Source organism: Acinetobacter sp. YH12049 (assembly GCF_013419875.1).
Taxonomy (GTDB): domain Bacteria; phylum Pseudomonadota; class Gammaproteobacteria; order Pseudomonadales; family Moraxellaceae; genus Acinetobacter; species Acinetobacter amyesii.
In genome coordinates, this window is the sequence record NZ_VOZH01000021.1 from 1 (window position 1) to 57,671 (window position 57,671).

A 57,671-nucleotide genomic window follows, 5' to 3' on the forward strand; every position below is an offset into this window, starting at 1 on the left:
TAATGCAAGCATAATCAGTGTAAAACATTTTGCATGTGACTTGTTCCACTTTAGATATTTGTTTAAGATGAGATGTAACTCATTGAAATGTGTCATCATATTCGTCGTCAGAAAACAAGTATTATGCGATTATTTCAATGAGTTATCTTTTTTTGTCGTGTACAAAGCAAATCTATAGTGAAAAGAATAAAGAGTAAGTCTGTAAATAAAGTTGAGTGGTGTAAAACGGATAATTTAGATTATCCGTTTTTTGCATATGTAATGCATAAAAATCTATATATAGGGAATAAGTAGATTGTTTTTGTGTATTTTAATATGAAAAACAAACAATTAAATTCGTAGCCTTAGCTGTATTCAACAAAGCGTCTAAACACGCTGCAATTGCGATTTATGACTTTATTTCATATATTTAGCAGTATTGAATATAACTTTATGCTGGCTGTTATGAAAACTCAATTTAAGGCGTGGCTCAGTGCCGCGTTGCTTACCACTGGTGTTGCATTTTCAGCGTCTGCTCAGGCCGCTGATCGTGAATTTTTAAATGTTTCTTATGATGCAACGCGTGAATTTTATGACGAATTTAATAAGTCATTTGGTGCATATTGGAAAGAGCGTACCGGTAAAACGGTCGCATTTAAACAATCACATGGTGGTTCAGGCAAACAAGCCCGTTCTGTGGTTGACGGTTTAAAAGGTGATGTCGTGACTTTGGCCTTGGCCAATGACATCGAAGAAATTGTGAAGTCTGGTCAGATTCAGCCGGGTTGGCAAAAAGAGTTTCCACATAACTCAGCGCCATATACGTCAACGATTGTATTCATGGTGCGTAAGGGCAACCCGAAACATATTAAAGATTGGTCTGATTTAACCAAAACGGGTGTACAAATTATTACCCCGAACCCGAAAACTGGCGGTCTCCCACGTTGGGTTTACTTGTCAGCTTGGGGTTATGCTTTGAAACAGCCGGGTGGTAATGAAGCGAAAGCCAAAGATTTCGTGGGTAAGATGTACCATAACGTAAAAGTAATGGACTCTGCGGCACGTGCATCGATGACTACATTTGCAGAACGTGGTATTGGTGATGTGTTATTGACTTGGGAAAACGAAGCTTTAGTTACGCAAAAAACTTTGGGTAAAAACAAATTTGATATCGTGTATCCATCGATGTCGATTTTGACTGAGCCTTCAGTGGCGATCGTGGATAAAACTGTCGATAAAAATGGTAATAAATGGTTAGCTCAAGGCTATATCAATTATCTTTATTCTCCATTAGGTCAAGAAATGGCGGCTCGTCATTTCTATCGCCCACGTAATGCAGCAGTTTTAGCAAAATATAAATCACAGTTCCCGCCATTAAAAACATTTACTATTGATGAAGTGTTTGGTGGTTGGGCAAAAGCTCAACAAACACATTTTGTGAATGGTGCGATCTTCGATCAGATCTACAATAACAAGCGCTAATACATCGAAATCTAGGATTTGAGATGTTCAAAGACCTCCTTCGGGAGGTTTTTTAATGGATGGCAAAAAATAAAAACGGTTTTCTCTATGGAAAGTAATATTTCTGTACAAAAAGACGTTTGGAGCTTTGCTAAAACAAGGTAATAATGTGCAGTTACATTTTTAGCTGTGTTGAACGAACCCTTATGTCGCATATTTCTGTATTACTTCATGAAACTGTTGATGCTTTACTGGCAGATCGCAATACAGGAATTTTCGTAGATGGCACATTTGGGCGTGGCGGTCATACGCGTTTATTACTGTCTAAATTAGATGAAAATGCACGTGTTTATGCCTTTGATAAAGACCCGCAAGCATTGGCTGTTGCCGCAGAATTAGAACAAGAAGATGCGCGTTTTAAAATTATTCACGCCAGTTTTGCAGACTTAAAAGAAGAACTGCGTAGTCGAGGTATCGATTTGGTCGACGGTATTATGGCGGATTTAGGGGTATCATCTCCACAGTTAGACCAAGCAGAGCGTGGCTTTAGTTTTATGAAAGATGGCCCACTTGATATGCGTATGGACAACTCACAAGGCCCAACAGCCGCAGAGTGGTTGGTTGATATTGAAGAAGAAGATTTGGCCAATATTATTTTTAAATATGGTGAAGAACGTTATAGCCGCCGTATTGCCAAAGCGATTAAAGCGGCAGGGTATATTGAAACCACAGCTCAATTGGCCGAAATTGTGAAAGTTGCCCACCCAAAATGGGAAAAAAATAAACATGCAGCGACACGAACTTTCCAAGCAATTCGTATTGCTATTAACAAAGAACTCGACGATATTGATATCTTCTTACCTCAAGCGGTGGATATGCTGAAACCTGAAGGCACTCTTGCAGTAATCAGTTTCCACTCTTTAGAGGATCGTTTAATTAAACAATTTATTCAAAAAGAATCTACACTTGCAGAAGACACAGGTTGGGGTTTACCACAAAAACGCGAAGATACCCGCCGCTTAAAAAAAGTGTCACGAATTAAAGCAAGTGAAGAAGAAGTTAAAGCCAATCCGCGATCTCGTAGTGCTTGGCTTCGTGTGGCAGAGCGTTTAGCTTAAAAGGCAAAGAATGAAAACCGAAGCAATCGAAAAAAACTCTGATCAATCGCAGTCGAAGAAAATCATTACATATGGCATTTTATTGCTCTTGGTTTTTGTGAGTGCGATTATGGTGGTCTTTCAAGTCTTTGAATATCGCCAAGATTATCGTCAATTGAGTACCTATATGCGTGAAAGGGATGACCTCAACGCAGAATGGGGACGTTTGCTGATCGAACAACAAACTTTCGGTGCAACAGCCCAAATTGGGACACGTGCAGTTACCCAATTACGCATGTATTCGCCTCCTATTGCACAAACCGTTGTTATTTCATTGCCACAAACTCCAGAACAGAAAAAATAGGCTGCCGGTCACATGGTTGAAAAGAGAAACAAACAAACTCCGCGTAAGAAACAGCAGTCTGTTACTGGTCGTACAGCCATTTCGGTGGAGATGTGGCGCTATCACTTGATGTGGGCAGTGGTTTTGCTGTGCTTCATTGCATTGGTGGGGCGGGCTTTTTATGTACAAATCATTAATAAAGACTTTTTACAAAATAAAGCCAATGCTAAAATTTTAAGAACTGAAACCTTAAAAGCCATGCGCGGTGTCATCTATGACCGTCACGGTGTGCCTTTAGCGATTAGTACCCCGATCATGAAAATCGTGATCGATCCACGTGATTATTTTGACAATAAAAAACTCTTTGAAGAAACCACGGCTGAATTGGCTAAAGATCCAAACAATCGTAAATTAAAACGTCAATTACCTGATAAAAATCTAAGCTTAGATGAACTTGCCGATGCTGTCGGTATGGATCGTGCTGAACTGAAACGCAAAATGAATGAGCGTCCACGTTCACGTTATTTGGTTTTAAAGAAAGAAGTACCGCCGCAACAAGCTGAATTGATCATGAAACGTGACTTTCAGGGCGTATATACTGAGAAAAACTATAAGCGCTACTATCCACAGCCTCAGCCAAACTCACAAATTATTGGCTTAACCAATAGTGAGGGCATGGGTATTGAAGGCTTAGAAATGCAACTGAATGAACGTCTTTCAGGTGTTGATGGTGCGCAGCAAATTGTCCGTGATAAAAAGGGCAACCGTGTTAAAGACCCTGAGATTGTGAAAGAAGTCGAGTCGGGCGAAAATATCACGCTCAGTATCGATTCACGTTTGCAATACATCATGTACCGTGAGTTGACCGCCGCAGGGGTGGCCAATAATGCACGTTCTGCAACCGCGATTGCCGTGGATGTCAAAACGGGTGAAATTTTGGCGATGACCTCTTGGCCGTCGTACAACCCGAACGATAAAAAAGGCGTTTTAAATAAAGATGCCATGCGTAACCGTGGTGCGATTGACTCTTTTGAGCCAGGTTCAACCATGAAGCCAATGACCGTGGCAATGGCGTTGGAAAGCGGCAAATACACGGCAAATACAGTTGTAAATACCACACCGGGTTCAATGCGCGTTGGGAATCATACTATTCGAGATACGCATAACTATGGTCCTTTGACTTTGGGCGGCATTATTCAAAAATCGTCTAACGTTGGTGTGGCAAAAATCGCTTTATCTCTCCCTTATGAAACATTGCCGACCTTCTATCAACGTCTTGGCTTTGGTCAACGTTCAGCGGTGAAATTCCCCGGTGAAAGTGCTGGTCTGATTTTACCAAAGAGCAAATGGAATGTGTCAGAAGTAGCGACTATGGCTTATGGTTATGGTTTGAACGCTACAGTACTCCAACTGGCGGATGCTTATGCCATGATTGCCAATAAGGGCGTCAAAATGCCACTGAGCTTGTATAAGCTTGAGGAACAGCCGAAAGGTGAGCAGATTATTGACGCTAAAATTGCCGATCAAGTGCTTTTAATGATGGAAGCGGTGACTTTGCCAGGTGGTACGGCACGTCAAGCCAATATCCCGGGTTATCGCGTGGCGGGTAAAACTGGTACAGCACATAAATTACGTGCAGACCGTAAAGGCTATTCGACTTCAGAATATCGAGCACTCTTTGCCGGTGTTGCACCAGTGAGTGATCCACGTTTGGCCATGATTGTTGTAGTGGAAAACCCAACAGGTCAGTATTACGGTGGTCTGGTGGCTGCACCCGTTTTTGCTCGTGTAATGCAAGAATCTTTACGTTTAATGAACGTACCATTAGATAAACCTTTAGACACTCCTAAGATCCAGTAATAGGTGATGAATGAAAATTACGTTTCAAGATCTATATACCGTTGAACAGCCCGCTGAATGGATGTCGCAATCCTTTCAGGGCTTCAATCTGGATAGTCGCAAAGTTACAGCAGGGCAAATATTTATTGCCCTGACTTCGTTTTCGCAACCTGAAAAAACAGCACAATTTGCACGTGCAGCGTTAGAGAATGGCGCGTTGGCTGTCATTTCAGAAACTGATTTGGGTTTGGATCAAAGTGTCGTGATCGCGGATGTGCGTCAATTGATGGGGCAGTGGCAAAAGCAATATTTACAGGCGACTCAACCAGCTCAAGCTGCACGGATTTTGGCTGTGACGGGTACCAATGGTAAAACCACGATCTCACGCTTAATCGCTGAATTACTCATGCTGCAAGGCAAAAAATGTGCAGTGATGGGAACCACTGGAAACGGGATTTTACCGAATTTAGAAGCCTCATCTCACACTACTTTAGATGCGTTACATATGCAAAATGCATTGCATGCCTATGCGCTTGAGGGTGCAGAGTTTGCTGCCATAGAGGCAAGTTCGCACGGATTAGAACAAGGTCGATTAAATGGCTGTGCAATTGAAATTGCCGCATATAGCAATTTAAGTCGTGATCATTTGGATTATCATAAAACCCTTGAAGCCTATGCTGAAGCGAAATCACGTTTGTTTCAGTTTCCATCGCTCAAAGTTGCAGTCATCAATCTCGATGATGAACATGCAGAAGTGATGCTGAATGCTGCACGTCAAAATCCGGCTCAGCCTAAAATTTTGACTTATTCAACGCGTCAGGCTGCGGATTATCAAGTGACCGATATTCAATACAGCTTAACGGGCGCACAATTTAAATTGCGTACTGCTCAAGCTGAATTTGTGGTGCAAAGTCCATTATTGGGGCACTTCAATATTGAAAACATCGTGGCGAGCTTAATTTCAGCGGAGCAAGCAGGTTTTAACTTATCTGCCTTGATCGCAACTGCGCCCGAGTTAAAAGGTGCACCGGGTCGTATGCAAGTGATTCGTGATGATGAACGCCTGTTTGTGGTGGATTATGCACATACACCAGATGCTTTAGTTCAAGTGTTACAGACTTTAAAACGTCATGTATCGCAACAGCTATGGGCGGTGTTTGGCTGTGGTGGTGATCGTGACCGTGGTAAGCGTCCATTGATGACACAAGCGGCATTAAACCATGCAGATATTGCGTTGATTACCTCAGATAATCCACGTACTGAAAACCCAGAACAAATTTTTGCAGATATGAAGGCTGGTATTGATTTCACTGGAAAAACTGTCCATGAAATCCATGACCGCCGTGAAGCGATTAAATTCGCAGTCAACCATGCGCAAGCGGGTGATATTGTGGTGATTGCTGGTAAAGGCCATGAAAACTATCAAGAAATTGATGGAGTTCGACATTGGTTTGATGATGTGGTGGAAGTGAAATCGGCGATTGATTCACAGCATCACAACACTGACTCGGCTTATCCAGCGCAATAGGAAACAGATATGCATACTTCAACGACCAGTACGGTTCCGTTAGAACCTTGGACTGCCGAACAGTTGGTTCAAGCGACACAAGGGCACTGGCATAATAATCAAGCGCCGACAGGTCCTGTGAAACGAATTTTGACCGATTCACGTCATGCAGAGCAAGGAGATGCTTTTCTTGCCCTGAAAGGTGAACGCTTTGATGCGCATGATTTCCTTGCTCAAGTGGCTGAAAAGGGTTGTGAAATTGCCATTGTCAGTCATCCGGTCGATGTGGATATTTGTCAGTTGGTGGTTGCAGATACACGTTTAGCACTTGGACATTTAGGTGCATTTCGTCGTGCCCAAAACCCAGCCTTAAAAGTGATTGCCTTGACAGGAAGTAGTGGTAAAACCACAACCAAAGAGATGCTCGGGAGTATCCTTTCTCGTCTTGCACCAACATTAATTACGCGCGGTAATTTAAATAATGACCTTGGCGTACCGATGATGTTACTTGAGTTACGTCCAGAACATCAGTATGCCGTGATGGAGCTTGGTGCCAGTCATAAAGGTGAAATTGATTACACCTCAAATTTGGTACAGCCTCAGGTTGCCGGTATTTTAAATATTGGCACCGCTCATATGGGGGAGTTTGGTGGGCGTGATGGTATTTGTCGTGCCAAGTCTGAAATTTATGCACATATAGCGAAAACAGGAACTTCGATTGTCCCTGCGGCAGATGATTTTACAGATGCCATTCGTCAAGCGGTGCAAACTGAGCAAGTAATGAGTTTTGGTCAGGGCGGGGATGTTTTTGCGACTGAGACTGAACTTCAGGCTCAATCTTCACGATTTATCTTAAATACGCCACAAGGTTCGCGTCCTGTTCAACTGCCATTTGCGGGTGAACATAATGTGCAAAATGCCACTGCAGCCGCAGCTTTCGCATTATCGATTGGTGTGAGTTTAGATGATATCGTTGTGGGGCTTGAACATGCGACAGGTGCCAAAGGCCGTCTAAACTTTATTCAGCATAAAGATTATTTGTTTATTGATGATACTTACAATGCAAATCCAACCTCAATGCGTGCTGCTGCTGATGTACTTGCGCAGCAAGATGGCATCAAAGTCATGGTTATTGGGGATATTGGTGAGTTAGGTTCATCTGCTGCACAGCAGCACTACATGTTGGGACGTGACCTTGTGTCACATTCTGGTCTTCAATTTGTTGTTGCTGTGGGTGAGTTTTCACCTGCTGTGCAAGAAGGCGCGCGCAGTACCCAATATGGTAAAAAATTACAGGCCTTTCTATCTCAAGAACAGGCCTTACCGTTATTAATTAGTCTAGTCAAAACACATCAGCCTCAGTCCATGAGTTTCCTGTTTAAAGGTTCTCGTTATACCCACATGGAAACTTTGATGGCTGAATTGATGGAGAAACTTTAATGCTGTTATGGTTATTTGAGCAGCTTGCGGGTTATCACAGCTCGTTTCAGGTTGTTCGTTATTTAACGCTTCGTTCGCTACTCAGTGTCTTAACGGCATTGGCCATTGGTCTGTTACTTGGACCTGTGATGATTCGCAAATTGCAAGCTCTCAAATATGGTCAGGCAGTCAGTTCATTTGCACCTGAAAATCATGCCAAAAAAATGGGCACACCAACTATGGGTGGTGTGTTGATTTTACTGTCTATTGGGATTTCAACCTTACTTTGGGCCGATCTTTCAAACCCTTATGTATGGATTGTACTTGGGGTGATGGTGATCTTTGGTGCTGTTGGCTGGGCCGATGACTGGATTAAAATCCGTTATAAAGACAATGCCGGTCTACCTGCGAAGAAGAAATTCTTTTGGACTTCTGTAGCATCGTTAGGCGCCGGTATTGCGCTCTATGTGATTGCGACACAGCAAGCAAACCCAGTACATACCTCAAATATGTTGGATCTGCTGATTCCATTCTTTAAAGAAATTAGCATTCCGTTATCCATTATTCCACTCGGTATTGGCTTTATTGTCTTTACTTATTTGGTGATTAACGGCGCATCTAATGCTGTGAACTTAACCGATGGTTTGGATGGTTTGGCGATTATGCCAATCGTTCTGGTTGCCGCAGGTTTAGGTGTATTTGCTTATCTGGCTGGTGATGTTCGTTTTGCCGATTATTTACATATCCCTTATGTGAAATACGCATCTGAACTTGTCGTGATCTGTGCGGCAATGATCGGTGCTGGTTTGGCATTCTTATGGTTTAACGCGCATCCAGCTCAAGTGTTTATGGGTGATGTCGGTGCCTTATCTCTAGGTGCGATGCTCGGTACGATCGCAGTCATGGTTCGTCAAGAAATTGTTTTTGCCATTATGGGCGGTGTCTTTGTGGTTGAAGCTATTTCTGTTTTCTTGCAAATTGGCTCACTGCGTATGCGGAACAAGCGTGTATTCTTAATGGCACCGCTGCACCATCACTATGAGAAAAAAGGATGGCGTGAAACTCAGGTGGTGATTCGTTTTTGGATTATCACAATTATGCTGGTAGTTTTGGGTCTAATGACTTTAAAATTACGTTAAGCAAATAAATAAACGAAACCGGCATTTGCTCCCACAGATGCCGGTTTTTTTATTTCAAAATCTAGTGGAGTAAATGATGAACCTGTTGATGTGTCCTGTATGCCGTGAAGCATTGAAACTCACAGAGCGGACATGGCGCTGTGAAAATAATCATAGCTATGATGTTGCAAAACAAGGCTATGTCAATTTACATGTGGTTCAGCATAAACACAGTAAAAACCCGGGTGATACGCCTGAATCTGTACAGGCGCGTCGAGCATTTTTAAGTGCAGGTCACTATGCACCTTTGCAACAGGCAGTAGTGGCTTTGATTCAAAAATTAAGGGTTGAAAACTTGTTGGATATTGGCTGTGGTGAAGGCTATTACACCAATGCGATGCAAGCTGAAGTATTACAGTGTGTGGGTGTCGATATCGCTAAAAATGCAGTACAAGTGGCCGCTAAACTGAATAAAGAGGTGACTTGGGTGGTTGGGACAGGGGCAACCTTACCTGTATTAGATCATTCGATTGACTTGTGTACGAGTTTATTTAGTCCTATTCCTCAAGAAGAAATCCTTCGTGTGTTAAAGCCTGAAGGGCACTTGATGGTGGTCACACCTGCGCCAGAGCATCTTTATGCAATGCGTGAAGCCCTGTTTGAAGAAGTAAAACTACATGAACCGCATAAATTTGTGGAACAACTGGCGAATGATTTTGAATTGGAAAGTGAACAAGTGGTTCAAGCGAAAATGTCACTTTCTCAGCAGGATCTCAAAAACTTAATTGCAATGACGCCTTATGCCTATAAAGTGAAAGCTGAGCGTCGAGAAGCTCTAGAAAAAAATGAACAATTTGAGTTGCAAGCGCAGTATCAAATTTATCTCTTTAAAAAGAAATAATGCATTGGAAGTGATAAAAAAGCCCTCGTTTGAGGGCTTTTTTTATGCAGTATTTACTGAACTTGATCGATGAGATGATCAAGTGCGTCCGTTTTATGCTCTGCACCTTGTGGTTTAGGCTGCATTGGCGGAGGCGCAGTTCGAGTCGGTGCAAGATTGGTTTCAGTAGACCCAGGAAGGTCGTCAAAATCATTTTGCGAAGCCTGAGGCTTCGGTGCAACAGGAGCAGGACGATACAGCGGTTGAGCCATTGGTGGCGTTGCTGCACGATCTTGTTCAGGTTGACCTTGAGTCGCTTTAGCCGAATTACGGTTGATTGGATTCTTGGCATGGGTGTCTAAACGCACCCAAGCTTCAGGTGTGCCTTTAAGTGATTTCGCCATAAAATCTGACCAAATAGGCAATGCTGCAACACCACCATATTCACGGCGACCTAAAGTAGAGGGTTGGTCAAAACCGACCCAAGCCACAGTGACCAATTTTCCATTAAATCCAGCAAACCACGCGTCTTTTGCATCATTGGTTGTACCGGTTTTACCGCCTAAATCACCGCGACCAATTTTTAAAGCCGCTCGACCTGTACCATGTTGGATCACGTCACGCAAGATGTTCGCCATATCAAAGGCCGAACTCGACTTTAAAATTCGCTGAGCTTGCTTATAGTTTGCTGCTTCAGTATCGGAAATTTTCGATTCAGCAGGTTTATTATCCTGATTAGTGACTTCAATCACTTCATCATCCGGCGTGGTCGGATCTGCTGATTCAACTTCGTCTTTTTGATTGATACATTGAATACATGCATATTCAGGATTGGCTTGATAAATCACTTTGCCATAAGCATCTTCAATACGGCTAATAAAGTGCGGTTGAATACGATATCCACCGTTGGCAAATGTCGCATAACCTGTCGCCATTTGAATCGGCAACACCTGTGGGGTACCTAAAGCAATGGTGTAGTTACGTGGAATTTGGTTTTCTTGTAAGCCAAAATCCATAAATAATTGGCGAGTACGTTCAATTCCGACGACTTGTAATAAGCGTACTGAAACTGTGTTACGTGATAAATAGAGGGCACGGCGTAGAGGTATCATCCCTAAATAGCGACCGTCAGAGTTTTTAGGCGTCCACTTGCCAATCGTAATTGGATTGTCATTGACCATGGAATACGGAGTCATGCCACGTTCAAGTGCTAAAGCATAAACAAAGGGTTTAATGGTTGAACCCGGCTGACGCCAGCCTTGTAGAGCACGGTTAAATTTAGATTGATAAAAATTATAACCACCCACAATGGCTTCAATACCACCATTGTTGGGATTAAGGGCAATCAATTGACCTTGCGCTTTTGGAATTTGCACTAAAGCCCATGAGCTTTTATCCGCATTCGGACGTAGGCGAATAATATCTTTAACTTTTACAATTTGAGAGGCTTTGCTAGGCGCATTGCCTACACTATTGGCATTGCGATAGGGACGTGCCCAAGATAAACCTGACCATGGAACTGTCACACTACTGCCGTCTTGCATCAACACTTCGATACTGGTGTTGTTGACTTTGGTTACTTCGGCAGGATAGGTGTTGGCATATGGAATAAAGTTTTTTAAGGGTTCATCATGTGCTTCTGCACCACGCCAACCATGTCGTCTATCGTAAGCTTCGAGACCCTCTTGTACAGCCTGCTCAGCATAGGCTTGGCGTTGGCTGTTGATGGTGGTGTAGACTTTATAGCCAGAATCAGTCGCTTGTTCGCCAAACTTTTCTACGAGCTCAGAGCGAACCATTTCCCCGACGTAGGGGAATTTGTTGCTGACCCCGCGGTCAGGCATATCGAGATTAATCGGTTCAGCAATCGCTTTTTGATATTCAGATTGATTGATATACCCCAATTGCAACATACGGCCTAAAATCCAATTACGACGCTCTAAAGCACGTTTTGGGTTGGCTACAGGATTATATTTTGAAGGTGCTTTAGGTAAGCCTGAAATCATTGCCATTTGAGCCAAACTTAAATCTTGCAGGCTCTTGTTATAATAAATTTTTGCAGCTGCAGCGATCCCGTAAGCATTTTTTCCTAAAAAGATTTTGTTGACATACAGCGTTAAAATTTCTTCTTTACTTAGATTTTGTTCAATTTTTCGAGCAAGGAAAACTTCGGTCAGTTTACGTTTTAAAGTACGCTCTGGAGTCAGATAATAGTTTTTTGCAACCTGCATGGTAATGGTTGAACCACCGGTTTGCACATCGGAACCGGTAATACTTTCACTGACGGCACGCCCCAATCCTTTGAAACTAATGCCGCTGTGTTCAAAAAACGAAGAATCTTCCGCAGCTAAAAAGCCATGAATGAAATGAGACGGGATTTGGTCGTACTCTACAGGGACCGAAAGTTTGCCACCATATTCTGCAATCAGCTCATTATCAGCACTATAAACCTGTAATGGTTTTAATAATGGAGCCTTTTTTAAGATGGACATTTCAGGCAAAGACGGGGCAATATAGAGATACATGCCATAGAAACCCATTGGAATTGCGACCAAAATAATAATAATGGCCAAAAAAAATGGATGAACAAGGCCTGAACAAGATAGCTTTTTCATAACAAGTAAGTTTTAATAAGAGCTAATGGCAAACTAATTGGTGGTCAGTATATCCTTTCGATATACGGATTGTTAGATGAGTTATTGTATCTGTATAAAATTATAGACCAATGCTAATTAGTGGGTTAATTTTTTTGGGGATAAAAAAATAATAGGAATTATATTGTGCTCAGGTTATATCGTAAGCCAAATAAGGGGTTAATAGGAGTAGATATTAGTTCGACTTCTGTTAAGGTTTTGGAACTTTCTGTAAAAAGTGGACGGTATTGGGTAGAAAGCTATGCTTTGGTCCCGTTACCAGAAGGAAGTGTTGTTGAAAAGAACATATTGAATCCGGAAGCTGTCGGTGACTGTTTAGAGCGCGCAATTAATTTGGCCAATACACAGACGACCAATGCAGCTTTGGCGGTTCCAACGTCGATGGTGATTACAAAAATCATCGAAATGGACGCAGATATGAACGATGATGAACGTGAAATTCAGATTCGTGATGATGCTGAGCAATATATTCCTTTCCCATTGGATGAAGCGAGCCTTGATTTTGAGGTCTTGCCGGATCGCCTATCCAATCCAAATCGTGTCAATGTTTTGCTTGTCGCTACACGTATTGAAAATGTCGAAGCGCGTGCGGAAGTTATTCAGCTTGCGGGTCTGACACCAAAAATTGGCGATGTAGAAAGCTTTGCAATTGAAAATGCATTTAAAGTTTTCTCAGATACTTTGCCAATGGGTGTAAATACCGTGGGTATTTTAGATATTGGTCATAGTATGACGACCTTATCTGTTATGCAGAATAACAAAGTGATTTATACCCGTGAGCAAGTGTTTGGTGGCAAACAATTGACACAGGAAATTCAAAATCGCTATGCATTGTCTTTCGAAGAAGCGGGTCGTGCGAAAAAAACACGTGCCTTGCCAGATGATTATGATGTTGAAGTCTTAGAACCCTTCTTAGAAGCAGTCGTTCAACAAGCAGCGCGTTCTTTACAGTTCTTCTTCTCATCTTCACAGTTCAACGAAATTGACCATATTTTATTGGCAGGGGGGAATGCCAATATTCCGGGGCTTGCAAAACTACTTCAACAAAAATTGGGTTACCGCGTCACGATTGCCAATCCATTCTTACAAATGGGTTTTTCACCTCAAATTGATATTAAAAAAATTGAAAATGATGCCTCATCACTCATGGTGGCATGCGGTCTAGCATTGAGGAGTTTTGATTAATGGCAAAAATTAACTTGCTCCCTTGGCGTGATGAGCTAAGAGAGAAACGAAAAAAAGAATTTATTGCACTTTGTATTGGGGCTTTCTTAATTGGGGTAATTGGGGTTGGTTTAACATGGTTGTACTTTGATCACAAATTAAAAGATCAAGAACAAGCGAACCAATTGATTATCAGTCATAACCAAAATTTAGATGTTCAATTAAAGTCTTTAGATGGTTTGCAAGAACAACGTAATGCCATTATTGAACGCATGAAGCTGATTCAAGGCTTACAAGGTCAACGTCCAATCGCAGTACATCTTGTAGATGAATTGGTTCGTGTGACACCTGCCAATATGTACATCACAAAATTTGAGCGTAATGGCGACAAATTTATGATCGAAGGGCGTGCGGAAAGTCCAAATACTGTTGCAGATTTACTGCGTAATTTGGAAGCATCACCTTGGTATCGTAATGCCTTCATGAGCTCATTCCTTGTGGCTGAAGAGAAAAAAGACAAAGCGCCGACGTCAGTGGTTCCTCGCGTAGAAGAATCTTATGGTGCATTTACTGTGACTGCTGATTTGGAGCAAATTGCGCAGCCGACCATTAATGATCCAGCAGCAAATGCAGGACAGTCAGCTTCATCGGCGCAAACATCTAACGCACAAACTGCAGCAACACCAACTCCGGAGGCTGCAAAATGAGTCGTGATGAATTTGAACAATTGAATCAAGATGCTGTTGTCATTCCGAAAAAGAAAATGACTTTTGATAAGTTTGTACAGCAGTTCAATACCTTAGATCCGAATAACTATGGTAGTTGGCCAATTTCAGTCAAAATTACCTGCTGGATTTTTATCATTATCCTTGTGGCAATTTTGGGCTATTTCTTGGCGATTAAAGGCAAGATTGAAGCTATTTCAAGTGCCAATGCACAAGAACAAAATTTGTTGAATGAGTTTCGTGAGAAAGATTCGAAACTGCGTAATTTGCAACAATATCAGTTGCAGTTGCAGGATATGGAAGCACGTTTTAATCAACAATTAGAACAATTGCCGAAAGAAACTGAAATTCCAGGTTTGGTTGAAGATATCAACTTAACTGGTGTGAATTCTGGACTGAAATTTAAAATTATTCGTCTTGAGCCTGAAGTGAAGCAAGAGTTCTTTACGGAACAGCCAATTCGTATTGAAGCAACGGGTGATTACCATGCCTTTGGTTCATTTGTTAGTGGCATTGCCGGGCTTTCACGGATTGTGACTTTGCATAATTTAACGATTACAGCAACTGAAAATAAAGAAAAGAACTCAGATATTCCAAAAATTGATTATGTCATTTCTGCGAAAACATATCGTTACGAAGGAAATACTGAAAGTGCTGCGAAAGCTGCAGATTCAGCAAGCACACAGGAGGCTCCAAAATGAAAATGAATAAATTGGCACTTTCTGTGATGGTTGGATTTGTATTAGCAGGTTGTGAATCACGTATTGATGTGGTCAATCAAGAGATGGCAAATATACGCAATCAAGCGCCATTAGCGATTGAGCCTGCGCCAGATTTTGTACCTGTCGAAACTTTTAATTATGCGGCGCACTCTTTAAAAAGTCCGTTCTTGCCAAGTTCATTGGCAGCAGAACTTAAAATCATGGCAGGTAAGCGTGTTTATCCAAACTTGAGTCGTCAGCCTCAACCTTTGGAAAGTTATGCACTCGAAACCCTGAATATGAAGGGGAGTATGCGTAACCAATCTGGGCAAATTTTAGCCTTGATTCAGACGCCGGATGGTGAAGTTGAGCGTATTCAACGTGGAAGTTATATGGGGCTCAATCATGGTCGAGTGGTAAATATTACACCGACGCAAATTGATTTGATTGAGATTATTCCGGATGGGCGAGAAGGATATGTAGAGCGTCCTAGAAGTCTCATATTAATTGGACCAGCACCTTAAGCTTAAAGGAATAAAAATGAAGAATAGTGTACAAGATTTTATTTTTGGGGATGGCAATACAATGAATCATGTGTTTCGTCAGTTTTCGATGGGGGCTGTTGCAATGGCGATGATGCAAGTTGCCAATGCTCAGGTGAGTGTAACCAATGTGGTACCAATGCAAATTCCAGGTCAAGGGACTGAAATTCGCGTGATGTTTAATGGCTTACCGCCGCAACCACAAGCTTATCAACTCGATCAACCATCACGACTGGTCTTAGATTTTGATAAAGCACAGCAAAATTTAAAACAAAGTTCAATTCCTGTTGCAACGGCTGAAGCAAGCACTGTGGATGTGAGTTCGGATGCACAACGTGCGCGCTTAACTGTGAATTTAGCCAATGCGGGTGCATTTACCACGCGTGTTGAAGGTAATACCTTCATTCTAAAAATTAATTCTGCACAAGCTGCAAGTTATGTACAGCCTACAGCACAACGTCAGCAACAGGGCATCTCAAATATTGGTTTCCATCGTGGTTCTAATGGTGAGGGTCAAGTTGTTGTAGATTTACTGGGTGGAAACACCCCTGTTGATGTTCAGCAACAAGGCAGTAAAGTGGTGATCCGTACTTTAGGTAATAAAGTACCTGCACATTTGACTCGCCGTTTAAATGTCAATGATTTTGCAACGCCAGTTGCAACGGTGGACGCACATAATGATGGAGGTAATGGGGTAATTACCATTCAGTCGACGGGTAGCTATGAATATATGGCGTATCAAACCGATAATAAATTAACGGTGAGTTTGAAACGTCCGGAAGATAAGAATCCATTACGTCCTAAGGCTGCCAATCATTATACTGGTAAGAAAATTTCATTAGACTTCCAAGACATTGAAGTACGTCGTGTGCTGCAACTTTTGGCTGATTTCACTGAAATCAATATGGTTGCTGCTGATACAGTACAAGGGAATATTACACTTCGTTTGAAAGATGTGCCTTGGGATCAAGCACTAGATATCGTATTGAAAACCAAGAATTTAGATAAACGCCGTAACGGTAATGTGATTTGGATTGCGCCTGTTTCTGAGTTGATTAAAGCGGAAGAAGAAGAAGCGAAAGCCTTACGTCAAAGTATGAAGTTGGCACCCATTCAAACAGAATATCTTACTTTAAGTTATGCTAAGGCAGCTGATATTGAGAAACTGATTACCCAGTCTAAAACAGCAGGCAACACTGGATCGTCTAATAGTAATAATGCTGATGATGATCGGGGTAATTTGTTAAGTCCACGTGGAACGATTTCTGCAGATACGCGAACAAATACACTGATTATCAATGATACCGCGCAAAATATTGATCAAATTCGAAAAATGGTGGATTTGCTTGATGTATCAGTCAAGCAAGTCATGGTCGAAGCACGTATTGTAAAAGCATCTACCGACTTTACCAAAGAAATGGGTGTGAAATGGGGTCTCTTATCTCAAGGGATTAACCAAAATGACCATTTATTGGTGGGTGGGAGTGATACCACACTTTGGGATTTAAAAACTCCGGATGATGATGGGAAATATACCATTCAACGTCCAAGTAACTTAAACGTGGACTTAGGTGTGACCACTGCAGGTGCAAGTCGAATTGCTTTTGGTTTGATTAGTCTTTCTGACTTTATGTTGGATTTAGAGCTTTCTGCTTTACAAGCAGATGGTTATGGTGAAGTCATTTCAACACCAAAAGTACTGACTGCTGATAAACAACAGGCCAAAGTGGCTTCAGGTCAAGAAATTCCGTATCAAACCACAACGGGTACTGGTTCAAATGCGACTTCTTCTACCGAGTTTAAAGAAGCTTTATTAAGTCTGGATGTCACACCGAGCATCACTCCAGATGGTAAAGTGCAAATGAAGCTGAATATTAAGAGCGACTCACCAGCAGGGTATGCCAATAATGGTGAAATTATCCTGAATAAAAATGAAATTAATACCGATGTACTAGTCAATAATGGTGAAACTGTTGTACTCGGTGGTATTTTTAATCAGGAAACACAAAGTAAGCAAACTAAAGTACCATTCTTAGGGGATATTCCTTATGTGGGTCGCTTATTCCGTAAGGATATGAAAAGCGATGCAAAAAATGAGTTGCTGATTTTTGTTACTCCGCGAATTGTTAATGACAGTGTTACCAGAAATCATTAATATATTTTCAATTTAACAAAAGAAATAGGTGACTCCTTGCCAAGCAAAGAGTTTGAAACCCTACCAAATATCTATTTGGTAGGGCCAATGGGGGCAGGAAAAACAACCGTAGGGCGACATTTAGCAGAATTGTTAGGACGTGAATTTCTAGACAGTGATCATGAAATAGAGCGTAAAACAGGTGCGACTATTCCTTGGATTTTTGAAAAAGAAGGGGAAAAAGGCTTTAGAAGTCGTGAAACGAATGTCATTGATGAGTTAACTGCAAAAAAACAACTGGTCTTGGCGACTGGTGGTGGTGCAGTGACTCAGCCCCCAAATCGTGAATTTTTAAAACAACGTGGTATTGTTGTTTATCTATATACTCCGGTGGAAATTCAGTTACAACGAACCTACCGCGACAAAAATCGTCCACTGCTTCAAGTGGAAAATCCAGAGCAAAAGCTACGAGATTTATTGGCTGCCCGTGATCCTCTTTATCGTGAAGTCGCGCACTATATTATTGAAACCAATCAAGGTGCCGCGCGAGATCTTGCGCAAAAAATTTTTAATTTAATTGTTTCACAAAATATATCTCGTTAGAAAAAGGTTAAATTCATGCAAACCTTACATGTTGAACTTGGTGATCGTCGCTACCCTATTTTTATTGGAAGTGACCTTAATCCACAAACTATACTTGAGCCTTATATTCAGGGTAAACAAGTGATGATTGTCTCTAATACCACAGTTGCTCCGCTCTATTTAAAACATTATGTAGATGCAATTGAGGCATTAGGGAAAACTGTTGCAACATGTATTTTGCCTGATGGTGAAAAGTATAAAAATTTAGAGCATTTGAATTTAATTTTTGATGCCTTGCTCGAAGCAGGTTTTAACCGCGATTGTACGGTTTTGGCATTAGGTGGGGGTGTCATTGGGGATATGACCGGATTTGCCTCTGCATGCTATCAACGTGGTGTATATTTTATTCAAGTGCCGACGACTTTACTTTCTCAAGTGGATTCAAGTGTCGGTGGAAAAACGGGGATAAACCATCCATTAGGTAAAAACATGATTGGTGCCTTCCAACAACCCCAAGTGGTTCTTGCGGATATGGCGCAATTAAAAACTTTGCCGGCACGTGAACTTTCTGCAGGTTTGGCCGAAGTGATCAAATATGCATTGTTAGGTGATGTTGAATTCTTAACTTGGCTTGAACAGCATATGGATGCTTTAGTTGCAGGTGATGCAACCTTGTTGGCTGAAGCGGTTTATCGTTCATGTGCCCATAAAGCGCGTATTGTGGCCAATGATGAAAAAGAACAAGGCGAACGTGCGTTATTAAACCTGGGTCATACCTTTGGTCATGCGATTGAATCGTACTTGGGATATGGTGAATGGTTACATGGTGAAGCCGTTGCAACAGGTATGGTGATGGCGGCAGATTTGTCCCACCGTATGGGCTGGATCACTGCTGAAGATTTAGAACGTACAAAAAAAATCATTTTACGTGCACAATTACCGATAGTTTGCCCTAAAATTCCGCTAGAGGAATTTTTGGCGTATATGTCCCATGATAAAAAAGTATTGAATGGGCAATTACGACTTATTTTACTGAAATCATTAGGTCAGGCCATCATCACCAAAGAGTTTGATGTTGAGTTAATGAAACAGGCAATTTTGGCAAATCAGGCAGAGTAGGTACATCATGGCAGCGCGGCAGTCTCAATGGCAAAAAGTTCATCACTATGCATGGTTGGTGGGTGGAGCTGTGTGTCTGTTCGCTGCATTGGTTTTCTGGGCGATTACAGATACCAAAGAATTGGTTGAAGTTGAAAAGCAAGCTGAAACCGAAGTGGATTTGCAAATTCAGCCAGAGAAAGTGGCAGCAATGTCCCATCTTGGTGCATTAAATGAAGAAGTACGTCCACTTGATATGACGACCCGTGTGGTTGCTACAGCTCAACATGAGCCAGAATTTCGCGGCACTAAATTTATCAATGATTCTGCCAAACTTTATGGTGTTGAATTATTTCGGGTTTCTGAGGAAGATATTTTAAAAAGTTTCTTACGCAAGCAGCCTGAGCGTCATAAATTTATTTATCTACGTCTTTCAGGTGAAGACCATCCTGAGCAATACGTCATTTTAACTGGACCATATTCGTCGCAAAATGATGCCAAAGCTGCAATGTCGAGCCTCAACATCGCTTTGCCTGCTTCAATCAAACCTGAAGTTGTGGAATTTAAACAATATCAAGCATATGTGAATGATTTAGGCACGGAAGAAATGTCGTCGAGTCAAAAGTTATATACTGTTAAATTAAAGTCTGTACCTTTACCGAAAATTGATGAAGCGCAAATTGCCGCACGAAAAGCGGCGGCTGCAGCGACGGTAACAACACCCACTAATGCAACGACAAGTACTACGGTGACTCGTCGTGATGCTGAAGGAAATGTGATTGATGTGCAAAAATCACAAAGTAGTGTAGATGCACCACGTCCAAAACCTGCACCGGTAGAGCAAGAAGTAACCGATCCATTTAATTAGTTCTAAAATAGCGCAAGACGTCTTAGGAAAAGCTTAAACTGCACAGAAAAAGTGCATAAAATAAAAAAAGAACAATTTGAATTATTTGTTATAACTAAAAAATGCTTGTAATCAGCCATCTTAGGAGAAAATGCATCAAGTTGGCATATAAATTGCTTAATTGGTGCGTAAATTGAACTTTTCTCCCTGTTTTGGCGCGAAAATGATTCGATAAAAGTGCGAAGTCATTAATCCAGTCGTTATCCCTGATCTGAACTGCAAAAGCAGAAAATTTGACTTTTATTCATGCATCTAAGATGAATTCGGTTTATCTTAAGGGTGTGAATAAGAAATAATTTTGCTCGACAGAACAATTCATGTGAGTAAGTTAAGACGAATCGCAACAAGAAATTAGTTTGTTAAGTGCTCGAAAGAGCTGTAAAGAAAAGAAGGGTACGCTATGCACATGCCATCGCCTAATACTGTAGCTCCCGCTCAAGGTTTATACCAACCGGATGAGTTTAAAGATAACTGTGGTTTCGGTTTAATCGCCCATATGCAGGGTGATGCAAGCCATGATCTCGTCAAAACCGCCATGCATAGTTTAAGTTGTATGACCCACCGTGGTGGTATTGCCGCAGATGGCAAAACCGGTGACGGCTGCGGTCTGCTCCTTGCTATGCCAAAAGAATTTTTCCGTGAAGAAGCGAAAAAACTCAGTGACATTACATTGAGTGAAATCTTTGCTGTGGGTACGGTATTTCTAAATCTAGACCCTGCATTAGCCGCACATGCAAAACAAATTTTAACCAAAGAAATCGAAGACGAAGGCTGTAAAGTCATCGCTTGGCGTGTTGTGCCAACCAATAACGATGCGTTGGGTTCAATCGCGATGCAGTCATTGCCAGCCTTTGAACAAATTATCGTGAATTGCCCAATGGGTGTTTCAGAGGTTGAATTCAACCGTAAGTTGGTGATGGCACGTCGTCGTGCAGAACAACAGCTGACTGCTGACCCATACTTCTATGTAACTACTTTATGCTCAACTGTGATCAGCTATAAAGGTTTGATGATGCCAGCAGCGATTGCTGACTTCTATACCGATCTTGCTGATGAGCGTTTAAAGTCACACATCGTGGTATTCCATCAGCGTTTCTCAACCAATACCTTACCGCGTTGGCCTTTGGCACAGCCGTTCCGTTACTTGGCGCACAATGGTGAAATTAACACCATTACCGCAAACCGTAACTGGGCGATGGCGCGTACACCAAAATTTGAAAACCCATTATTGCCAGGTTTAACTGAGCTGAACCCAATTGTAAACCGTACAGGCTCGGACTCTTCAAGTTTAGACAATATGCTGGAAATACTTGTCGGTGGCGGTATGGACTTGTTCCGTGCGCTGCGCATGTTGGTTCCACCTGCTTGGCAAAACGTTGAAACTTTAGATGCGGATTTACGTGCATTCTATGAATTCAACTCGAAGCATATGGAAGCTTGGGATGGTCCAGCAGGTCTGGTAATTCAAGATGGTCGTCATGCGATTTGTATGCTTGACCGTAATGGTTTACGTCCAGCACGTTGGGTGATTACCAAAAATGGTTACATCACCTTGGCATCAGAAATTGGTGTTTGGGGTTATGAACCTGAAGACGTTGTGTCTAAAGGCCGTGTAGGTCCGGGTCAAATTTTGGTGATTGATACCTTTACTGGCAAAATGCTCGATACTCAAGATGTGAGTAATCACCTTAAGCGTATGCGTCCATACCGTCAGTGGCTACGTGAAAACTCAGTACGTGTACAAGGCAGTCCAGAGCTGGAAGAATATTTATGTGAACAAGGTTTGAAAGGCGATGACCTGAAAGCTTCACAAAAAATGTTCATGGTTACCTTTGAAGAGCGTGACCAATTGCTACGTCCAATCGCTGAAAGCGGTCAGGAAGCCGTGGGCTCAATGGGTGACGATACGCCAATGGCAGTATTGTCTCGTCAAGTGCGCCATGTGTCTGACTACTTCCGTCAGCAGTTCGCTCAGGTTACGAATCCGCCAATCGATCCATTACGTGAATCGATCGTAATGTCGTTAGAGACATGTCTCGGCCGTGAACAAAATGTATTTGAACAAGGTCCAGAGCATGCAGATCGTCTGATCATTTCAAGCCCAGTACTGTCAAATTCGAAAATGCATCAAATTCGTACCCTTGGTCGTAAAGGTTATGAAATTGCAGACATCGACCTAAACTATGCAGAAGGTGAAGGCTTAGAAGCTGCTATCGCGCGTATTTGTGAAGAATCTGCGCAAGCGATTCGTGATGGAAAAACATTACTGGTATTGTCTGATAAGAAAATCCGTCAAGGTTTCTTACCTGCAAATGCATTAATGGCAACTGGCGCGGTTCACCACTATTTAATCAATGTAGGTCTACGTACAGATGCTAACATCATTGTCGAAACTGGTTTGGCGCGTGATGCGCATCAGTTTGCGGTGATTCTTGGTTTCGGTGCGACTGCAATCTATCCATACTTGGCTTATGACGTGATCAATGACTTGATCGCGAAAGGTGAGTTATTGGGTGATCCAATTCATGCGCAAGCTAACTTCCGTAAAGGTATTGAGAAAGGCTTATTGAAAGTCCTTTCTAAGATGGGTATTTCTACTGTTGCCTCTTACCGTGGCGGTCAGTTGTTTGAAGCGGTCGGCCTCTCTGATGAAGTGGTTGCAAAATGCTTTACGGGTGTACCGAGCCGTATTAAAGGCGCAACATTCTCTGATCTAGAAAATGACTTGAAAAAATTGGCAGATTTGGCGTGGAAATCACGTAAGCCAATCGATCAAGGCGGTATGTTGAAATTTGTATTCGGTAAGGAATATCACGCATTTAACCCAGACGTGATCAATGCGCTGCATAAATCTGTACGTTCTGGTAATTATGCGGACTTTAAAGAATACGCAGAGCTAGTGAATAACCGTCCAATCGCGACGATTCGTGACTTATTCAAGCTGAAAACAGATCAATCGATTGCACTCGATCAAGTTGAATCCGTGGAAGAAATTCTGCCACGTTTTGACTCGGCTGGGATGTCTTTAGGCGCATTATCACCTGAAGCACACGAAGCCATTGCAATTGCAATGAACACTATTGGTGGTCGTTCGAACTCGGGTGAGGGCGGCGAAGACCCAGCGCGTTACGGCACTATCCGTAACTCGAAAATCAAACAAATTGCATCTGGCCGTTTTGGTGTGACCCCTGCATATCTAACTTCTGCAGAAGTCCTTCAAATTAAAGTGGCACAAGGTGCAAAACCAGGTGAAGGTGGTCAGTTGCCGGGCGGTAAAGTGAATGGCTTAATTGCACGTTTACGTTACTCAGTACCGGGTGTGACATTAATTTCTCCGCCGCCGCATCACGACATCTACTCAATCGAAGATTTATCACAGTTAATTTTCGATTTAAAACAGGTTAACCCACAGGCGATGGTGTCCGTTAAGCTGGTTTCTGAGCCGGGTGTTGGTACGATTGCGGCTGGTGTAGCAAAAGCATACGCAGATTTCATTACCATTTCTGGTTATGACGGCGGTACAGCGGCTTCTCCACTTTCTTCAATTCACCATGCAGGTTCTCCATGGGAACTTGGTCTATCTGAGGCGCATCAGGCGCTACGTGTGAATGACCTGCGTGGCAAAGTCCGTGTACAAACCGATGGCGGTTTGAAAACAGGTCTAGACGTTGTGAAAGCAGCGATTCTTGGGGCTGAAAGTTTCGGTTTCGGTTCTACACCGATGATCGCATTGGGTTGTAAATACCTGCGTATTTGCCACTTAAACAACTGTGCGACCGGTGTAGCAACACAGCAAGATCATTTACGTCAGGAACACTATATCGGTGAGCCTGAAATGCTGATCAATTTCTTCCACTTTATTGCGGAAGAAACACGTGAATGGTTAGCAGCGCTAGGCGTTTCAAGTCTGAAAGATTTGATTGGCCGTACAGATTTACTGGAAATGCTTCCGGGTGAAACTGAAAAACATGCACACCTTGATTTGAGCGCATTGCTCCAATCGCATCCTGCGGCTGAAGGCAAAGCTCAGTACTGTGAAGTACAAGGCAATGCACCATTCGATAAAGGCTTATTGGCTGAAAAAATGGTAGCTGAAATGCTGCCAGCTATTGAAGCAGGTACAGGCGGTGAATACGGTTTCACTATCGGTAACTGTGACCGTTCAATCGGTGCACGTATCTCAGGTGAAATTGCGAAACGTTATGGCAACCTCAGTATGGAAGCGCACCCTGTAAAAGTGAACTTAAACGGTACTGCTGGTCAGTCATTGGGTGTTTGGAACGCCGGTGGTTTACACATCAGCCTAGAAGGCGATGCGAATGACTACGTGGGTAAAGGTATGGCTGGTGGTCGTATCTCGATCTTCCCTCCGAAAGGTTCACCGTTCCAAACGCAAAATACTGCGATCATTGGTAACACCTGTTTATATGGTGCAACAGGCGGTAAATTGTTTGCAGCAGGTACAGCAGGCGAGCGTTTTGCAGTACGTAACTCAGGTGCGTTTGCTGTAATTGAAGGTGCAGGCGACCACTGCTGTGAATACATGACAGGTGGTATCGTGACTGTATTGGGTAAAGTGGGTCATAACTTTGGTGCGGGTATGACAGGCGGTTTCGCTTATGTGCTCGACCTCGACAATGACTTTGTTGACCATTACAACCACGAGCTGATTGAATTGAACCGTATCTCTACAGAATCGATGGAAGAACACAAAGAGTTCTTGTGCCGTATCTTAGATGAACATATTAAAGAAACAGGTAGTGCTTGGGCGTATAAGATCCGCAACGAGTTTGACTTCTATAGCCGCAAATTCTGGCTTGTGAAACCAAAAGCTGCTAATTTGCAGACTTTGTTGAAAACAACTCAAGCTGATCCACAATAATTCCACTACTGCAGATTTGATAGGCAGGTGTAAGTCCAAACATGCTTACACCTACCCACGGAGAGAGACATGGCAGAGCGCCTAAATAATGACTTTCAGTTCCTGGATGTAGCACGCCAAGATCCAGAGAAAAAAGATCTAGTTGTCCGCAAAGCAGAATTTGTGGAAATCTATAAACCGTTTACAGCTGAAGTTGCAAAAAACCAAACACACCGCTGCTTAGGTTGCGGTAACCCGTATTGTGAATGGAAATGTCCAGTACATAACTACATTCCAAACTGGTTAAAACTGATTGCAGAAGGTCGCATTTTCCAAGCGGCAGAATTGTGTCATCAAACCAACACCTTGCCTGAAGTTTGTGGTCGTGTGTGCCCGCAAGACCGTTTATGTGAAGGCGCGTGTACGCTAAATGACGGCTTTGGTGCAGTTACCATTGGTAATGCTGAAAAATACATTAACGATACGGCATTTGCATTGGGCTGGCGTCCAGATATGTCACACGTTAAGTGGACAGACAAAAAAGTTGCGATTATTGGTGCAGGTCCTGCTGGCCTTGGCTGTGCAGATATTCTTGTACGTAATGGTGTGAAGCCAGTCGTATTTGACAAGCGTCCTGAAATTGGTGGTTTGCTGACATTTGGTATTCCAGAATTCAAAATGGAAAAAGACGTAATGAAACGTCGCCGTGAGATTTTCTCTGGCATGGGCGTTGAATTCCGTCTCAATACTGAAATTGGTACAGATGTGACGATTGACCAGCTTTTGGCTGATTACGATGCTGTATTCATGGGTATGGGGACCTATACCTACATGAAGGGCGGTTTCGCGGGTGAAGACCTTGTTGGTGTTCATGATGCACTGGATTTCTTGATTGCCAATGTCAACCGTACGCAAGGTTGGGAAAAAGATCCATCTGAATACATCAGCATGGAAGGCAAAAAAGTGATTGTTCTGGGTGGTGGTGATACTGCGATGGACTGTAACCGTACCTCGATCCGTCAAGGTGCCGAATCGGTTGTCTGTGCCTACCGTCGTGACGAAGAAAACATGCCAGGTTCACGTCGTGAAGTGAAAAATGCGCGCGAAGAAGGTGTAGATTTCCAATTTAATCGTCAGCCGATTGAAATTGTGGGTGAAAATGGCAAAGTGACGGGTGTTAAAGTTGTGACTACACAGCTTGGCGCACCTGATAGTCGCGGTCGTCGTAGCCCTGAGCCAGTTCCGGGTTCAGAAGAAATTTTACCAGCAGATGCAGTATTGCTTGCCTTCGGTTTTCGTACAAGCCCCGCAGATTGGTTTACTACATCAAACATCAGTATGGATGGTTCAGGTCGCGTCATTGCTGCTGAACAGCAAGAATTTAAGTTCCAAACATCGAATCCGAAAATTTTCGCCGGCGGTGATATGGTACGTGGATCTGATCTTGTGGTAACCGCAATCTGGGAAGGTCGCCAAGCTGCCGAAGGTATTCTTGACTATTTAGATGTTTAAGTCATGACACGCCAGTGCTTACACTGGATTCATTCAAAAAACTCGCTTCGGCGGGTTTTTTATTTTTTGGAATTTACCTCAAATGACACGTGAATGGATTTTGCAGATAAATACGCTGAAAAGTTGTCAGACAGCGCTTTAGAATGGTGAGCTATGCAAATGTGCTAGCACATTTTGCCATGTGTGAAAGAGCTTAGGAATTACATACTGCGATCATGATCTAAATCTTAGGAAGCGACCATGACGCAAGTGACGACACAAAAAACATATCTAAAACGTCCTAAAGCCATTGGCATTACGGTACGTCGAGCACAATTCAATCCTAAAGCGATTCGCCGGCATTATTTTGCCAACTCACCGGTGATGTCGCATTTGTTGACGGCATTGTCATCGACCTTTCCCATTGGTGAGCAATTCTTTGTGCATAGCGTGCGCAATGTACGCGAGAAAGTCAGTGATGAAAAATTACAAGCTGAGATCGCAGCATTCATTGGGCAAGAAGCGATGCATTCCAAAGCCCATGCTGAATTTAACGATGCTTGGCGCAGTGAAAGCTATAATTTAGATCGTTTCCAAGCATGGCTGGCGCGTAAAGATAGCTATGTAAAAAACTTACATCCAAAAATACAGTTGGCAATTACCTGTGCATTTGAACATTTTACTGCTTTACTTGGCGGCTATATTTTAAGACATCCTGAAGTACTGAGTACTTTAGATGATGATGCAGTGAAACTTTGGGTTTGGCATGCGATTGAAGAAATTGAGCATCGCGCAGTGGCATTTGATGTATATCAACATGTCTATGGAGATGACAAAATACGCCGCATGATTATGCGCAGTGTGACCACGGGTTTTGCAAGTCTTACGTTTTATTCTGCAACGAAGCTATTTATGCAGGATAAGAAAAAAAGTTTGCCGAAGGTTGGTGGAAATATTTTCGGGGCGTATTTATTGGCAAAAATGTTTATTCAATTGACGCCAGAATATTTGTCATATTACAAAGCAGAATTCCATCCGAGCGAAATTGATTACAGTCAGATCGTGAAATATTGGAAAGAACGCCTTGCTGATGAATATCAAATGGAAAGTTTTCAGACTGAAATTACACCGCAATTGTATAGTTAATTCAAAATGTTAAAAAAGCCCGAGTTGTGGGCCTTTTTTTATGCTAAATATTTTTCGAGTAGGTCAGTTTAATCACAAAGAAAATACATAATTCATTCGAAAAATAAGGTTAGAATGAATTTATTTAAACAATTACAAATAAATACTTGAGGTTAAGGGTTATGAATTCAATGAAAAAAAGCATGCTCGCAATCGCATTAGTCAGTACATTGACCCTGAGTGGTTGTGGCTATAACACATTACAAGTCAAAGACGAGGCCGTTACAGCAGCATGGTCTGAGGTGCAAAACCAATATCAACGCCGTGCAGATTTGGTACCTAACCTTGTCAATGTGGTTAAAGGTTACGCGAAACATGAGGAACAAGTACTGACAGAAGTGACTCAAGCACGTGCGAATGTTGCGGGCTTAAAAGTGGATAAGGAAGTTTTAGAAGATCCAGCACTGTTCCAAAAATATCAAGAAGCACAAGCGCAGATGACCAGCGCACTTTCTCGTTTAATTGCAGTCTCGGAAAATTATCCGGACTTAAAAGCCAATGAGCAATTCCGTGATTTACAGGTACAGCTTGAAGGCACTGAAAACCGAATTGCTGTCGCACGTAATCGCTACATTACTACGGTACAAGACTTTAATGGCTATGCACGCCAGTTCCCGCAAGTGATGACAGCTAAAGTCATCGGTATGGATACCAAGCCTAACTTTAGCGCAGAGCAAAGTGCACAAACTGCACCGAAAGTTGATTTTAATTAATTGGCATCACTGCATTGTGAGGTGGGCTGATGGTGGATTTTGAGCTAAAACATACAGGTTTGTTGTGGCTGCAGCGCATGGTTTTAGCATGCTTATTGTGTGTGGTGGGTTTCACACATGCAGAAACTGCCACCGCTACAGATGTAGATGCTGAAACAGTTGTTGTCGGTAAAATATTAAAAGATCAGCAGTCAGCTACACAGAAAGAAACAACAGCACAGCCTGAAATCAAAATTCAGCAGCCGAATATCGCCAATGATATGGCAGATGGCGAGTCGATTCGCGGCTTGCCGACCCTAAATGAACCTGTAGTTGATCAGGCAAATTTACTTTCAGCTGCTGAAAAGCAAGCCATTAGCCAGAAAATTCTACAGTTACACGAACAAGGCAAGGCACAAGTTGGTATCGTGATTGTACCAACCACAGGTCAAGAAGATATTTTTGATTATGCCATGCGTGTTGCAGAAAAATGGCAACTCGGTTCTGCAAAACGTGACAACGGGATATTGATGGCGATTGCTGTGAATGATCGTCGCATACAAATATTAACGGGTTATGGGTTAGAAGGAATTATGCCCGATATCATCGTTAGTCGCATAATTCGAAATCAAATCACTCCGTATTTTAAACAAGCACAGTATGCTCAAGGCATTGATGCTGGCTTAACAGAAATAACCCAAATTTTAAATCAAGACCCTGAAGTTGCAGCTCAAGCAGCCCAAGAGTTAAAAGAACGCCAAGAACAAGCCTTACACGAGCAACAAGCCAAAGAGAAAACGTTTACAACGGTTCTCATCATTTTGGTGATTGGTATTTTTGCATCCTTTATTGTCGGTAAGCGTTTAAGTGCCTCAACTGCTGCAGTAGCAGGCACGGTCGCGGGACTGGTCAATGGCGCTGGTTTGTTGACCAGTTTACTCATGGGTGGTGCAATTTTCTTTTTACTGATCACCGCGATTGCACAAACGATTTTTCAAATGTTTCTTGCTGGTGGTGGAGGCGGAGGTGGTCGCAGCGGTGGTGGTGGTTTTGGTGGCGGTGGCTATAGCGGAGGCGGTGGTGGCTTTGGCGGTGGGGGAGCATCAGGTTCATGGTAACGAAAACAGAAACAACAGAAATTGTCACTTGTCCTAAAACACAGGAAATACAGCAACCAAGTTTTAAACGCTGGTTGAAGCACTTCTTTTATATGCCTGCAGCAAACCGATTTTTTAATAAGCAAGATCAGCAGGCCATTGCGCAAGCGGTGACAGAAGCTGAACATGGCCATGTGGGCGAAATACAAGTGGTGATTGAAGGGCATATTCCTTCGAACCAAGCCTATTATCAAAATACCCGTGCACGTGCTGAACAGCTCTTTGCTGAACTGGGTGTGTGGGATACAGAATTTAATAGTGGTGTTTTGCTTTATTTAAACCTATGTGAACGTCAGGTGGAAATTGTGATTGATCGCGGGATGAGACAGGCAACCGATGCCCAAGTGTGGCAGGCTATTTGCGCGCGAATTATCCAAAACATGCAAAATAAACAATACCGAACAGCTTTGATGGTTGGTGTAAAAGAGATTGGTGACGTGATGGATCACTTTTATGCAGGGAAGTCTGTAGATAGAACGAATGAAATCGCAAATACGCCCATTATTTTGCGCTAAAAAACGGTGATAAAGTGACACAAATCGTCACTTTTAAACACAAAAAGAGACGTAATGATTACAAAAATAAAAATATTTTTTTAAAGTGCTGTTTTTTCTGTCATTTTCACTATAATAAATCTTGGCACGCTCTGTGCTATTTATAAAACAAGCTACATAGCTTTATTAAATAATTAAATTAAAAAACATTTGTGGAGAATGTTTATGAACGCTCAAAAAGGTTTTACCCTTATTGAATTAATGATCGTTGTTGCGATCATTGGTATTTTGGCTGCAGTGGCGCTTCCTGCATATCAGGATTACACAGTACGTGCGAAAGTATCTGAAATTGTTCTTGCTGCTTCGACTTGTCGTACAGCTGTAACTGAGGCTGTGCAAACTGGAGGCGGTACTTCATTACCATCAGGAGGTGATTATGGTTGTGAATCGGCATCAGGTGCAAGTGGAGTATCTAAATATGTTAAATCAGTTGCAACAGGTGCTAAGGGTGTTATTACAGTAACAGCTTCTGGTGATGATAGTTTAAAAGGTGCAAAAAATGGTACTGTAATTTTAACACCAACAATTGATACTACCGCAGGCAATATTACTGAATGGAAATGTGCAGGTGGTACAATTCTTCCAAAATATTTACCATCTTCTTGCCGTGGTTAATATGTAGTATTTAAAAAAGGAGGTTTTACCTCCTTTTTTTTAGGGGCAAATTTTGAAAAAGTATCTGTATTTGGTCATATTTCTATTGGGATGTTTGGCTTATGTATTGCCCAATCGCTATTATCCTTGGCTAAGTGCTTATCATGAATTTTCAATCTATTTATTATTTTTGGTCGTATTTTTAATATTAATCATCAAGAAAAATAAAATAGTGATAGATCGATATATTGCGCTTGTCTTTTTTATTGCATTGATACCTTTAGTGCAGTATTTCTTTGGGAAAGTTTACTTTTTTGGTGATGCTCTGATTGCAACTATTTATTTAATTAGTTTTGCCTCTAGCATTATGCTTGGCTTAAATCTAACAACTCAAATTAATAAAAAACAAATTTTAATCTTTACTAGTTGGATTTTTATTGTTTCAGCATTGTTATCTTCGTATATGATGCTTCAACAATGGTTATTGCTGACAAATGGTGGTATCTGGATAATTGATGTTCCACATAATCGACCTTTTGCGAATTTTGGCCAACCTAATAACTGTGCGACTTTTTTGATTCTAAGCTTATTGGCAGTATTATATTTATTTGAAAAAAAACAAATTAACTATATCGCTAGTACAGGTTTAGCATGTCTGTTTTTACTTTGTCTTGCATTAACTCAGTCTCGTTCTGTTTGGGTGTATGCAATATGTTTTGTTGTGTGGTGGTATTGGAAATATAATCCCTTAAATACACGGTTAAAGAAAAACAGTATTTGGTATGTTTTAGGGATTTTTGCTGGTTTTGTTTACGCACTGCCAATTGTGTCTCAGTATTTAGGTCTAATTAGTATAAATAATGTTGTTGAGCGTACGACATCTGGCTTCACACGTCTTTCTATGTGGCACCAATTAATTCTGGCTTTAAAACAAGAGCCAATATGGGGCTATGGTTGGAATCAAGTCAGTGTTGCTCAAATTAGTATTTTTTCAAGTTATCCAACGACGGAATGGACGGAACATAGCCATAATGTTTTACTTGATTTGCTGATTTGGAATGGCATTCCTATAGGGACATTCATTATTGTTTTCTTTGCCTATTGGTTATTTAAATTAAGTCAGCTTGCTTATACGGTGGAAAATTTTATTGCGCTGGCAATGATTGGTGCTGTGATTAGTCATGGGATGCTCGAATTTCCATTGGAATATGCGACTTTTTTATTGCCTGTTGGTTTTTTAATGGGATATGTATATATAGATAGTTCTTTCCAAAATGTTATTAATTTGTCTAAGAAAAAAATAATCACTTTTTATAGTGGCGCGATTGTTTTATATGGGACCATCTTCTATGAATATGTAAAGATTGAGCAGGATACAAGATTGGTTCGAGCTGAAATTTTAAATATTGGAAAAACGCATGTAACACAGGCGGCTCCAAATCTATTGCTTATGACCCAACTAAGTGAAAGAATTCGTTATATACGAACAGCTCCTGAAAAAAATATGTCTAAAGAAGAATTACTGTGGATGAAAAAAGTAACGTATAGGTATGCCACACCAAATAACTTATATAAATATGCACAAGTTTTATGGCTGAATGGTAGAAAAGATAAGGCGTTGTATTATTTGAATATATTGAACACATTGTATGCAAAAAATATAGAGTCTAAGTCTCTTAACGATATGCATGATTCAAATGCGTATAAGTGGAAAAAAGGTCAGGATTAATTTTAAATGAAATTGGATAAGCAATATAATTTTTTTATTGTACATTTACTATTCTCATGTTTGATTGCATGTGTGGCTTTAATTTTTATTTTTAATACTTGGTACCTATCACCTTTATATAAAGCTACTGGCGTAATTGCTATTATATTAATGATGTTCCTTATTGATGTTATTGTTGGGCCTTTACTAGGCTTAATCGTCTATAAAGAAGGAAAAAAGACCCTCAAATTTGATTTAGGTGTAATTATTATTATTCAAATTGCTGCTTTATGTTATGGAATTTATAGTATACAGCAAGGGCGCCCTGTATGGATTGCATATAATATGGATCGCTTTGAGTTAATTCGGAAAAATGAAATTATTGATCAATACATTGAAAATGCTTTACCAGAATTTCAAAAAGTATCATTTTTTAAGCCACAATATGTAGCTATTGAATTTTCTAAAGACAAATTACAGCGTGAAAATGATATCTTTGCTGAAGCATTGGGTGGAATATCGATTGCACAAAAACCTGAATATTATGTGGATTTTACTCAAGCCTTACCACAAATAAAAAAACGTGCAAAAAGTCTAAATGAATTAGAGCAATTTAATGACCATGAACAGGTGCGAAAGATATTAGCGAAATATCCTCAAGCGACTGGATATGTCCCTTTAAAAGCTAATGCTGTAGATATGACTGTGCTAGTCAATAAACAAACAGGTGAAGTAATAAAAATCGTTGACCTTCGCCCTTGGTAGTAATTTATGAAATTAAAAAACCCGCAGATGCGGGTTTTTTAATGAGTTTAAATCTGACTCTGAATATAATTCTCTACACCGATAGACCCAACAAGGTCTAGCTGAGTGGTTGTCCAATCCAACCATTCTTCTTCTTTTTCTAAAATCTCTTGAACTAGATCTCGAGTGACATAATCTAACTGTTCTTCTGCTAGCTTAACCGTTACTTGAATGGCTTCGATATTCTCTTTGACTTTACGTACATCGCAGTTTAAAACTTCAACAGTATGCTGACCGATATACAGCTTGCCCAAATGTTGTAAGTTTGGCAGACCTTCTAAAAATAGAATGCGTTCAATAATTTTATCAGCATGCTTCATTTGACGAATTGATTCTTTATATTCTGCAGAACCCAGTTGCTCAATGCCCCAATCGTTAAACATGCGTGAATGAAGAAAATATTGGTTAATTGCAGTTAAATGATGATAAAGCACCTGATTTAACTGATTAATTACATCACGATTGCCTTTCATGTCTGACTCCTTAACTGCAATAAAGCTCGAACTAAGCAATATAAATTCGATATTAGAATAGAAATATCTTAAACAACAAAGTGTAATTTAGCGAGTTTTTTATAGAACAGCAAATGAAAATCACAATCAAAACAAGGCGCTAATTTTCAGGGTTTTAATAAATAAAAACCCGCTTAGAGTCAGAAGCGGGGGAGGAGGAATGGTCTGAGACCATTGGTTTTATAATTATGATTGTTGAGGAAATTTAAAAGCTTGGTTTATGCAGCAATTGCGATCCGGGCTGCAATTTGTGCAACTTCATCACTGATGATCATACGTGCTTCAGGAGCACAGCGACCACAACAGGTGCCTAAATCGAGCATATCGCGAACTTCACGATAGCTTTCTGCACCATTGGCAATTGCATCTTTAATGTCTTGATCAGTAATACCACGGCACAAACAAACGTACATGAAATCAAACCAAGTGAATAAATGGGATAAGTAATATTATTGATAATTATTATCGTTTGTCAATAAAAATAATTTAAAAATACTTTTATGCTGATTGAGTTTTTGAATAAAAAAATGTCATTTAAGCGGAAATCTGAGTAATGCTCAGATTTCCAGGTGAGGCTTTTGTTCTTTTGGGATGTGATATTTAGTGAAGGACTTAAGCGATGTTAGTAACTTATTGATTAATAATCACCACACCATCCATTTCAACTAACGCACCCTTTGGTAGGCTTGCTACACCGAGTGCTGCGCGTGCTGGGTAGGGTTGAGCAAAGTATTCGCCCATAATTTGGTTGACTAATTGGAAGTTAGAAAGGTCAGTGAGGAAAATATTCAGCTTGGCGATATCGGCTAGCGTACCACCTGCAGCTTCACATACCGCTTTTAAGTTGTCGAATACACGGCGAATTTGAGCTTCAATGCCTTCTACCAGCTCCATGCTATATGGATCTAAGCCAATTTGACCTGATAAATACAAAGTGTCGCCCACTAAAATGGCTTGTGAGTAAGTACCAATTGCAGCGGGTGCATTTTCAGTATGGATTACCTGGCGGGACATCTATTTCTCCTATTATCATCACAGACACAACATATATAAAAATGCGGTGTCAGGTTAGCTGGCAACTTTCGCAGGTTCATTTATAGCAACAGGTTGTGCCAAACGACTGATGCGTGGGAAGCCAAAATGCATTCTTAAATTACGGATAATTTCGGCAATTTGTTTACGGTTGTGTACAACAATATTCACATAGGTTTTTTCTTCATGTGAGCGGACAGTTTCTACACCTATTTTTTCTTTACGGCATAGATAGATCAGTTCTGAAATTTGCTCATCATTTAACAGCATGTTTAAGCATAAATAGGCTGTAAAACTAATGTCTTCACTGTCTTCTGTTGTCCAGTGTAAAGGCATGATATTTTCAGGATGTAAATGCTGTTCATGCAATAAATTATGACAACGTGAACGGTGCACAATCAAACCACGACGTGATAAATGCCCTTGTATTGGATCACCTAAAACAGGGTTACAGCAGTGCGCATATTTGACGTCGACACCATCAGTGCCCAAGATTAAACGTGCAGAGTTTGAAGTCTGAATGGTATCTTGAGCATATAAATGATTAGCAACCAATTGCGGTAATAAGTCACCCACGGCAATCTGTTCAAATAATTGTTCTTTATCATTTAAATGACGCCAATTCAGCACATTTTCCCAATCCGCTAATGTCAAATCACTTACAGAACGGTTAAAGAGTTTTAATGCGCGATTTAAAGCTTGCTGACCAACTAAACGTTGTTCATCTTGGTCTTGGTCACGGAGGATATTTTGTAATGCGCGGCGGGCTTTTTGGGTATTAATAAAGCTTAGCCAGTCAGGGTTTGGTGTTGCAAGAACATCAGTGATAATTTCAATCACTTGACCACTCAGTAATGGTGTTGAAAGGGGCTTGGTTTCCCCATCAATTTTCGCACCAACGGCATGGTTGCCCAAAAATAAGCTTGCTGAATAAGCGAAATCAACCGCTGTGGCACCCTGAGGGAGTTCATGCAAATGACCATGTGGGGTATAAACCCAAATTTTCTCTTGATGTAGATAATCGAGTAATTCACTAAATGTGGTCTTGGCACATGCGCCATCGACTAACACGTTTAAATTTTGCATGGAGGCTTGGATCGCTGAGCGACAAGCTTGTGGTGCATTTTCACCGAGAACCACACCAAAGCGCGCCGCTTTACGCATCAACTCTGTTTGGATGGTTAGCGATAAAATGGTCTTTTCACCTTTTAAGCGCATCATCAGTGACTGGTTGCCACCAGGGAGTGGGCGACGGATATGATCGGCGTAATTAAGAACTTTAAAGCTTTCTTTGAGGATGTCTGCAAGTCGGTCACAGTCTGCGATACTTTGTAAAATAATTTCAAAGGCATGACTATGGGTGAGCTCTTGCAGATCGATATCGTTTTTTACAAAGTGGCGAAGTAATTCAATATTATTATTCTTCTTTTTAATTCGACCTGAAATATGGTGTTGTTCTAGCAAGGTGGTGAGGTTGTTTTCCCACTTGGTCTGGTATTCGCAGCGTTTCGGTTTGGTTTGTAATAACGCTTCTTGAACATTGTTATACATATCTAAGTCGAGATTTTGATAACACAAATGTTCAAGGTTGTCGGCCATTTCATTCATACCGACGAGTCGTGCCATAGGCACAAAAATTTCAAAGGTTTCTTGGGCAATACGAGCACGCTTATCGGGGCGTAAAGCACCTAGTGTGGTCATATTGTGATAACGATCTGCCAATTTAATAATAATGACACGTGGGTCTTGTAGGGTAGCTTGCAGAATTTTACGGAAGGATGCAGCTTTATTATATTCTTTATCGCTAGAATGGCTAAGTTTGGTGACGCCATCGACGAGTTCAGCAACGGTCAGACCAAATTTTTCAGTAATATCTTGTTTGGTAAATTCGGTATCTTCGATGACATCATGCAGTAAAGCGGCCATTAAAGTTTCCGCATCAAGACGCATATGCGCCAAAATACAGCTCACCGCAATTGGGTGAAGGATGTAGGGTTCGCCACTTTTACGGGTAATACCATCATGGGCAATATCCGCATAGTCGCAAGCTTCAAGCACGCGTTCGACATCACTTACTGAAAGGTAAGCGTCGATGATCACATTTAACTGTTGCTTGGCTTGGCTGACCATTGGGCCTGGCATAGAACACCCTTTTACTACTGATTTACAAATGAAACGGTTAATACTTTAATGAAATGCATATTGCATGACTTGTCAATTTTTTAGTTTAAAAAAATGAAAATCTTTTTCGCTTGCTTTGCACTTCTTAAGCTTATGTTATAACTGTTCTGAGTAAAATATTAAAGAGAATCCATAAAAAAAGCCTAGTTAAAAACTAGGCTTTTAAGGTCAGGTTTATCTTATTGGAAAGAAAAACCGTCTAAGTTTAGGTTATTTGCAGAAAGTGCAAGGTCTAAACTTGAAGTTTGGTAGTCTTGTTCACGTTGTTTCAAAATGTCTTTAGAAACGTGACCCGCTGCGATTTCACGAAGAGCAACAACGGTTGGTTTGTCATTGTCCCACTCAACAGTAGGTTCGATACCTTGACGTGCCAATTGACGCGCGCGTTTGCTTGCCACTAGTACAAGCTCAAAGCGGTTGTCTACATGGTCTAAACAATCTTCAACGGTTACGCGTGCCATAAGAATTCTCGTTTGAATATAAATTTTTAACAGACTGTGCAGTATAAGGTGCTTTGTCTATAGACTCAAGTTTTAATCACTGTTCCGTAGGGGTGATTAATTTCTCAATCAGTTTTTCATGGCGCATGGCTTGTTGTTTTAAAACAAGACGATTGGCAATAATCACAGACTCTAAGTCATGCAGTGCTTTATTAAAGTCATCATTAATAATGACATAGTCAAAATTAACATATTGCTGCATATCTTCTACGGCACAGCTGAGACGATGTTCAATCACTTCAACAGAGTCTGTACCACGATTGGATAAACGTTGACGTAAATCGAACTGACTCGGAGGGAGAATAAAAATTTGTCTAGATTCAGGAAAAAGTTTACGAACCTGTTCAGCACCTTGCCAGTCAATTTCAAGTAAAACGTCATGACCTTTGGCCAATTGCTCTTTTACTGTGCGCTGTGCAGTACCGTAATAATTACCAAAAACTTCTGCATATTCAATGAAGCCGCCTTCATTTACCAAAGATAGAAAATCTTCTTTTTTTGCAAAATGGTAATGTACGCCGTCTAATTCGCCAGGACGCTGACCACGAGTGGTATGAGAAACAGAGACATGTAAATTGTTTACACGTTCAAGCAGGGCTTTAACGAGGGATGTTTTGCCCGTTCCCGAAGCAGCAGAAACGACAAACAAGAGACCCGACATGATATTTTTCCTGATATGATAAAATATCTTCTCTATTTTAGAGTAGACGCGCGCCAAACAAAATAGTCAGACGTCTATTGTTTACATTTATTTCAAATGATACCCGTAAAATTGAGTGGGCATTGAGGATTCTATGGAAATTGTTTTAGCTAATCCACGCGGTTTCTGTGCAGGTGTTGATCGCGCCATCGCGATTGTGAACCGTGCATTGGAATGCTTTAACCCACCCATTTATGTACGTCACGAAGTAGTACACAATAAATTTGTGGTGGACGACTTGCGTCAACGCGGTGCGATATTTGTGGATGAACTGGATGAAGTGCCAGATAACAATATCGTGATTTTCAGTGCGCATGGTGTATCTAAAGCGGTACAACAAGAAGCTGAACGCCGTGGGCTAAAAGTTTTTGATGCGACGTGCCCTTTGGTGACCAAGGTGCATATAGAAGTGACCAAGTATGCACGTGAAGGTGTGGAAGCGATTTTGATTGGTCATGAAGGTCACCCAGAAGTTGAAGGGACGATGGGCCAATATGACACCAAAAATGGTGGTTCGATTTATTTGGTTGAAGATGAACAAGATGTTGCTGAACTAAAAGTGGTGCATCCTGAAAAAGTAGCGTTTGTAACTCAGACAACGCTTTCTATAGATGACACAGCAAAAGTGATTGATGCTCTACGTCAGAAGTTCCCTGAAATTCAGGGGCCGCGCAAAGATGATATTTGTTATGCCACTCAAAACCGCCAAGATGCCGTACGTGATCTTGCCGAGCAATGTGATGTTGTACTGGTTGTGGGTTCACCGAACTCTTCGAACTCGAACCGATTACGTGAATTGGCTGAACGGATGGGTAAGCATGCCTATTTGGTAGACAATGCGGATCAATTACAGCAAGAATGGTTTAATGAACACACTAAAATTGGTGTAACGGCGGGGGCTTCTGCACCTGAAATCTTAATTAAACAAGTAATTCAGCGTTTACAAGATTGGGGGGCAAAAGCGCCGCAAGAGTTGGATGGTCGTGAAGAAAATATTACATTTAGTTTGCCAAAAGAGTTACGTATTCCTGTAACACAGGCATAAAGTGTTAATGACTTAACATTCTGAATTTTTTTAAGAATTGACAGATAATTGCTTTTTGGCAATTATCTGTTTTTTTATGCCTTTTATCCTGATTTGTGTTTGTTTTGTAATTTAATTGGATATTATTTTTAATAGGGTAAAGTTTGGCGCGCCTTGGGGGGAGTATGCAGAAAAATAATGGATTTACGTTAATAGAGCTGATTGTGACAATTGCTGTTATGGCGATTATCGCCATGCTGGCTGCGCCTTCTTTTATAGAAATAATTAGAAAGAATGAACTTAATCAAGAGACTCAGCATTTAATTTTTTTGTTGCAGGAAGCTCGAAGTGACGCAATTTTTACTCGATCTTCCAAGCAAATTGAAATTCCAGTATATAGTTCTGATGAAAAGCGATTTTCAAAATGGTTTGTAACTAATGATATGAGTTCGTTAGAGTTTACTGCTATGGGCTATCTAAATTCTAATACATCTATTTGCTTAACTCTATTTCATAAAAAGAATTCTCATTTAAGCAGCTCGATTAGAGTCGAGAAAAATGGGGCTATTTCTAAAGATACATCAAATTGCCTAACTAATTAGGAGAGACTAGTAATGGGGAAGTATCAAAACGGAGTTGGACTCATGGAGGTTTTAGTTGGCTTAGTTCTGTTAGCTATAGCTGTGCTAGGTTTCTCTGCTTTGCAACTGCGAGGTGTATACGCAAGTGTAGAGGCTGCCAATAATACGCAAGCAATGCATTTAGGTCGAGATCTCGCAGAAAGAATTAGAGCGAATCGGTCTGGATACGAAGCTTTGAATAAGAATAATGTTTATGTTGAGGGTAAAGGGGAGTGTTACTCAGGTTTTTGTGAACCAAATGATTTTGCAGAGGCGGATTTTCTACAAGTTCAAAACAAAGCTGAAAATTTAGGAATGAGTGTTGCACTTAGGGATTGTCAGGGGGCGGGAACAGTGTCGCTAAAAAGGCGTTGTATATATGTGGCATGGGACAAGACAACACCTACGGATGGACAAGCTAAGAATGATTGCACATCTGGAGCAGAATACAATGTTGGAGCTAAATGCATAATTATGGAGTTATATAATTATGAATAATTATAAAAAAGGGTTTACGCTTATTGAGCTAATGATTGCAATTGTATTAGGGTTGTTAATTTCAGCTGCCGCATTAACTGTTTACTTAACAGCTCAACGTTCATTGTCTTTGCAAAATGGCATGGGGGAGCTACAACAGAATGGAATTTTTGGTTTAAATCAAATCACATATGATCTTAGACACGTAAATTTGAACACGCCCTCAGCTCAAATAATTAATCCACGAGTAGTCGGTTCAGGTATTATTTTTAATCATCGTAATTTGCCAAGTTCGCTCAGTGGTGTAAGCAGTGACTTATTTACCTCCTTTGAGTTGGACAAAGGTGCCACAACAGTTAATAGCGATCAACTCACAATTCAATATGTGCCTCAATATTTAACAACAACTTCTTACAATGATGCAGATAATGAAGATGGAAAAGGTGTAACTATTAGTAAGAAAAATAGTGAGCAATATGATTGTGAAGGTAATAAAATTGAGTTTGAGGAAGAGTTTTCTGAGAATGAAACTGATCATGATTCTGGAGCGCCAGAGACAGCAGATCGTGTTGTAGTTCAGCGATATTATATTTCTGAAATTAAAAATTCTCAGTCAAAATCTTTCACTCCTAAAAGATACGCATTATATTGCGATGCTGGTTATTACAAAGACAATGATACAGTCATTACAGGTCTTGGCACTGGAGCTCAACAACTAATGCAGGATGTTGATGCTTTTAAATTTCTTTTAGGGGTAAGACAAAAAAGTAATGGAAAGTTATCTTATCTTACAGTTAAGGAATACGAAGACTGGATGCCTGAGACAGAGCCAACAGATGTAAATGCAGAAATCTATAATATTGTTTCAATTAAGTTGGCATTATTAATGCGATCTTCAAACCCAGTTGGTGCAAACGAACAAATTAATAATAATAAAACTTTTATAACTTTTGGTGATCAATTGGAGGCTAATGTTAGCAAATCCAAGTACACTTTAAGTTTAAGCGATGAGCAAAAAACCAATTCTAAATACTTACGTCAAGTTGTTAGTCAGGTTGTGGCTTTTAGAAATACGTTAGGGGAAGCACAATGAAAATGAAGCAGCAAGGATCAACTTTAATCATTGTACTTGTCGTTTTGTTATTAATTACAATTATTGGAACAATTGCCGTTAAATCAGGGATTTTAAATTTAAAAATTTCAACAAATGCACAGATTTATGCACTATTGTTGGAAAGTAATGATGCTGCATTATTTGCCTTAGAGGATCAAACTAAAGTTTCACGTCAATTGGCTCAAGATGGAATGTTTGGTTATTTTAACTCTGCAGATAGTAATGATGAATTAGTATTTTGTTATCGCGCAAATGCGAATAATTTTTTCACTATGTCGAATGCGAGTGTTATTAGTGCAAATAACGATTATAAAAAAAATGGTATTTCTGGGTTTTGTGATGCCAAAGAATATTCTACACGTAGAGCCGCTGTTCAAACCCAACTGTATTTGCGTAAAAATACAAAACCTACAACACCATTAACCACTCTACCAATTGGAACGAGTGTTGGTCAGTCAGGTTTACCTGTTATTTCCAACCATATAGCAGTGACAGCTATTTCTATTTTACCTAGTTTTTCAAGTGCATCTGATCTTGCTATTCAAGAGTGCTTTAAAAAAACAAGTATTAAAAAAAACGAGACGACTGAAACAGTAAGTGAATGTTTTGATCTATTAAACATTCCTTATAACTTACAGAACGCTGAATATATGGTTGGTGGACAGCCAAAGTTAACGTCATAGACGAACATGAATGAAAGAGGTTTAAAGTGAAACATTTTGATAAAAAAATACTTTCGGCAATGGTGTCCATGTCTATGACGTTGGCAATTTCCCATTCTGCGAATGTTTATGCAAGTGACATTGAGATTTATTCCAATTCGACCCTAGGTAAACTTAATTTGTTTTTAATGTTGGATACCTCGGGAAGTATGGGCTATGGTAGGGGATATGGTGGAGGGAACTATGCGACTGATACGAGTAGTATATTTCAAGATTATGGTATATGCACGTATAATAACTACTATTATTATGGATTAAGAAAAGACGTTAGTTCTGAAAATTTATCTTATCAGGTTAATGGTAAAGTTAAATCATATGCTGTGAACTATTGTCACATATCAAAATCTCAGTATAACAATTTAAGTAATACTTGGAATCCATATGATGAAAAATTTTTGGCTACAGGAGATGAGTTAAGAAGAAGGATTGCTAATGAATGTATACAACAAGCTGATAACAGTTATAAATGTTATGACCGAATAAGTAGATTAAAAAAAGCTTTGGTCAATGTGTTAACTAGTGACAAAATCTTAGACACTATGAGTTTAGGGGTTGGACAATATTCAACTCCTACTTCTACTTCATGGAATTCTCATGATTCATATTCAGGTCGAGTAATATATCCTACAGTTTTATTAACGTCAGAAAATAGAGAAAAAATTCTGGAAAAAATAGTAGAACTGAATGTATATGAAGGTACTCCTTCAGCCCCAGCTTATGCTGAAGCTGGGGCTTATATGCTTGGTAAAAATACTTATGGTATGCCACGTAGTGGTTATAGTTATTCACATGCAGAATCAAGAGATGGAAACAAAGGCTATAAATCTCCCTTAAAAGATATTGATACGAATAGTAAATGTAATGGGCAAGGCATTTATTTCTTAACAGATGGATTTGCGAACAACTCAAATTCTGATGCTACAGAAGCATTAATGAAAAAGTCTTTTAGTTCATTGACTGAAACGGGCTTAAGTGGCGGGACAAGCAATGCTGGTTGGTCATTGATAGGTAAATTTGCAAAACAATTACGCAAAGATGAAAATATAAAAACAGCTGTAGTAGGTTTTGGTAGCCTTTTCCCAAATGGAACAACTTATGTAAAAAACTTTAAGGAAAATGAAGATGATGAGAGCGCGAAGCCTTACTATGATTGTTCTTTGTTGCCTGAGGGGGATTTAAGGAATACATGTAATTGGGGTGCTAAACAGCATAAAGAACTTCCAGCAACAGTTGGTGGATATGGCAACGGAGGATTCTATTCCGCTCAATCAGAAGAAGATATTATTAATAGTATTATTCAATTTGTCGAAGATACTAAGCCTAAATTTGATTCAATTGCAACAGGCTCTCCGACGATCCCAGTTGATGCTTTAAATCCAATCGAGCTGCAAGATTATGGTTACTATGCATCTTTCTTACCTAAACCACAGGATTCGACAAAAATATGGACAGGTAATTTAAATAAATATGATGTGTTTAATGGACAATTGGGAAGAAAAGGTACAGGAATTAATGCAGCAAAAATTATCCCTCTTATTAAATCTGATGGCAAATTAGACTCATCTGTACAAGGTCTATGGGCTGGTGGGGTTGAAGCTAAAATTCCTTTAGGTACAAGTATTAATTCAACATCAAAAAGAACAGTCTTTACCAATCGACAAATTGATTCAAATAAGCAAGCTATTTCTAGTCAAACTTTGACGCAAGTTAATTTAGAAACCTTATTTGATGCTGATGATACAAAAGCAAAATTTAAAAATGATGAGCAAAAAAATTATTGGTTAAACGTACTAGGTTATAAAGTTGATGTTAACTCAACCTTAACATTAGCTAATTTGCCAAATGAAGAACGTAGAAAATTAGGGTCGGTGATGCACTCTAAGCCAATTCTTTTGACTCAATCAGGGGAAATTGATCCTACTCAAACTAGTATTACTACTTCCAATCGTGAAGACTATCTGTTGTTTGGCACAACGCAAGGTGCATTACATGTTGTAGATGATAATGGTGTAGAAAAGTTTACCTTCATTCCGCATGAAATGATGAACAAACAGAAAGAAGCTTTTTTAGATGATTCTGCAAGTAAAAAAGACAACACCAATGACATTTTTTATGGGATAGATGGACAATGGGCTGCTTTTACACAGTATGTGACAGATGAAAATGGCAAATTCACCGTCAAAAAAATTAAGAGAACATTGGATGATAAAGAAATAGAGTACTCTGGTTTGCAGTGGGTGTATGGTGGTCTAAGAATGGGTGGACGCAGTTATTATGCGTTAGACTTGTCGGATATAGATAAGCCGACACTTAAATTTCATATTGACCCAGATGCCGCAGTGAAGGAAGATAAAACTGATGACCCTAACAACGCTTTAGCTTATATGGGAGAAAGTTGGTCTAAACCCACAATTGGTTATATTAATTGGCAGGGTGAGAAAACCTTAGTAATGATAGTTGGAGGAGGCTATCATCGAGGTTATGAAAATCCTGAATATAGTGATTCTGATGAAGGTGTAAGAAAAGGCGCAGGCGTTTATATATTTAATGCCAACGATGGAAATCTACTATGGTGGGGCGGGGTAAATGCTACCGCTACTAAAGGGAGTGAAGCCTATACAACCAATAGTGATATGAAATATAGTGTCGTTAGTCAAGTCAATGCGATTGATCGTGACAGTGATGGTTTGCTTGATAATCTATATGTTGGTGACTTAGGTGGGCAAATATTCCGTATAGATATTAATAATAAAGCTCTAAATAAAAATAATACTGTACATAGAATTGTAAAGCTCTATGGATTTAATGAAACAGGTAAAATTAAGCCAAGATTTTATGAAATGCCTAGTTTCTCTGTAGAAAAGGGTGTCGATGGTTTATATGGTGTTATTGCAGCAGTCTCTGGTGATAGAAGCTCACCATTAGCTGGAACAACAGGAAAAAATGCAAATACAAAAAATACAGCAGAAGATGGTGTATTTGTTATTTTCGACAATGATATTGGTCGTTCTGATTTACTTAAAAATATTACCAATTTTAGAACTCCTGTGAATGGTCAACTTATCAATTTAGATTTATCTGTTGGTGTTAAACAAAAAAATGATGCAGGTAATGCCTATAACTTAGGTTGGAAATATGCCTTTGGTGGAAATAATGGGCGATACAAAGGTATGAATGAATTATATGCAATGGATAGTTATTTATTTACCAATGTGTATGATCGTGATGGTATTGGTGTTAGTGGTTCAGCTTGTGGTGGTGGCGTAAAAGGTGATACATATTTGTACCAATTCTGCTTGCCATCAGGAAAGTGTAATTTTTATAAGTCAGGAATTACCGAACCAAATAAGGTTAAATTAGGTGCTGGTATATTGGGGGCAGGACTAGGTAAAGGGTATTTAAATAATAATGATGAAGTTGGGGTTATTGTACCTAGACCGGATGAAACAGACTGTTCAAAAACACCAAATGCACCTGAGTGTCAGTTATTTAAAACTAATGTTAATTTGAAACAATTGCGCTGGTATGAGGTAAGATAAGATGAAATTATCTATCTCGAAGCAAGGGTTTACTCTAATTGAACTCATGATTGTTGTGGCGGTTATTGCAATTATTGCAGCAATCGCCTATCCATCGTATAGAGTTTATATTGAGCGAAAAGATTTAGCCCTTGCTCAAAAAGAAGCCTTGCTGATTGCTTCTGAACTTGAGAAATTTAAGTCCAAGAACTTTAGTTATAAAAACTTTTCTGCTGAATATTTATACCCAAACAACTATGATTCAGATACAGGTAGGTTACTTATTCCTGTTGGGAGCACAGTTGGTCAAGAGAAGTATATAATAACACTGAGTGATATAGACTCTAATAAGCCATTACAAGATACGAGTATTGTTGGATTGAATTGGGTGATGAAGGTTGAAAGGGCTGACTCATCACCTTCGCAAAAGAAACAACCAAATAATTATGATTTATTACTCTCAAGTAATGGCTTAAGATGTAAATCTAGGACTAATAATGCTTTCAAAGATTATGATAAGAAGACTCATACCGACTGTAAGGCAATTGATAGTCAAAGTGAGGCTTGGTGATGAATAAAACAAAAGGATTTACACTGATTGAATTAATGATTGCTGTGGCAATCATTGGGATCTTGGCTGCAATTGCATATCCTTCTTATATTGAGTATGTTAAACGTACAAATCGTATAGATATGCAAACTCAATTGTTAATGATTATGCATAAGTTGCAAAATTATAAAGTTATAAATCATACCTATAAAAATGCAAGTTTATCTAATTTGAAGGTTGATTCAACTTATCCATCAACAGGATTATATGATGTCGAACTATCAGTCGATTCTGATGGGCAAGGGTATTTATTAAAAGCTTCACCTAGTGCAGGCAAAAGTCAAAAGAATGATGGTGACTTGTGTATAAATCAAGAAAGTTATCGTTATTGGAGAAAAGCGAATACCTGTGATAGAAGTAATTTAACTGCCACCTCAAACTGGGACGGCAAATAACCTTAAATTCAAAATTGTGGATAAACACTTTTTGATCTTTCATTCAGGGCAAATATCACGTAAAATATTGCCCTCTATGAAAGGGGTTTGAAATGTATCGATGGTCGGTACAGGGATAATCCGTAAAAACTATAAGGTTCTATCATGGTTGTTATTCGTCTTGCACGCGGTGGTGCTAAAAAACGTCCGTTCTATCAAATCATTGTGACTGATAGCCGTAATGCACGTGACGGTCGTTTCATCGAACGTATCGGTTTCTTCAACCCTACAGCTCAAGGTAAAGCAGAAAAACTTCGTTTAGATGCTGACCGTTTTGCTCACTGGGTTTCACAAGGTGCTCAACCTTCAGAACGTGTTGCTTCTTTAGCTGCTGAAGCTAAGAAAGCTGCAGCTACTGCTTAATTAGTAGTAGGTTACCCATGACACCAACACAGAATGTTCCCGAAGATCGTATTCAGATTGGACAGCTACGTTCAGCATATGGATTAAATGGGTGGCTCTGGGTCTATTCCAATACAGAACCTATGAGCAATATTTTTGACTACCTCCCTTGGTACATTGAGACCAAAGCAGGTTGGCAAACAGTAGATGTAAAACGTTGGAAACCACATGGCAAAGGCTTGGTTGTTTCGCTAAAAGGTGTGAGTGATCGTACCGCGGCGGATAACTTGGTTGGCGCAAATATCTGGATCTCTAAATCTCAACTGCCTCAAGCAGGCGTGGACGAGTATTACTGGTCAGATTTGAAGGGCTTAACAGTGTTAGGACTCGGTGAAGATGAACAAGAAGTCAACCTCGGTCAAATCCACGAATTGTTTGAAACAGGTGCTAACGACGTGATGGTAGTTCGCGCTACTGCTGACAGCGTCGATAGCGAAGAGCGAATGATTCCATGGCATAAAGATGTGGTACAGCGTGTTGATCTCGAAGCTGGTCGTATCTACGTAAATTGGGGCGTAGATTATTAATCCTTTAAGGATTGACGCAGCAGGAAAATAGAGGAGTCTGCGATGTTTTTTGCAGTCATTACGCTTTTTCCTGAAATGTTTGAAGCGATTACAGCCTACGGTATTAGCGGGCGCGCAGCAAAACGTGACATTGTGCAAGTTCATTGTATCAATCCACGCGAATTTGCTGAGGGCAACTACAAAAGAGTGGATGAACGTCCATTTGGTGGTGGTCCAGGTATGGTGATGATGGCTGAGCCATTAGCGAAAGCAATTCATCGTGCCAAAGAGCTTGCCAAGCAAGCGGGTGCTGTTCATGTCCCTGTGGTGTATATGTCGCCGCAAGGAAAGACCTTAAATGAACCTGCGGTACAAGATTTCGTCAAATATGATGGTTTGATTGTATTGTGTGGTCGTTATGAAGGTGTAGATGAGCGTTTGATCCAACAATATGTTGATCAGGAATGGTCAATAGGCGATTACGTTTTATCTGGTGGTGAACTCCCTGCGATGGTTTTATTGGATAGTGTGATTCGGAGACTTCCGGGTGCAATGTCTGATGAGCAATCACATGTGCAAGACTCATTTGTGGATGGTCTTTTAGATTGCCCACAATATACCAAGCCAGACCATTTTGAAGGTTTAGATGTTCCTGAAGTATTAAAATCGGGACATCATGCCAATATTGAGAAATGGCGGTTTTTGCAGCGATATCAACGCACTTTAGAACGCCGACCTGAGTTGGTTGAAAAAGTTGAATTGACCAAGCAGCAAAAGAAATGGCTAAAAGATTCCAAGGTTTAAATTTTTTAAATCTTATATTAGGCTCTTTATGCATTGAAGCGGTCAAGCATAAAGGGAAAGTCAATCGGGTCTATGCGCTTTAGCCTCTAGCCCCAGCGATGATTAGACCTCTTCTAACTCGCATAATCGGAGATACCCCATGAGCGGTAAACATCCTTTAGTACAAGCTGTTGAAAATGCACAGTTGAAACAAGACATCCCTGCTTTTGCTCCTGGTGACACAGTAGTTGTTCAAGTTAAAGTAAAAGAAGGTGAGCGTGAACGTCTTCAGGCATTTGAAGGTGTTGTAATTGCTAAGAAAAATCGTGGTTTGAACTCTGCGTTCACAGTACGTAAAATTTCTAGCGGTTTCGGTGTTGAGCGTGTATTCCAAACTCACTCACCAATCGTTGCTGGTATCGAAGTGAAACGTCGAGGTGACGTTCGTCGTGCTAAACTTTACTACCTACGTGAATTGTCTGGTAAAGCTGCACGTATTCGTGAAAAATTACCAGCTCGTAAAGCAAAATAATTTGTTTTACAACGCTGTAAAAAATGCGCCTTTTGGCGCATTTTTTATGCGAGAAAGAAAATTATAAACCTTGAGATTTTAGCCGGTTTGCATGTTGACGATAGACATCGACAGGATCTGGTGCGAACAACGCTTTGAGACCAAGCACTTGGTTGACTTCATCTAAATGGTTCCAGTTGTAGTTATCACGAATGGTTTTACCAAACTTGGCACTACAGCGTGATACGAGGCCATCATTGTCTTTTCCGCCATCGATCAGTAATGCGGTCACTTTTAGTGCTGAGTCTAAATCTAAAATATTGGTGATTTGGCCCACACCTGTAAATGAATAGTTATAAATGCCTTTTTCCACGCTATTACCATCAGCACAATTGGATTTAGGCAAGCCCAGAGGGAATGCTGCATTGTACTTTGCAGAACCCGCTAGCGTTAAACTTGAACCACCTGCCAATGCGTCATGAGGGTAAGTCTTTGGATCTAGACCTTGCGCCCAAACGATGGCTTTAGAGACAAAATTCACAGCTCCAACCAAGGGTGCTTCCACAGCGGTGCCTTCAGCTTTTAAAATTAAGTCTGCAACAGGGGAGCCTTGATGAGGTCCTGCAACACTGGTTAATGAAGCCACGACATCTGGGCGAACACCGGCAACATAACGAATCGTTGGTCCACCATGGCTATGTCCAATTAAATTCACTTTATCTGCACCAGTGAGTGCTCGGATTTCAAGGACCTGTTGTAAAAGTTGTTCGCCACGTACTTCGGTGGAGTTAAACGGAGATACGCGCGTTGCCCAGACATTTGCACCATTGCGGGCAAGATCAGGCAGGATTTGATACCAATAGTCGAGTCCAAATGAGTCCGTACCAACGGTAATGAAACCACCCATACCATGGTTAAATACGATTGGATATTTGGTCTTTGCATAGCTAGAACTAGCTTTGGCGGTGACTTGGGTTGCTTGCGATGCAGATACATTACCGATGCACGTAGCTGCAATTAAACCTGCTAAAAATGGTCCGTATTTCATGAGCGATCCTCAATGTATTATTGTTTTATGACAATATTTATTGTCACTTCTAATAAAGCAATAAAGATCACCTGTTGCAAATTGAAAAAGATTAACTGTGGCGCTAAATGTAACAAAATAAAAGATCACGAATTTTCAGATTGATAAAAGTAAATAAGAGGGCCGAAGCCATCTTATTGCATTTAAAAGTCAACGATAAGAATTAGAGTCCTTGCAGTTTTAAGCGGTTAGCATGTTGACGGTAGAGTGATACAGGATCTTGTGCAAATAGCCCCGTTAAGCCGAACATCATATTGGCTAAATCGGTATGGTTAAGTTTGTAGCTGTCATTAATGACTTTACCGATATAAGCACTACAACGTGCAACCATACCGTCATTGTCTTTATTACCATAAGACAATGGCCCGAGTTGCATCAGGATCGTGTCGATATCAAGTAGATTTGTGGTTTGCGCAACACCGGTCCATGAATAGTATTGAATGCCTTTGCTGTCGACTTGCTTTAAGTTCTTACTGCAATTTTCTGAAGAAGCCAAAACACCGTCCGCTACAGCAGATTTTGCAACCGTACTGTTAAATGTAGCAGAACCTTTTTGTGATAATGATTTCATTGAAGCATCAAAATCAATTTCAAGCTCTGGTTTTGCCTGACCTAAAGCAATCAGTGGGCCGACAATATAATCACCTAAAATATTGAAGGCAGTACGAGAAAGTGAGTTGCCTTGAATATCATCCGCTACTTTAGAACCGTGATAGGTGCCTGCAACACCTGTAATAGATGCAATGTACTGAGGTTTCGTTTGAGCTACATACAATACAGTTGGTCCGCCATGAGAGTGACCGATTAAGTTAAGTTTTGGCTTCCCTGTAATAGCCAAAACATCTTCAACTTGTGCAATTAACTGCTCGCCACGATGTGCTGTGGTATTTGCAGGAGATAATTGCGCTGCGAATACGGTTGAGCCATTTCGTGCCATATCTGGCAAGATTTGGTACCAATAATCCAGTCCGATGGTGTCGGTGCCGATACGTGACCAACCGAGCCAACCATGCACCATTAAAATTGGATATTTGGTTTTTGCGTAGTCAGATTTTGCCGTTTCCTTCACCTGAAGGACGCTAGGCGCAGCTTGAGTGCTTGCCGATATACTCATCGCTAAGCCTGCAACTGCAGCTACAGAGGCCATCTTGGCCGTGTTTACTAAAGATCGCATAAATGTTCCTTGATCTGATGTTGTTTTTATTACTTTTTAATAATGAAAATACTCTCTGTTTTTAAGCAACATCTTTGTGATTGGCTAGGCCATATCTTTGATTTTAGAGAGTTTGAATAAACAAAGATGCCTTGTCATTTTTTCATGCTCGGTTTGAAATTCCATGTCATTTTGGGACATGGGCTGCATTCACATGACATGTGTATTTATATACATTCGTCTTTTATTTTTGCTATTTATTTTAGTTGTTATCATTTAAGAACTTATTGAATTAAATTGTTTAATGCGTACAAATAAAAAAATTGTAAACAAAAAAAGGACGTCCAAAGACGTCCTGTTCAGTGCTGAAAGGGAGCCAACTTTTGAAATTACAGTCCCTGTAATTTTAAACGATTGGCATGTTGGCGGTAGAGCGCAACTGGGTCAGGTGAAAATAGGCTGCGTAGACCAAAGACCATATTCACTTCATCTAAGTGGTTGTGATTGTAGTCATCACGGATTACTTGTCCGATGTGGGTGCTACAGCGTCCAACCAAACCGTCATTGTCACGATTTCCATAGGCCAAAGGGGCAAGCTGACTAATCACTGTATCTAGTACATCTAATACATTCGTGGTTTGTGCTGTACCTGTCCATGAGTAGTAATACACGCCATTGTCGACTTTGGCACCCGACTGATTACAGTTCGCAGCCAGTGCTGCGGTTGGAAATTTTGCATTAAATTCAGCAGAACCTTTTTCACTGATCGCGGTAAGTGATGCATCAACACTGTTGGGTAGACTCGAGTTGCCTTCAGCCCAAGTAATAATCGGTGCTAAGAGTTGATCACCAAGTACCCCAAAGACTGAATTAATGGTTTTATTTGCTTGGATTTTATCTGCGACTAGAGAGCCACGATAAGTGCCTGCAACCCCAGTCACCGAAGCTACATATTCAGGTTTGATCGCTGCAATATAACGTGTGGTTGGCCCACCATGTGAATGACCAATGAGGTTCACTTTAGGTTGTCCGGTCAGGGCAAGGACTTCTTCGACTTGAGAGAGCAATTGCTCACCGCGAACTTCTGTCGACTCTAGCGGAGAAACTTGGGCAGCAAAGGTATTGGCACCGTTGCGGGCTAAATCCGGCAAAATTTGATAAAAATAATCCATGCCAAAGCTGTCAAAACCAATGCGGGTAAACCCGAACATGCCGTGGGTAAATACAATTGGATATTTGGTCTTGGCATAGCTTGCCGAGCTGTTGGCGGTGACATGTTGAAGTCCCGCCGCAGCTTGGGATTGTGTGCTAGCGATCGCTGCTGATGTAGCCATAATTGCGCATAAAAGAGCTTGTGGTTTTTTCATCATTTCATCCTGAAATTGAAGTTATTTTAAGGTTGTTATTTGCGTTTATTCTGCGAAGGGTAATTTCCCACCCTGATCGTGTACAGATTCAAAGGTACTAACGCGGAGCTGATCTTCCTTGGATTTAAAATGTTGATTACGGAGTTGCTGCACTGCTTGTTGTTTAGCGCTGTCACTCATATTGCTTTTCACAATGCTGTCACGCTCTGTGAGATATTGATTTACGCTAGATTTCCAAGAGCTGCGCTGGCTGTCTAGATTTTCAAGGCGCTGAGTAGCTTCTGGACCCACTAAATTTAACCGCATTTGATGGATTTCTTCGCTTGAACCACCACGGGCTTTAATGTCTGCTGTGAGCTTACGTAAATCTTCAAGTTTATTGATTTGTTCCAGATTTTCTTTCCAGTCTTCTGGGAGTTCATCAAACAGGGCTTTTAGTTTTTTGGCTTTTTCAGACTCAGACAGTTTTTTGTCATTCACCACTTCCATGCGTTTCAGCGTGTATTCGTGATAGGTATTTTCCTTGCCAAATAAACCTTCAATTTCATAATCAGAAAAGAACTGTTTTCTTAAATTCTGTGTGCTGCTGTAGATCGAGCGATAATATTGTGGAGATTCTTTGTCGTCACTTGGTGGCTGTAAATTACCTAATTGTTCACGATATTTCATATAGCGATCCCACAAATCATAAATTTGGGACAGCGCCGGTTCTTTATGACCTTGTGCAATGTAGGCTTTAAAATCCTTTTTGATTTGATCTATCGACTTTTCACCATATTGAGTGATGAAATATTCAAAACAATTCCGTGTTTGTTCGTTCACGATCAGGTGGTTTGAACCATCCATACTGATTTGACAGTTAACTTCCGTGTCTTGTTGACTTGGACTGAGCAGTGAAGAACCGCTTGTGGCTTGTGCTGTAGCATTTTCGCCCTGAGCTAAAGGCGTATTTTGTTGTTGAATCGATTGATCTGAAGGATCATTTTGTGATGTTTTTGGCGTAAGCCAATACATGAATGCGGCTGCCGCAATAACCACAATGGCTAAAATCAGCCAGAGTTTATTTTTTTGCATATCCCAATGCACCTTTATTCCGTTTTAATTGTTTTATGAGTTCTAAATGTGAACTCAATATGACATAAAAGAATGATAAAAACATAGAAAAGTTGTAAACGCTTAGCATGGATTGATACCATGGCGCAGTTCTCTTTTTGCCCTATTTTAGTCATGAAAAAAGCTTCTCCTAAGATTCAGCGTCGTCCAGTACATGGTGTATTTTTATTAAATAAGCCTTTGGGCATTAGCTCGAATGCTGCATTACAAAAAGTGCGTTGGTTGTATCGAGCACAAAAAGCAGGACATACAGGTGCGCTAGATCCATTAGCCTCAGGTTTATTGCCGATTTGTTTGGGTGAAGCGACGAAATTTTCACATTTCTTGCTCGACTCGACCAAGCGTTATCAAACCACGGTCTTTTTAGGACACAGCACCACGACGGGTGATGTGGAAGGTGAGGTACTGATGGAACAAGCCGTACCTGTTTTGACGGAAGCCACGATTCAGCAGGTGTTGGCACAGTTCGTGGGAGATATTCAACAAATTCCACCGATGTATTCTGCGCTGAAAAAAGAAGGTCGCCCGCTGTACGAGTTGGCGCGTAAAGGCATAGAAATTGAGCGTGAAGCACGTCCGATTTCGATTTATGCCATCGAGTTATTATCATTTGATGAGAATAGTATTACACTCGATATCACCTGTTCCAAAGGCACGTATATTCGTGTTTTAGGCGAAGATATTGCCAAAGCATTAGGTACTTTTGGACATTTGACCTATCTACACCGTACGCAAACGGGGCATTTTGACCTTAATCCAACTTACACCATTGAATATTTGGAAAGCTTGACTGAAGTGGAGCGTGAAGCATTATTGCTGCCGGTGTATTCACCCGTCGATCATTTCTGCAAAGTGCAAGCGCCAGAAGGGCGTGCAGAATATTTCAGTCGTGGCATGGAAAGTAATATTGAACATGAGGCAGAAGCGCAGGTTTTGGTATTTGATGGGGAACGTTGCTTAGGTCTAGCGGAAATTACCGATCGTAAGCGCTTAGTACCAAAACGTGTATTAAATCTGGAATAGTCATTAACAGCCACTGAAGCCAAATTATGGAAATTGAAATCATCTTAAGCCTGCTATTTTTTGCATTTTTTGCTGGTGCAATTGATGCAGCTGTTGGCGGTGGCGGACTGATTCAAATTCCTGCCATTATGAATGCCATGCCGCACTTATCTCCGGCGACGGTGTTTGGCACCAATAAGTTGTCTTCGATTTTTGGTACAGCGTCAGCTTCCTATTCTTTTTTACGCCAAGTCAAACTCCGTTGGAAATTACTTGCGGTCATTGCAAGCTGTGCATTTGTTGCCTCCTTTGTGGGAGCAGCCTGTGTATCAATGATTCCTAAAGAAGTCTTACGTCCTTTCGTTTTGGTCATGTTGATCGTGATTGCGATTTATACCTTTGCCAAAAAACAATTTGGTCAGGTGCATGTACGCCAAGAACTGACTCCTAAAATCCTCGGTTTTGCCGCTATTGGTAGTCTGGTGATTGGCTTTTATGACGGCATCTTTGGACCTGGCACTGGCAGTTTCTTTATTTTCTTTTTTATTCGTTATCTACAAGCAGACTTTTTACATGCCTCTGCTTTGTCAAAAGTCGCCAACTTAACCACCAACCTTGCAGCACTGAGTTTTTTTGCGCCCACTGGCCATGTGTTATTTGCTATAGGCTTAATGATGGCTGTAGCAAATATTTTAGGCTCGATCGTTGGTGTACGTGCGGCAATTAAATACGGTAGTGGCTTTATTCGAATTCTTTTTTTGATTTTGGTGAGTATTTTGATTGTACGGCTAGGGTATCAAACCTTTACGGGACAAGCTTAAAACAAAACTTAACAGAGCTGCGCTGTATTCTGATGCGGATATGTTTAGTATAAAAATGAAGCACTTTATTTTGCTGAATTAAAAAAATACTCAGCTATCGCTAAGCATCAGAGGGCATCATCAGAATGAATATTTTTGAAGCTTTACGTCAAAGTCATGAACAACAAAGAGCGCTTGCAGAACAATTAGTACAAACTTCTGGTGATAGTCCAGAACGTCGGGATTTGTTTGACCGACTTAAAAATGAATTATTCGCGCATGCTGTCGGGGAAGACCGATATTTTTATATTCCTTTAATGATGACCGATTCGGGGCTGAATATTACCCGTCATGCCTTGGCTGAACATCATGAAATGGACGAACTTTTAGAGCAGTTGACTGAGACTGAATTTAGCAATCCGGGCTGGCTGGCCATTGCCAAAAAACTTTCAGAAACAGTGCATCATCATTTACAGGAAGAGGAACACGGTTTCTTTCAACAAGCCGGTAAAATATTGGATGATAAGCAAAAAGAAGCCTTGGCCAAACAATATTTAGCCGAGTATAAAAAATATAAAAAAGCGGATAAAGACAGTCTGACCGGTTAAGTCCTGTATAGAATCTAGACTTTTTCGAACCTTGTATTTAAAAGCTTAGATGTAAGAGCGCTTAGACAATTTGTTGAAAAATGGCGGCAATCCCGCCATTTTTATTTAACTATTTTGCCTTTAAAAATTTAGCTGGCTGTTTCCGATTTAGAGGAACGCATCGTCACCCCGACTGAGGCGAGCATAATGCACACCAGTGCGATCCATTGCCACATGCCGATACGTTCTCCCAATAAAACCATACCCGTAATAGCTGCCAGAGCAGGTGAGATACTCGACAATGTGCCATAACTCAGCTTGCTTAGAATCTTCAAGGCTTTGAGGTCTAGGGCATAGGGAATCGCTGTGGCTAAAATGGCAATCAATAGTGCTTTAGGCCAATATTGTGTATCCAATAAAGCTGCTGCGTTGTTATAGAGGCCGATGGGTAATAAGGTCAATGCCGATAAACTAATGGCAATGGTCAGTGCATGCATGCCAATATTTTGGTGTACCACTTTTTGCCCGAAATAAATATAAAAGGCCCAACAGAGTCCGGCAGCCAAGGCACACGCCGCACCAATCAGTGAGAAATTACCACTCTGGGCTTGTCCCCAAGGCACCATCAACGCAATCCCTAAGATCGCCAAAAACACCCAAATATAGTCACTACGATTTTTAATCGACAGCAATGCCAAACCTAGAGGCCCAATAAACTCCAGTCCTACAGCAATGCCTTGAGGGAGTTTGCCCAGTGACATATAGAACAAGACATTCATGAGGCACAGGGCTGCGCTATAGCAGAGTAAATCACGCCATTTTAAAAATGACAGCCGTTTTAAAATGTGCCAAGAGCGGAACATCAAACAAATAATAATCGAGGCAAAACACAGCCTTAAAATGGTCACGCTCAGTGGGTCTAGTACCAAAAACAGTTGTTTGGCAAAGGAAGCACTGATCTGATAGGAGATCATGGAGAGCACCATGAAAACAACAGCAAGAAGTTGTGAATTTGGCATGCGGCACACAGTTGTTGGGCGGCGTTGAGCCCTATTTTTGAATCAGTACAGTATAGCGGTTAATGCTGACAGTTGAGTGAATTTTAACATTTGATCAAATCATGATGGGTTCTAAATTTAATATTCTAAGGTTCGGCGGATGTAAGAGCAGGACTGAGCACATCATGATTCAATTTGAATTCAAAAAATTGAGTCTGAGATTCATGCAGTTCATCCATTGTCAGTGGGAACATATTTTGAATTTAAATGACTTTGGCTTTTTGCGTGGTATAGGTACACCCAATCGAGGCACAGATGATGACAGCAAGGGCTAACCACTGGGTCCAAAGTAATTGTTCATTTAAGAAAACAAAACCAGAGAGTGCTGCAATTGCAGGTTCTAGGCTCATAAGCGTTCCGAAACTGAGTGCCGTTAAATTGCGGAGCGCAATCATTTCTAAGCTAAAGGGGATGGCACTGGCTAAGGTGGCTAAAGCAAGAAAATAAAAGAGGCTCATCGGTTCAAAGGCATGTGCAGGAATCCCTACAAATAATGCAATTGGCATGAGCATACACATGCCGACAAACATACCTAAACAAACCGTATGGTTGCCTGAAACGCCAGAGGGTTTCTGACCTGCCACAATATAGAGTGCCCAACAGGCACCTGCGCCAAGGGCGAGGGCAATGCCAACAGGATCAAGTCGTTGTGCAGCTTGGTC

Annotated in this window: 53 protein-coding genes (1 of these 53 running past the window's edge); 40 read left to right on the forward strand and 13 right to left on the reverse strand. The window is 40.7% G+C overall.

The annotated features are described in order from the left end of the window. Positions 1-444: 444 nt before the first annotated feature. The 8 genes from FTU05_RS10570 to FTU05_RS10605 all read left to right on the forward strand — a co-directional run bounded on the left by FTU05_RS10570 (position 445) and on the right by FTU05_RS10605 (position 9,664). A complete protein-coding gene (locus FTU05_RS10570; protein WP_180165251.1) occupies positions 445-1,461 on the forward strand; it encodes a sulfate ABC transporter substrate-binding protein in 1,017 nt (338 codons plus the stop codon). A gap of 185 nt (positions 1,462-1,646) precedes the next feature. Continuing rightward, positions 1,647-2,558 carry a 16S rRNA (cytosine(1402)-N(4))-methyltransferase RsmH gene (gene rsmH / locus FTU05_RS10575; RefSeq protein WP_180008673.1) on the forward strand — a complete coding sequence of 304 codons (912 nt, stop codon included), beginning with the start codon at positions 1,647-1,649 and terminating at the stop codon, positions 2,556-2,558. 10 nt (positions 2,559-2,568) lie between these two features. After that, entirely contained in the window at positions 2,569-2,901 is a 333-nt protein-coding gene (ftsL, locus tag FTU05_RS10580; protein WP_078189390.1) for a cell division protein FtsL, read from the forward strand. Positions 2,902-2,913: 12 nt separating this feature from the next. After that, entirely contained in the window at positions 2,914-4,740 is a 1,827-nt protein-coding gene (gene ftsI, locus FTU05_RS10585; protein ID WP_180124608.1) for a penicillin-binding protein PBP3, read from the forward strand. A 10-nt stretch (positions 4,741-4,750) separates the two neighbouring features. Then, entirely contained in the window at positions 4,751-6,247 is a 1,497-nt protein-coding gene (locus FTU05_RS10590) for a UDP-N-acetylmuramoyl-L-alanyl-D-glutamate--2,6-diaminopimelate ligase (protein WP_180165253.1), read from the forward strand. A gap of 9 nt (positions 6,248-6,256) precedes the next feature. Then, positions 6,257-7,666 carry a UDP-N-acetylmuramoyl-tripeptide--D-alanyl-D-alanine ligase gene (gene murF, locus FTU05_RS10595; protein WP_180165255.1) on the forward strand — a complete coding sequence of 470 codons (1,410 nt, stop codon included), beginning with the start codon at positions 6,257-6,259 and terminating at the stop codon, positions 7,664-7,666. Further along, positions 7,666-8,784, forward strand: a complete 1,119-nt coding sequence (mraY, locus tag FTU05_RS10600) for a phospho-N-acetylmuramoyl-pentapeptide-transferase (RefSeq protein WP_078189386.1) — start codon at positions 7,666-7,668, stop codon at positions 8,782-8,784. The genes murF and mraY overlap by 1 nt, the downstream gene beginning before the upstream one ends. Before the next feature lie 76 nt (positions 8,785-8,860). Beyond that, positions 8,861-9,664 (forward strand): putative RNA methyltransferase, encoded by an 804-nt coding sequence (locus FTU05_RS10605; protein ID WP_180021660.1) that lies wholly within the window; start codon positions 8,861-8,863, stop codon positions 9,662-9,664. A gap of 53 nt (positions 9,665-9,717) precedes the next feature. On the opposite strand, the gene ponA is transcribed toward FTU05_RS10605, so the two are convergent. Then, the gene (ponA, locus tag FTU05_RS10610; protein ID WP_078189384.1) at positions 9,718-12,258 is read right to left on the reverse strand and encodes a penicillin-binding protein PBP1a; all 2,541 of its coding nucleotides are present in this window, start codon (positions 12,256-12,258) and stop codon (positions 9,718-9,720) included. 165 nt (positions 12,259-12,423) lie between these two features. Between ponA and FTU05_RS10615 the strand changes: the two genes are divergently transcribed. The 17 genes from FTU05_RS10615 (at position 12,424) to tfpZ (ending at position 33,157) form a co-directional block, all read left to right on the forward strand. Then, positions 12,424-13,482, forward strand: a complete 1,059-nt coding sequence (locus tag FTU05_RS10615; RefSeq protein ID WP_078189383.1) for a pilus assembly protein PilM — start codon at positions 12,424-12,426, stop codon at positions 13,480-13,482. Next, positions 13,482-14,168 (forward strand): PilN domain-containing protein, encoded by a 687-nt coding sequence (locus tag FTU05_RS10620; RefSeq protein ID WP_180117247.1) that lies wholly within the window; start codon positions 13,482-13,484, stop codon positions 14,166-14,168. The genes FTU05_RS10615 and FTU05_RS10620 overlap by 1 nt, the downstream gene beginning before the upstream one ends. Beyond that, complete coding sequence (locus FTU05_RS10625; RefSeq protein ID WP_168378181.1) at positions 14,165-14,887, forward strand: type 4a pilus biogenesis protein PilO; 723 nt, start codon at positions 14,165-14,167, stop codon at positions 14,885-14,887. Before FTU05_RS10620 ends, FTU05_RS10625 begins: the two co-directional genes overlap by 4 nt. Next, positions 14,884-15,411 (forward strand): pilus assembly protein PilP, encoded by a 528-nt coding sequence (locus FTU05_RS10630; RefSeq protein WP_078192530.1) that lies wholly within the window; start codon positions 14,884-14,886, stop codon positions 15,409-15,411. Before FTU05_RS10625 ends, FTU05_RS10630 begins: the two co-directional genes overlap by 4 nt. 61 nt (positions 15,412-15,472) lie before the next feature. After that, positions 15,473-17,584 (forward strand): type IV pilus secretin PilQ, encoded by a 2,112-nt coding sequence (gene pilQ, locus FTU05_RS10635; RefSeq protein WP_180165297.1) that lies wholly within the window; start codon positions 15,473-15,475, stop codon positions 17,582-17,584. A gap of 36 nt (positions 17,585-17,620) precedes the next feature. Further along, on the forward strand, positions 17,621-18,166 hold the full coding sequence (aroK, locus tag FTU05_RS10640; protein WP_078189378.1) for a shikimate kinase AroK: 546 nt from the start codon (positions 17,621-17,623) through the stop codon (positions 18,164-18,166). A gap of 15 nt (positions 18,167-18,181) precedes the next feature. After that, positions 18,182-19,264: a 3-dehydroquinate synthase gene (gene aroB / locus FTU05_RS10645; protein ID WP_180165257.1), complete on the forward strand. Its 1,083-nt coding sequence runs from the start codon at positions 18,182-18,184 to the stop codon at positions 19,262-19,264. Positions 19,265-19,271: 7 nt separating this feature from the next. After that, positions 19,272-20,111 carry a hypothetical protein gene (locus tag FTU05_RS10650; RefSeq protein WP_180165259.1) on the forward strand — a complete coding sequence of 280 codons (840 nt, stop codon included), beginning with the start codon at positions 19,272-19,274 and terminating at the stop codon, positions 20,109-20,111. Between the two features lie 445 nt (positions 20,112-20,556). After that, a complete protein-coding gene (gltB, locus tag FTU05_RS10655; protein WP_180165261.1) occupies positions 20,557-25,032 on the forward strand; it encodes a glutamate synthase large subunit in 4,476 nt (1,491 codons plus the stop codon). 69 nt (positions 25,033-25,101) lie between these two features. Continuing rightward, positions 25,102-26,523 carry an FAD-dependent oxidoreductase gene (locus tag FTU05_RS10660; RefSeq protein ID WP_078189374.1) on the forward strand — a complete coding sequence of 474 codons (1,422 nt, stop codon included), beginning with the start codon at positions 25,102-25,104 and terminating at the stop codon, positions 26,521-26,523. A 240-nt stretch (positions 26,524-26,763) separates the two neighbouring features. Next, a complete protein-coding gene (locus FTU05_RS10665; protein WP_180165263.1) occupies positions 26,764-27,648 on the forward strand; it encodes a metal-dependent hydrolase in 885 nt (294 codons plus the stop codon). A 161-nt stretch (positions 27,649-27,809) separates the two neighbouring features. Then, positions 27,810-28,400, forward strand: coding sequence for a LemA family protein (locus tag FTU05_RS10670; protein WP_078189372.1), 591 nt, complete (start codon positions 27,810-27,812; stop codon positions 28,398-28,400). A 29-nt stretch (positions 28,401-28,429) separates the two neighbouring features. Continuing rightward, positions 28,430-29,497, forward strand: a complete 1,068-nt coding sequence (locus FTU05_RS10675) for a TPM domain-containing protein (RefSeq protein ID WP_180165265.1) — start codon at positions 28,430-28,432, stop codon at positions 29,495-29,497. Continuing rightward, the gene (locus FTU05_RS10680) at positions 29,491-30,051 is read left to right on the forward strand and encodes a TPM domain-containing protein (RefSeq protein WP_180165267.1); all 561 of its coding nucleotides are present in this window, start codon (positions 29,491-29,493) and stop codon (positions 30,049-30,051) included. The genes FTU05_RS10675 and FTU05_RS10680 overlap by 7 nt, the downstream gene beginning before the upstream one ends. 204 nt (positions 30,052-30,255) lie before the next feature. Further along, on the forward strand, positions 30,256-30,705 hold the full coding sequence (locus tag FTU05_RS10685) for a pilin (RefSeq protein WP_180165269.1): 450 nt from the start codon (positions 30,256-30,258) through the stop codon (positions 30,703-30,705). Positions 30,706-30,757: 52 nt separating this feature from the next. After that, positions 30,758-32,413 carry a PglL family O-oligosaccharyltransferase gene (locus FTU05_RS10690; RefSeq protein ID WP_218953348.1) on the forward strand — a complete coding sequence of 552 codons (1,656 nt, stop codon included), beginning with the start codon at positions 30,758-30,760 and terminating at the stop codon, positions 32,411-32,413. Positions 32,414-32,425: 12 nt separating this feature from the next. Further along, positions 32,426-33,157, forward strand: coding sequence for a TfpX/TfpZ family type IV pilin accessory protein (gene tfpZ / locus FTU05_RS10695; RefSeq protein WP_180165302.1), 732 nt, complete (start codon positions 32,426-32,428; stop codon positions 33,155-33,157). Between the two features lie 47 nt (positions 33,158-33,204). On the opposite strand, the gene bfr is transcribed toward tfpZ, so the two are convergent. The 6 genes from bfr to gmk form a co-directional block, all read right to left on the reverse strand. Continuing rightward, positions 33,205-33,669, reverse strand: coding sequence for a bacterioferritin (gene bfr, locus FTU05_RS10700; protein ID WP_180165271.1), 465 nt, complete (start codon positions 33,667-33,669; stop codon positions 33,205-33,207). Positions 33,670-33,926: 257 nt separating this feature from the next. Further along, positions 33,927-34,121, reverse strand: a complete 195-nt coding sequence (locus tag FTU05_RS10705) for a bacterioferritin-associated ferredoxin (protein WP_078192519.1) — start codon at positions 34,119-34,121, stop codon at positions 33,927-33,929. 217 nt (positions 34,122-34,338) lie between these two features. Beyond that, positions 34,339-34,722: a RidA family protein gene (locus FTU05_RS10710; RefSeq protein ID WP_078189365.1), complete on the reverse strand. Its 384-nt coding sequence runs from the start codon at positions 34,720-34,722 to the stop codon at positions 34,339-34,341. 54 nt (positions 34,723-34,776) lie between these two features. Beyond that, entirely contained in the window at positions 34,777-36,882 is a 2,106-nt protein-coding gene (locus FTU05_RS10715) for a bifunctional (p)ppGpp synthetase/guanosine-3',5'-bis(diphosphate) 3'-pyrophosphohydrolase (protein WP_180165273.1), read from the reverse strand. Positions 36,883-37,100: 218 nt separating this feature from the next. After that, positions 37,101-37,382, reverse strand: coding sequence for a DNA-directed RNA polymerase subunit omega (gene rpoZ / locus FTU05_RS10720; protein WP_067762989.1), 282 nt, complete (start codon positions 37,380-37,382; stop codon positions 37,101-37,103). 76 nt (positions 37,383-37,458) lie between these two features. Beyond that, a complete protein-coding gene (gene gmk / locus FTU05_RS10725; RefSeq protein WP_078189363.1) occupies positions 37,459-38,082 on the reverse strand; it encodes a guanylate kinase in 624 nt (207 codons plus the stop codon). 133 nt (positions 38,083-38,215) lie between these two features. Between gmk and ispH the strand changes: the two genes are divergently transcribed. The 12 genes from ispH (at position 38,216) to rplS (ending at position 48,863) form a co-directional block, all read left to right on the forward strand. Then, entirely contained in the window at positions 38,216-39,166 is a 951-nt protein-coding gene (ispH, locus tag FTU05_RS10730) for a 4-hydroxy-3-methylbut-2-enyl diphosphate reductase (protein WP_180165275.1), read from the forward strand. 164 nt (positions 39,167-39,330) lie between these two features. Next, entirely contained in the window at positions 39,331-39,747 is a 417-nt protein-coding gene (locus FTU05_RS10735) for a Tfp pilus assembly protein FimT/FimU (protein WP_180165277.1), read from the forward strand. A gap of 12 nt (positions 39,748-39,759) precedes the next feature. After that, complete coding sequence (gene pilV, locus FTU05_RS10740; protein WP_180165279.1) at positions 39,760-40,263, forward strand: type IV pilus modification protein PilV; 504 nt, start codon at positions 39,760-39,762, stop codon at positions 40,261-40,263. Next, positions 40,256-41,335: a PilW family protein gene (locus FTU05_RS10745; RefSeq protein ID WP_180165281.1), complete on the forward strand. Its 1,080-nt coding sequence runs from the start codon at positions 40,256-40,258 to the stop codon at positions 41,333-41,335. Before pilV ends, FTU05_RS10745 begins: the two co-directional genes overlap by 8 nt. Before the next feature lie 2 nt (positions 41,336-41,337). Beyond that, positions 41,338-42,039, forward strand: coding sequence for a pilus assembly protein PilX (locus tag FTU05_RS10750; protein WP_373685299.1), 702 nt, complete (start codon positions 41,338-41,340; stop codon positions 42,037-42,039). A gap of 26 nt (positions 42,040-42,065) precedes the next feature. Further along, positions 42,066-45,617: a PilC/PilY family type IV pilus protein gene (locus FTU05_RS10755; protein ID WP_373685298.1), complete on the forward strand. Its 3,552-nt coding sequence runs from the start codon at positions 42,066-42,068 to the stop codon at positions 45,615-45,617. A gap of 1 nt (position 45,618) precedes the next feature. Beyond that, a complete protein-coding gene (locus tag FTU05_RS10760; protein WP_180165285.1) occupies positions 45,619-46,167 on the forward strand; it encodes a type IV pilin protein in 549 nt (182 codons plus the stop codon). Next, a complete protein-coding gene (locus FTU05_RS10765; protein ID WP_180165287.1) occupies positions 46,167-46,601 on the forward strand; it encodes a type IV pilin protein in 435 nt (144 codons plus the stop codon). Before FTU05_RS10760 ends, FTU05_RS10765 begins: the two co-directional genes overlap by 1 nt. 144 nt (positions 46,602-46,745) lie before the next feature. Then, positions 46,746-47,003 (forward strand): 30S ribosomal protein S16, encoded by a 258-nt coding sequence (rpsP, locus tag FTU05_RS10770; protein WP_078189354.1) that lies wholly within the window; start codon positions 46,746-46,748, stop codon positions 47,001-47,003. Positions 47,004-47,020: 17 nt separating this feature from the next. Further along, positions 47,021-47,569, forward strand: a complete 549-nt coding sequence (gene rimM / locus FTU05_RS10775) for a ribosome maturation factor RimM (RefSeq protein WP_078189353.1) — start codon at positions 47,021-47,023, stop codon at positions 47,567-47,569. 42 nt (positions 47,570-47,611) lie between these two features. Next, positions 47,612-48,352 carry a tRNA (guanosine(37)-N1)-methyltransferase TrmD gene (trmD, locus tag FTU05_RS10780; RefSeq protein WP_180004770.1) on the forward strand — a complete coding sequence of 247 codons (741 nt, stop codon included), beginning with the start codon at positions 47,612-47,614 and terminating at the stop codon, positions 48,350-48,352. 139 nt (positions 48,353-48,491) lie between these two features. Then, a complete protein-coding gene (rplS, locus tag FTU05_RS10785; protein ID WP_078189351.1) occupies positions 48,492-48,863 on the forward strand; it encodes a 50S ribosomal protein L19 in 372 nt (123 codons plus the stop codon). A 61-nt stretch (positions 48,864-48,924) separates the two neighbouring features. Here the strand turns inward: rplS and FTU05_RS10790 are convergent, their stop codons facing one another. From FTU05_RS10790 to FTU05_RS10805, 4 genes are all read right to left on the reverse strand, one after another. Next, positions 48,925-49,890 (reverse strand): triacylglycerol lipase, encoded by a 966-nt coding sequence (locus FTU05_RS10790; RefSeq protein ID WP_180117214.1) that lies wholly within the window; start codon positions 49,888-49,890, stop codon positions 48,925-48,927. Positions 49,891-50,092: 202 nt separating this feature from the next. Then, complete coding sequence (locus tag FTU05_RS10795) at positions 50,093-51,103, reverse strand: triacylglycerol lipase (protein WP_180165289.1); 1,011 nt, start codon at positions 51,101-51,103, stop codon at positions 50,093-50,095. Between the two features lie 368 nt (positions 51,104-51,471). Beyond that, positions 51,472-52,416 carry a triacylglycerol lipase gene (locus FTU05_RS10800; protein ID WP_257230112.1) on the reverse strand — a complete coding sequence of 315 codons (945 nt, stop codon included), beginning with the start codon at positions 52,414-52,416 and terminating at the stop codon, positions 51,472-51,474. Positions 52,417-52,494: 78 nt separating this feature from the next. Then, on the reverse strand, positions 52,495-53,523 hold the full coding sequence (locus FTU05_RS10805) for a lipase secretion chaperone (RefSeq protein ID WP_180165293.1): 1,029 nt from the start codon (positions 53,521-53,523) through the stop codon (positions 52,495-52,497). Positions 53,524-53,676: 153 nt separating this feature from the next. Between FTU05_RS10805 and truB the strand changes: the two genes are divergently transcribed. The 3 genes from truB (at position 53,677) to FTU05_RS10820 (ending at position 55,972) form a co-directional block, all read left to right on the forward strand. Next, the gene (truB, locus tag FTU05_RS10810; protein WP_180165306.1) at positions 53,677-54,585 is read left to right on the forward strand and encodes a tRNA pseudouridine(55) synthase TruB; all 909 of its coding nucleotides are present in this window, start codon (positions 53,677-53,679) and stop codon (positions 54,583-54,585) included. A gap of 26 nt (positions 54,586-54,611) precedes the next feature. Continuing rightward, positions 54,612-55,385 carry a TSUP family transporter gene (locus tag FTU05_RS10815; protein WP_111884173.1) on the forward strand — a complete coding sequence of 258 codons (774 nt, stop codon included), beginning with the start codon at positions 54,612-54,614 and terminating at the stop codon, positions 55,383-55,385. A 125-nt stretch (positions 55,386-55,510) separates the two neighbouring features. Further along, the gene (locus tag FTU05_RS10820; protein ID WP_168378156.1) at positions 55,511-55,972 is read left to right on the forward strand and encodes a hemerythrin domain-containing protein; all 462 of its coding nucleotides are present in this window, start codon (positions 55,511-55,513) and stop codon (positions 55,970-55,972) included. A 128-nt stretch (positions 55,973-56,100) separates the two neighbouring features. Here the strand turns inward: FTU05_RS10820 and FTU05_RS10825 are convergent, their stop codons facing one another. Further along, positions 56,101-56,970: a DMT family transporter gene (locus tag FTU05_RS10825; protein WP_180026082.1), complete on the reverse strand. Its 870-nt coding sequence runs from the start codon at positions 56,968-56,970 to the stop codon at positions 56,101-56,103. 242 nt (positions 56,971-57,212) lie between these two features. Then, a protein-coding gene (locus FTU05_RS10830; protein WP_180026081.1) for an EamA family transporter crosses the window boundary here: on the reverse strand, positions 57,213-57,671 show its 3' portion. 411 nt of this gene lie beyond the right edge of the window; 459 of the gene's 870 nt are visible here — the last part of the coding sequence; the start codon falls outside the window, past its right edge; its stop codon occupies positions 57,213-57,215.

What these genes read in the sequence shown, in the direction of transcription:
- FTU05_RS10570 (WP_180165251.1), top strand. Translation starts at nt 445, where the DNA reads ATGAAAACTCAATTTAAGGCGTGGCTCAGTGCCGCGTTGCTTACCACT.
- rsmH (WP_180008673.1), top strand. Translation starts at nt 1,647, where the DNA reads ATGTCGCATATTTCTGTATTACTTCATGAAACTGTTGATGCTTTACTG.
- ftsL (WP_078189390.1), top strand. Translation starts at nt 2,569, where the DNA reads ATGAAAACCGAAGCAATCGAAAAAAACTCTGATCAATCGCAGTCGAAG.
- ftsI (WP_180124608.1), top strand. Translation starts at nt 2,914, where the DNA reads ATGGTTGAAAAGAGAAACAAACAAACTCCGCGTAAGAAACAGCAGTCT.
- FTU05_RS10590 (WP_180165253.1), top strand. Translation starts at nt 4,751, where the DNA reads ATGAAAATTACGTTTCAAGATCTATATACCGTTGAACAGCCCGCTGAA.
- murF (WP_180165255.1), top strand. Translation starts at nt 6,257, where the DNA reads ATGCATACTTCAACGACCAGTACGGTTCCGTTAGAACCTTGGACTGCC.
- mraY (WP_078189386.1), top strand. Translation starts at nt 7,666, where the DNA reads ATGCTGTTATGGTTATTTGAGCAGCTTGCGGGTTATCACAGCTCGTTT.
- FTU05_RS10605 (WP_180021660.1), top strand. Translation starts at nt 8,861, where the DNA reads ATGAACCTGTTGATGTGTCCTGTATGCCGTGAAGCATTGAAACTCACA.
- ponA (WP_078189384.1), bottom strand. Translation starts at nt 12,258, where the DNA reads ATGAAAAAGCTATCTTGTTCAGGCCTTGTTCATCCATTTTTTTTGGCC.
- FTU05_RS10620 (WP_180117247.1), top strand. Translation starts at nt 13,482, where the DNA reads ATGGCAAAAATTAACTTGCTCCCTTGGCGTGATGAGCTAAGAGAGAAA.
- FTU05_RS10625 (WP_168378181.1), top strand. Translation starts at nt 14,165, where the DNA reads ATGAGTCGTGATGAATTTGAACAATTGAATCAAGATGCTGTTGTCATT.
- FTU05_RS10630 (WP_078192530.1), top strand. Translation starts at nt 14,884, where the DNA reads ATGAAAATGAATAAATTGGCACTTTCTGTGATGGTTGGATTTGTATTA.
- pilQ (WP_180165297.1), top strand. Translation starts at nt 15,473, where the DNA reads ATGAATCATGTGTTTCGTCAGTTTTCGATGGGGGCTGTTGCAATGGCG.
- aroB (WP_180165257.1), top strand. Translation starts at nt 18,182, where the DNA reads ATGCAAACCTTACATGTTGAACTTGGTGATCGTCGCTACCCTATTTTT.
- FTU05_RS10650 (WP_180165259.1), top strand. Translation starts at nt 19,272, where the DNA reads ATGGCAGCGCGGCAGTCTCAATGGCAAAAAGTTCATCACTATGCATGG.
- gltB (WP_180165261.1), top strand. Translation starts at nt 20,557, where the DNA reads ATGCCATCGCCTAATACTGTAGCTCCCGCTCAAGGTTTATACCAACCG.
- FTU05_RS10660 (WP_078189374.1), top strand. Translation starts at nt 25,102, where the DNA reads ATGGCAGAGCGCCTAAATAATGACTTTCAGTTCCTGGATGTAGCACGC.
- FTU05_RS10665 (WP_180165263.1), top strand. Translation starts at nt 26,764, where the DNA reads ATGACGCAAGTGACGACACAAAAAACATATCTAAAACGTCCTAAAGCC.
- FTU05_RS10670 (WP_078189372.1), top strand. Translation starts at nt 27,810, where the DNA reads ATGAATTCAATGAAAAAAAGCATGCTCGCAATCGCATTAGTCAGTACA.
- FTU05_RS10675 (WP_180165265.1), top strand. Translation starts at nt 28,430, where the DNA reads ATGGTGGATTTTGAGCTAAAACATACAGGTTTGTTGTGGCTGCAGCGC.
- FTU05_RS10680 (WP_180165267.1), top strand. Translation starts at nt 29,491, where the DNA reads ATGGTAACGAAAACAGAAACAACAGAAATTGTCACTTGTCCTAAAACA.
- FTU05_RS10685 (WP_180165269.1), top strand. Translation starts at nt 30,256, where the DNA reads ATGAACGCTCAAAAAGGTTTTACCCTTATTGAATTAATGATCGTTGTT.
- bfr (WP_180165271.1), bottom strand. Translation starts at nt 33,669, where the DNA reads ATGAAAGGCAATCGTGATGTAATTAATCAGTTAAATCAGGTGCTTTAT.
- FTU05_RS10705 (WP_078192519.1), bottom strand. Translation starts at nt 34,121, where the DNA reads ATGTACGTTTGTTTGTGCCGTGGTATTACTGATCAAGACATTAAAGAT.
- FTU05_RS10710 (WP_078189365.1), bottom strand. Translation starts at nt 34,722, where the DNA reads ATGTCCCGCCAGGTAATCCATACTGAAAATGCACCCGCTGCAATTGGT.
- FTU05_RS10715 (WP_180165273.1), bottom strand. Translation starts at nt 36,882, where the DNA reads ATGCCAGGCCCAATGGTCAGCCAAGCCAAGCAACAGTTAAATGTGATC.
- rpoZ (WP_067762989.1), bottom strand. Translation starts at nt 37,382, where the DNA reads ATGGCACGCGTAACCGTTGAAGATTGTTTAGACCATGTAGACAACCGC.
- gmk (WP_078189363.1), bottom strand. Translation starts at nt 38,082, where the DNA reads ATGTCGGGTCTCTTGTTTGTCGTTTCTGCTGCTTCGGGAACGGGCAAA.
- ispH (WP_180165275.1), top strand. Translation starts at nt 38,216, where the DNA reads ATGGAAATTGTTTTAGCTAATCCACGCGGTTTCTGTGCAGGTGTTGAT.
- FTU05_RS10735 (WP_180165277.1), top strand. Translation starts at nt 39,331, where the DNA reads ATGCAGAAAAATAATGGATTTACGTTAATAGAGCTGATTGTGACAATT.
- pilV (WP_180165279.1), top strand. Translation starts at nt 39,760, where the DNA reads ATGGGGAAGTATCAAAACGGAGTTGGACTCATGGAGGTTTTAGTTGGC.
- FTU05_RS10745 (WP_180165281.1), top strand. Translation starts at nt 40,256, where the DNA reads ATGAATAATTATAAAAAAGGGTTTACGCTTATTGAGCTAATGATTGCA.
- FTU05_RS10750 (WP_373685299.1), top strand. Translation starts at nt 41,338, where the DNA reads ATGAAGCAGCAAGGATCAACTTTAATCATTGTACTTGTCGTTTTGTTA.
- FTU05_RS10760 (WP_180165285.1), top strand. Translation starts at nt 45,619, where the DNA reads ATGAAATTATCTATCTCGAAGCAAGGGTTTACTCTAATTGAACTCATG.
- FTU05_RS10765 (WP_180165287.1), top strand. Translation starts at nt 46,167, where the DNA reads ATGAATAAAACAAAAGGATTTACACTGATTGAATTAATGATTGCTGTG.
- rpsP (WP_078189354.1), top strand. Translation starts at nt 46,746, where the DNA reads ATGGTTGTTATTCGTCTTGCACGCGGTGGTGCTAAAAAACGTCCGTTC.
- rimM (WP_078189353.1), top strand. Translation starts at nt 47,021, where the DNA reads ATGACACCAACACAGAATGTTCCCGAAGATCGTATTCAGATTGGACAG.
- trmD (WP_180004770.1), top strand. Translation starts at nt 47,612, where the DNA reads ATGTTTTTTGCAGTCATTACGCTTTTTCCTGAAATGTTTGAAGCGATT.
- rplS (WP_078189351.1), top strand. Translation starts at nt 48,492, where the DNA reads ATGAGCGGTAAACATCCTTTAGTACAAGCTGTTGAAAATGCACAGTTG.
- FTU05_RS10790 (WP_180117214.1), bottom strand. Translation starts at nt 49,890, where the DNA reads ATGAAATACGGACCATTTTTAGCAGGTTTAATTGCAGCTACGTGCATC.
- FTU05_RS10795 (WP_180165289.1), bottom strand. Translation starts at nt 51,103, where the DNA reads ATGCGATCTTTAGTAAACACGGCCAAGATGGCCTCTGTAGCTGCAGTT.
- FTU05_RS10800 (WP_257230112.1), bottom strand. Translation starts at nt 52,416, where the DNA reads ATGGCTACATCAGCAGCGATCGCTAGCACACAATCCCAAGCTGCGGCG.
- FTU05_RS10805 (WP_180165293.1), bottom strand. Translation starts at nt 53,523, where the DNA reads ATGCAAAAAAATAAACTCTGGCTGATTTTAGCCATTGTGGTTATTGCG.
- truB (WP_180165306.1), top strand. Translation starts at nt 53,677, where the DNA reads ATGAAAAAAGCTTCTCCTAAGATTCAGCGTCGTCCAGTACATGGTGTA.
- FTU05_RS10815 (WP_111884173.1), top strand. Translation starts at nt 54,612, where the DNA reads ATGGAAATTGAAATCATCTTAAGCCTGCTATTTTTTGCATTTTTTGCT.
- FTU05_RS10820 (WP_168378156.1), top strand. Translation starts at nt 55,511, where the DNA reads ATGAATATTTTTGAAGCTTTACGTCAAAGTCATGAACAACAAAGAGCG.
- FTU05_RS10825 (WP_180026082.1), bottom strand. Translation starts at nt 56,970, where the DNA reads ATGCCAAATTCACAACTTCTTGCTGTTGTTTTCATGGTGCTCTCCATG.